Origin of the sequence: Arcticibacter pallidicorallinus (assembly GCF_003002875.1) — a bacterium.
Classification (GTDB): domain Bacteria; phylum Bacteroidota; class Bacteroidia; order Sphingobacteriales; family Sphingobacteriaceae; genus Arcticibacter; species Arcticibacter pallidicorallinus.
In genome coordinates, this window is the sequence record NZ_PVTH01000001.1 from 288357 (window position 1) to 346027 (window position 57671).

The following is a 57671-nucleotide window of genomic DNA, read 5'->3' on the forward strand; positions in this document are numbered from 1 at the left end:
GCACAAATGCCCACGCTGCAGCACCGTTGATACCGTGCGAATCAAAAGAGGTGCTATAGTAAAGTCACTTGTCCCTTTTCTGAACCTGAAAAGATACATGTGCATGAAGTGCTTCAACCGGTTCTACGAGAGAGGATAGGTTCAGTGGTTGTGACAGATGGCTTATATCAAGCCGGTAAAAGGCAGCTTCCATCCCCTGATAAGTCCGACTGTAGTTATTCCAGGTGGGACTTTTGACTGACTCTAATCTCCACATATAGTTCCTCATTTAAAGGAGTACAAAGCTGAGTCTCTGCTATGCATGACGGCTTTTGAGCTACGGAATTTTAAAAAATCCATAAAATTTTGTCGATTTTGGCTAAAAAATCGTCATCTGATTTCCGCCGGATTACCTTGTTCTAAAAATCAAACAACGTTATGGCAAAAGTAGATAAGAAAGGCATAGTACGCGGAACAGCAGGTTCCGTAGTATATCGCGGTTACCGCGAATTGAACATCATCCAGGGGAAACCCCGCAAATTCGAACAGACCAGTGCCAGCATCCGGGCCTCCACGGAGTTTGGGCTTTCCAGTACCACGGCGGCAGTAATCAGGCAGGCCTTCGAGCCGGCCTACGTGCACCGGGACGGCGAGGCGGTCAGCCGCAGCACGCAGCTGGTGTATCGGGGTCTTCGGGGCAGCCTCACAGGAAGCGTTGGTCAGCGTGACCTGCATGATGCGGATCTGGAGAGCCTCATCGGGATGGACTTCAACATCAAAAGCCGGCTGAGCGAAGTGCTGCAGGTTAGCCAGCGGGTAGAGCGGGATGAAGAGGGTCGACTCAGCGTTTTCATGGGGGCTTTGAACGCCAAAACCGACCTGAAGGTGCCCCTAAGCATCAGCAAACCGGTGAGCAAGTACAGGCTCCGTTTCAGTCTGATCGGTTTTAACTTCCGCAAGGAGTATTATGAATATCTGGAAGTAAAGGATCTGGAATTCCGCTGGCAGGCTCAGCTGGAGGCCCGGGAAATCCGTTTTGAAACCCTGCCGGAACCCGATCAGCTGCTGATGCTCAGCGTGTCACTGCTGGCTTATAGCGAAACCCGGATGGAAGAAGGTTATGTATTGCTCAACAGCAAGGAGTTCAGTCCCTGCGCTATCATTGCTGCTTTCCACGCGGAAGAACCGGGAGAATATCCCGCAAGACCTGTAAATATGGAACTCAACGAGGCGCAACAAACACGGGGAGCGTCTATTCACAACATGTGCTATGAGGGTAACAGGCTACTGCGGGATCAGGAACGGAGGAGCTTGAAAATGCTTGCGAAGACGACGACGATAACCACGAAGCGACTACCGAAAGAAGATGAAAATAAAGTGCATTTCCAGCCAGGGAAGCGGGTATCGTTTTCGTCCAGGTCATAGATTTGTGAAACCCTACTCCTCCACCTTCTTATACGCCGGCTTCTTGGCATTGCCGGTTTGGGTTTTGTAGATGATGCCTTCTTCGGCGAGGTTATTTAAGATGCGGGATACATCGTTGGTCTTGTAAGATGTGCCTTTAGCCTGGTTGCAGAGGTTCTTGATTTCTGCGGCCTCCAGCGGACCGAATGGTTCAGATTCTGCAATAAACTCTTCGACAATATAAGCAGGTCCCAGTTTTTTAAAACCGGGTGTGGGATTGTATCCGAGAACTTTGAAATATTTGCGGATGTTTTGCTGAAGATCTTCGCGACTGGGTACTGAACCATCAAAGCGTAACAGTTCAGATGCGGATACGCCGAACAAGTTGGCATAGCTTTCTACGTGTAAAAGCGTCGGGTTTCTCTTTCCGTTAATCGTATCGGTGACGTAATTGACGCTGATGGAGGTTGCGTAACTGATTTTTGCGATCGAAATATTGGCTTTTTTCTTAAATTTTCCGAGTCTCTCTCCAAAAAGGGCGTTTATACTCTTTTTTGCTTCAGGCATGAGGCAAAAGGAAGAACATATAAAGGCGATTAAAATCAATTATAGTGTGATTTGTTGCGTTTTGCAGGACATTTCATCAGATTTCATCTACAAAAGTTCGTCCTACGTTCTCTTACCCGACCGTTAAGTAACAAGAAAACTTAATTACAGGTTAACAAAGAACTTGCGAACACTTTCCAGGCGACTTTTATTTTTATAAGGAGGAAATTTCTTTAATTGCTGTCCATACTAACCATTATGGACGATCTCTCAAAAACCCTTCTTTATCAACCTCTTAATTCCGCCTTGTGCCTCAGAAAGCAGATAGTCGACAGAATTATCCTGCTGCGGGAATCTTTAGCTCCGGGCTCCGAAGTGCGCCTTCCTCCATCGCGATATCTCGCCAAAATTTACCGGACCTGCCATATTACCGTATATCACGCCTACAGGCGATTGAAAGAAAAAGGTATTATCATCGTAAAAGGCTCGCGAACCTATCTCGTGCCGCTGATTAAAGAGGAGATCTCCACAATTAACCAGTTTTCCAGCGCTCAGGAAGAGCCCGCCGGATACAGGCGGTTGGCGAGTTTCCTTCCCCCGAGCCTCGACGTTGCGATCCTTGAAATGCGGGCAGAACCGAATCTGGGAACGATTAGCGATAAGATGCATAAAGCGGTCTACTCCAGAGCGAGAGGTAAGTTAGCGGGCGTTTGTTCCGAGAAAGTTCTTTCCGAACAGATCGTTAAAAAGCTTTATGCGCTCGGCCTGTACACGGGGATGGAGAATATTTTCATTCCGGGCAGAGGAACCGCCTTGAAAGCGGTGGCTGCCGCCATACTGGAGAGAGACGATCTGGTGGTGATGGAGAGCGAGCAGGACGCCTGTCCGTACACCATTTTTCGAAGCCTGGGTTGTGAGGTAGCTGTCACGGGCAGCGAAGAAGAGCACGGCATGGATATGGATGCGCTTCAGGAGATCTGCCGGAGCAGGAAAGTCAGGGCTGTATTTATCCGTCCAGACTCCTCCTGGCCTTTCGGGATGATCACCAGCGAGAGGAACCGCGACCGGCTGATTGAATTATCAAAAGCGTACAACTTTAGGATCATTGCGTATGAATTTGAGTCGGAATACGCCATGACCAATCTGCCGCGCCGCTTATCGGTAAAGCAACATGCAGGCAGGGTGATCTTCGTGTCGGTGGTCAGCAGGGCGAGCCGCCTCTGGGAGCAGGCCGGATTTGTTGTTGCAGAGACAGGACTAGTGCGGGTATTAAAAGAGAACGACGCCTTGCTGGATGGACCCCGATGCCGGTCAATGGATCAGATAGCCATTATCATGCACAAGAACGGTTCATTATGCACGGAAGCCAATAAGCTTATCCGCGGTCATTCCTCCAGAATCGAAACCATATCCAATATATTGAAAGCAAGGCTTGCCAAAAGAGCCAGGGTCATTGAACCTTCGTGCGGCCGTTTCATCGTTATCCAACTCCAGCAAGCCATTCACGTGAAGCACCTTGTTTCACTATCCGTTCACCAAAACCTGAATTATCATGAAAGAAACCATCACCTGAAAGAAGACCAGACGGTAAGCTGCCTCCGCATCGAATACACGTTATTCAATAAGGCAGAATGGGTAAACCTTGCGAATGCATTAACTGAAATATTATTATGATGAACAACCAAGTATCATCCTACAAGATGAAGAATCATCTGCTGTCTTTAAGCAGAAACGTTTTTAAAGCCGTCAACCTGTTTGACAGCCTGCTGTCGCAAACCTTCGTGATCCTGAGCGAGCTGCGGGAGATCAGGCAACTATTGTTTGAGCAGAGGCCGGCCGGCGAAGAATTACGTGTTTTCTCGGTCGCCGAAGCCGCAGAAAAGCTGCATGTAAAGCCCAGGACCCTGCGGACCTGGGTAGCCCAAGGCAAGCTGACCTCCATACTGATCGGCCGAAAATTTTATTACAAAGTCTCAGAAATCCTCCCAAATCCCTGAATCATGAAAACAAGCATATTGAATATGAGCAGAAGTCTGTTCCAATCCGTCAGCATTATGGAAAGCCTGGTTGCGCGGGCATCGGACGTCCTTGCCGAGTTAAAAGAAATAAAAGCACTTCTTCAGCAGCAGAACGAGCAGGGGCTGGATACCCGGCTGCTGACCCAGGAGGAAACCGCAGAGAAGTTAAGAGTGACCCTGCAAACGCTGTATAACTGGAAGCAGGCGGGCGTACTGCTACCTATCCTAATCGGGTCCCGCAGTTACTACAGGCTCTCCGACATTATCAAAAGCGGTATAAAAGCAAACGAAGATGAAGGACAGACAGATCAGCATTAGCCGCCATTCCTTTCAGGTCGTTCGTTCAGGCGAGCGGCTGCTGGCTCTGGCATTTGCCATTATATCCGAGCTGAGGGAAATCAAAGAACTGCTGCGCATACAGAATGAGCGGGGAAACGATGCCAGGTTGTTTACGGTAGATGAGGCAGCAGAAAAAAAGAAAGTGCCCGTGCGCCTGATGGCAGAGTGGGAAAAGGCAGGGAAGCTGCCGTCGGTACACCTGCTGGGTAAGCGTTATTACCAGGAAAAGGATCTGGAGTAGATTCCGGCCAGCACAGGGTAGGTAATATCTTCGCTAATCCACAAATTTGCGGATTTAGCGAAGATATCTACCGCATTTGTATCAAAACTAGATCAAATAGAATTTAATGCATTAAAGCTTCTTGTGTCAGCTTTGTAATCGCTTCTTCCGCTAGCTCATCTGTCAAACTTAAAGACGAACTAGTCAGTACAAGATGATCCTTGATATTCTCGGGCAGGTCGTTTAAGCATTTATCATCATCAAGAATTACGAATGCTTCAGAATGATTACCTGAATAATACCAACTTAAGATCTCATCCTTCCGGCTTAATTCACTGGAGTTTGTAAGAAGTCTATCAATACGATTTGCTCGGATATCTTTTCCTGAAGATCTCATTCCATTGAGTAGAATCATACTTGGATTTATGCGATGTGGTTAGTAGAATATTAGCTCCAGTCTCACTTATTATCCGTTTTAAAGCTTTTACAGCTTTAAAACTAAATACAGGGAATCCATCTGATAAAAACTCAGGGCGCTTCCAGGAAGTTCCAGGAACCATTACTCCGTCTATGTCTAATAAGATTAACATTTGTACAAACCATCGATAATTATGCCGTCACACACCTTAATTTCATCAAACTTAATGCCAATGCGCATTTTGTTATAAATCCTTCTAATTACAGGTAAGCTTAGTTTCTTGTGACTTGAGAGCAACTCAGGTTGATTTGAACTTATATAGTCCTCAATGGCGTTTAACGAAATTTTATTCAAGATTGCATATTGTTTAGACGACCAAAGATAACCTTCCTTAAGCGTTAGTACAACCTGTCAAATGATGCCTCTTAATAACCAGTCGTGATAGGTTCTTTGTGTTGAGTAAGCATCCATAGACTGCATTTGGACTATGTTTTTTTAAAAAATCCATAAAATTTTGTCGATTTCAGCCAAAAAATCGTCATCCCTTCAGTGTCACAATACTTTTGATTCATCAGAACGACATACCGGTATATGAATGACTGATGTAAACAAATCAAGTATTAACAATTTTAAAAATTAAAAAAATGGCACAATTTAATCAAGGCGTCAATGGCGCATTTTCAGGAAAAGTAGGAAGTGTTATTGGTAGTAACTGGAGGGACATCGATTACATGAGAGGTTTAGCAAAGAGGACTCCAAAGAATCCTACAGCCAAGCAACTGGCAGTACGAGCACGCTTCACGCTGTTGTCTCAATTCCTATTGCTGGTGAAGAACGCAGTAGACAGGGGATTCTCCAGGCAGTACGATGGCCGGTCCACAGCCTTCAACCAGGCGTTCCGGGTCAATCAGGCAGCGCTGATCGGAACAGAGCTGGATCCGCAGCTCGACTACACCCAGATCATTCTGAGCAAGGGGCTGACCCTGACAAAACCTTTCGGCTGTAAGCTTGGCGCAGGCCTGGACGGATCGGTGAAAGTAAGCTGGCAGATGTTCAACGGAGGTTTAGAAGACCGCTCAAAGGACAAGATCACGATTGTTGTTTACTGTCCCGAGAAGATGGAAGCTCTTGTATCCATGGAGGAATACCTTCGTGAGGACCAGGTAGCAGAGATCGAAGTTCCGTCGAACTGGTCAAGCACCACGGTGTACGCATACCTGTTCGCCACAAGCGAGAAAGGTGAGAACTCCGCTACTGCGTATGCAGGAGGGCTGCCGATCCTGTAAGGTCGGATAAGTTCGGGTAAGATTGCCAGAAGGCGGAGGGTCGATCCTCCGCCTTTTTTACTAACAATTAAACTAATTAGAAAATGGAATTTTTAGATCTGCGGCCGGTAAGTACCGCCCGCTATAACGAACCGATCAGCATAGCCCTTTTGCTCGTATTATTTTTAGCCTTCCCCTGGCTGTGCCGCCATGTGGATGTAACCTCCGCAGCCCTGGATCCCGGTGCGCTCAGTGCGGTGATCATGGCCATCTTGTCCTTCCTGCTTTTCAAGGCCGTCACCTGGCGGGTGATGAAGGCGATTTGGCCGGTGTTCACGGTGTATTCAGAATGCGATTTCGAGTATGAATTCCGGGGACTGGCAGCCAGAGAGAAAGTGATGATCTACCTTGGATTCTATCTCCTGCTGCTGGCGGGTTTCGTGATGACACTCATGGCCCTGTTATGAAAGCGGGCCTGATGGTGTTGCTCAGCCTTTGGGGGATCTATACGGCTGAGATTGGTATCCGCGAACAAAGCGGGAAGAATGACGGGGAACGGGTGGAGATGTATCTCGCCTATGTCGGGCTGAAGAAGGGGAACCCCTGGTGCGCAGCCTTTGTGTGCTGGTCATTGGGACAGGCGAAGATCCGGAATCCGCGTTCAGGCTGGAGTCCGGATCTGTTTCCGGCAAAGAAGGTTTGCTGGCAGCGGTCAAGGATTCTTCAGATGAAGCCCGTTGATGGAGGAGCAGCGAGACGTCCCCGCAAAGGGGATGTCTTTGGGATCTACTTCCCCGATAAGAAGCGGATCGCGCATGTAGGCTTTGTCGATTCCTGGGACGATAAGTATGTGATTACGGTGGAGGGAAATACGAATGAAGCCGGGAGCAGGGAAGGGGATGGGGTGTACCGCAAGCGGAGGCTGGTTGGTTCCATTTACCAGGTAGCCAGATGGGAGGAGGCGCTATGAAAAAGGTTTTTTGTGTTTTTTCGGGATTTTTGATTTTGTTTTTTGGGGGAGGTTGTTCTTTGTTGAGGAAGGAGGTGGTGAGCAGGCAGGATAGTGTTCGAACGGATAGCCGGAAGGCTTCTCTGGATTGGAAGGTGGATTCGGTGGATTGGGCGAGTAGGGTGTTTACGTATAGCGACTCGAGCGGGGCGGAGTTTGAGGTGGAGATTGTGCCGTTGGGTCCTTTTAGTTTTTCGGCGAAAGGAGGGTTTGCAGGTTCGGCGAGTGTGCTGAGGTTACGGGGGAAAACGCAGAGCACTATTCGTTCGGCAGATTCCAGCAGCCGGCAGCAGCATGTTCAATCTACAGGATCGCAGAAAGAAGATACGAAAGCGCGGACAGAGAAGCTACAAAAGGAGACGGTAAAGAAGAACGATAAGAGCCTTTGGTGGGTGATCGCATTATTGTCGATCGGCTCATTAGTACTATTCTTCATCTACATGCGGAAGATCTGATATGATCATGAAATCAAATACTAACCATTTAAAAAGATCGAAATTATGGGCATTCTAAAGCACGGCCTGTTTGGGCCACTTTCCGGAAAGGTCGGAAACACTGTCGGTAGCAGCTGGAGAGGTATTCACTACGTGAGAAGCCTGTCTAAAAAAACGCAAAAAGAGCCTAGCGCAAAACAGCTGGCCGCAAGGGCACGTTTCGCAGCGGTAAATAAATTTTTACTGCCTTTAAAGGATGTAATTGAACGAGGATATTCCAATCAGGATCTGCGACGAGCTACTGCTTTAAACCTGGCGGTTAAAGAGAATTACGCAACCTTAACCGGAACCGATGAGCATCCAGGACCCGATTATTCAAAGCTCGTGCTCAGCAAGGATAAGATGGTTTGCAGACCTTTGGGTTGTAAGATTGCCGCGGGCACTCCGGGGCGTGTAAAAATAAGCTGGCAGGGGGGCGATTTTCTTGGAGACCGTGTTTATGACAGGGCAACTGTTGTGATCAGTTGCCCCGAGAAGGAAGAGGTGATCGTGAGTATGGACCAATTTTTCCGAGGGGATCAGTTAGCAGATCTGGAGATCCCATCCGGGTGGTTGAACGTTACGATTTACGGATATGCTTTTATGACAGATTATCTCGGCAGGAACTCCAGAACGGCATTTGCAGGTTCGTTGGAAGTATAAACGATATGAATTCCTTAAGTCTTTTAAAACTTAACGACTATAGTGTCTATCCATTTATCATTGACTCGAATTGTAAAACCCACTTTAAACATGTCTACGAAATAGGTGCATTTTCTTCCATTCAAAAGATCGATGTCTGATACCTTCGTTTCTTCAACACTTCCATCCCTGCGATAGACGGATATCAATGCATTAAACCTCTTAGGAACTTTTTTGTAGGATATCGACAAGACCGCTTTTGCCGTGTCGTGTATGTTAGTTTCCGGGATCATCTCGACATAAGTATCCTTCAGTAGTTCTGTTAGCCGCACCTTCGTGACCTCTTTGGGGATGCTACTATAGGATTCGACTTCCAACATCGTGACGACAGGTGCGTTTTCGTCTGGTTCTTCTTCATGTTTCTCCTTTTGACAAGAAATAAGTGATAAGACGAAGAGGAATGATAATAATTTTAGGTACTTCATTTTGATTGGTTTATGACCAAATGTAATAAGGTAAATACTTGAATTTGTGAAAATTTGGATATTTAATTTGCGAGGCACTTTATCGTCAACCTACCTGATTTTCATGAGTGCTAGCCACGGATGGAGCGGAAAGATATTCAGCTGGGCTTCGGCTAGAAATGATTTGAATATCTACTTAGGAAAGCGATAAATCAATGACACACTTAATTGAGCACTATGCCTCCTTTCTATTCAGACATTAACACGGTGAGCAGAATTGACCGTCTATAATGGCCAGTTTTTATAAACGAGAAAAAATGTGAATATTTGTACTCTTATTAGTATGCCAATTAGCCGTTCCCAATCAATGTTCCACTAATAAGCTCATTTAAGATCGACCGATTTATTGAAAAATTATCCAATGAAATGGGTATTATATATGAATAATTAAGAAAAAGTGATCAAAATCAAAAAAAATGGTAAATTGCGTAACTTTTACAAGCCCAAATTAGTACTATAAAAGAGAAAAAATTATCTATCAAAATATGTTAAAAAGCAGAGCCTACGACAAATTATGCCTCATTATTGCTCTTTTTGGGGTGTTAATTCTGTCCTCTTGTGTTGTAACAAAAAAGTCTGTTTACTTTACAGACATACCTGATACAGCGGCTTATCGAAAGATTATTCCCGCAGAGTTCAAAGAACCGGTTATTCAGCCGGACGACTTACTCAGTATTACAGTACAGACAATAGACCCAGCTACTTCGGCGTCGGTTAATCAGGTTTCCGCTATGCCAGCTATAGGTGCTAGTTCCGCGTCCACTGTCGGTTCCCAGACGATAAGTGGATTTCTTGTGGATAAGAATGGAACCGTGACTATGCCGATGTTGGGGAGTATGAAGCTCGCAGGCTTGACAACTTATCAAGCAAGGGATTTAATTCAGACAAAAGCGTCTGAATTCTTCAAAGAGCCAAATGTCCAAGTGAGGTTCGCAAACTATAAGATAACAATTATCGGCGAAGTTTCACGACCGGCGACATATACCTTGCCAAATGAAAAGGTTACTCTCCTTGATGCTATTGGATTGGCAGGCGACCTCACAATTTACGGGCGACGGGAAAATGTGTTATTAATCCGAGATAATAATGGGACTAAGGAGTTTACCCGTTTTAACTTAAATTCAACGGATATCTTTAAATCACCTTACTTTTTTTTGAGACAAAATGACGTGATTTATGTAGAGCCGGGCAAAGCAAAGGTAGCGGCGAACAATGCTGCGAGGACTCAGACGTTAGCGATCGTTGGGTCAATTTTATCCGTTTTGATTGTCGCTCTGAGTCGGTTATAGGAAGATCGTTCTATATGAACATTCATAAAGTAAATACGAGTAATAGTTTGATGAACAAAGAAGAGAATAGAGATATAATCCAGTTCTTAGGAAAGATAACTGCGAATTGGATATGGTTTTTGATAAGTGCTGGTATAGGTATACTAATAGCCTTTCTGTATGCTAGGTACCAGACCCCGGTCTACAAAATATCTGCAAAACTGCTCGTGAACGACGAGAAAAAAGGCGGGCTCGCTAGCCAGGGTGACCTTCTCGATTTGGGAGGCATTTTGGGAGCGAAGAGTTCTGTTGATAATGAAGCTGAGGTTTTGAAAACTCGGTATCTAATGGAACAAGTTACAAAGGAACTAAATGCTAACGTAACATACTATCATAAGGGGCGCATAAAAGATGTGGAGATCTATCAGGCGCCTTTCGAAGTGGTTCCACTTAGCATCGGAGATTCGGTTATTGCTACTTCCTTTGAATTGAAACAAATAGCTCCGTCCAAGATAGAGGTATCAAACGAGAGTTTTGTAAAGACGGTAAACTTCGGGGAACCTTTTGTTGTCGACGAGATGGGCAAGATTGCAATTGTTAGAAATCTTGACGTACCGTTTAAGAACAAGAAGTATCTCTTCAACATCACGTCAATAGATAATAAGGTCGCTGAACTGATGAGAAATTTTCAGGTTTCAGTTGTGAACAAACAAGTTAGCGCAATTGACCTTAGCTTTAACTATCCGTTGCCACGAAAGGGTGAGGATTTTTTGAGAACATTGATCGAAAAGTATGTCGAAGGAAATAAAGAAGACAAAAATATCATCGCGGACAGTACTATTGCGTTTATTGACAACCGTTTGATGCTTGTGGGCGACGAATTGGGCACTATCGAGAGTAAGATTCAGACATTCAGACAAAATAGCAGAATCGCTGATATCGATGCGCAATCAAAATTGCTAATAGAGAATTCAAGTGAATATGTAAATAGTCTTGCAGAAATTGAAACACAGCTTAATATCCTCGCATCTTTGGAAGGCTATCTTCGAGATGCGAATGCGACTAAGAGAGTTTTACCAAGTGCTGTTTTACCAGGCGATAACGTGTTTAATAGTCTGATCGAAAAGTATAACTCAATTCTCTTAGAACGCGATAGGCTTTCACTTTCATCAACAGAAACCAACCCATATGTCCAAAATCTCGACCAGCAGATTTCTAATTTACGTAAGGATATGTTGGCAAACATTTCTAATACCAAAGCTTCTCTAACTATTAGCGGTAATGAGTTAAGAAAGAGAACGGCTCAAGCGGAAGGAGAAATCAAAAGAGTTCCTGCAACACAGCGAACCTATTTGGATATGGCCAGACAACAGCAGATTAAGCAGGAGCTGTACGTCTTTCTGCTACAGAAACGTGAGGAGACCGCAATTTCGAAGACATCGAATATCTCGAATTCAAAAGTGATTGATCCACCCAAGGCGAATCCTAAACCCATCAGTCCAAAAAGGATAATAATTCTCGTATTTGGTTTAGCTTTTGGCCTTGTTTTACCTTTTGCTATATTATATTTAAGAGATCTTTTAAACACTAATATTGTGACGAAGGATGATGTTGTAAGTCGTACTAGCATCCCGATAATAGGAGAAATCAGCAAAAGTAAAGAGACCGAAACCATTGTGGCAAGACAGCACTCTCGATCTTCGATTTCAGAGCAATTTAGGGGTCTGCGCACGAATCTCTCGTTCTTTCTCAAGCCTGGTGAAAAGACTATTTTGCTGACCTCAAGCATGTCCGGAGAGGGAAAGTCGTTTGTTTCACTCAACCTAGCAAACGTTTTGGCGATTTCAGGCAAGAAAGTTGTAGTAATGGAGATGGATTTAAGAAAGCCGAACATCTCAAACAAACTAAGCATTTCAGGAGAATATGGTTTTACTAACTACATTATTTCGCCGAACGTTGAACCGGCTTCAGTAGTTTTACCTTCTGGCATTCATGAGAATCTTTTTATTGTTACTTCGGGTCCTATTCCGCCGAATCCTTCAGAAACGATTTTAGCATCCAGGACTGATGACCTAATGGAATTTTTGAACAAAACGTTCGATTATATAATAGTTGATGCTCCTCCCGTAGGTCTTGTTACTGATGCCCAGCTTCTATCGAAGTATGCAGACTTGACGTTATATGTCGTAAGGCAGAATTATACAAACAAGAAACAGCTCGCAATTGCCAACGAATTAGACATAAACAAGCGAATGACCAAAATGGCTATACTTGTTAATGATATAAAGTTGGAAGGTGGCTATGGTTATGGTTACGGCTACGGTTATGGGTATGGCTATGGAACTTATGGAGATCAGGATCAGCCCAAGGGTTTTGCTGCATATCTAAAGAACGCGATAAAATCAAAATAATATATAAATCATATTAGTCTTTATGCGTTCTGCAAGCAAAGTCATGCTGAATACCTGCGTCCTTTATGGCAGGATGCTACTTACGGTTGGCGTGTCTTTATATACCACCCGTTTGGTGCTTAATGCTCTCGGTCATACGGATTACGGAATTTTCAACTTGGTGGCTGGAGTCATTGCAATGTTGTCATTTTTGAACACCGCGATGGCTACCTCTACTCAACGATTTTTGTCGTTCAATCAGGGCAAGAACGACCGGGCAATGCAACGCAATATCTTTATCAATAGTTTGTTTTTGCATGTCATAATAGGTGGTGTTATAGTAGTGGTACTTGAAATGGCTGGATTAATTTTGTTCGCGGATTTTCTAAATATACCTCCTGACCGAATTGAAGCGGCTAAAACTATATTTCATTATATGTCGATTACCGTGTTTTTTTCGGTGATAAGTGTTCCGTTCGTAGGGATTTTGACATCTCATGAGAATATGATTTGGATAGCCGTCGTTAATATTACGGAAACGACTCTTCGATTAGGAATTGCATGGGCCTTATTGTACATAGATAGCGATAAACTAATAGTCTATGGGATTTTGAATGCCGGAATATCCGTTATAAGTCTAGTCCTATATGGAACCTACTGCTTTAATAAATATTCCGAATGTGCATTTAAGGGCCCAAAAATCATAAGTCGCGGGCTTTTGAGGAAATTGACGTCCTTTGCAGGTTGGAATCTTTTCGGAACTGTTTGCGGCCTTAGTCGAACTCAAGGTATAGCAATCTTGCTAAACCTGTTCTTAGGTGCAGTTGTTAATGCAGCTTATGGTATTGCGAATCAAGTGGCTTCTCAGCTTAATTTTTTCTCAGCAACATTATTGAGAGTTCTTAACCCGCAAATCATGAAAAGCGAAGGTGCGAACGATCGATCGCGAATGTTAAGATTGTCGATGATGGCGAGTAAGTTTGGTTTTTTTCTCTTAGCCTTCATCGCGGTTCCTTGCATTTTCGAAATGGAATCAATCTTAATTGTTTGGCTTGGTGATGTTCCCGATGGAGCAACCGTTTTTTGTATTCTGAATTTGGTTGGATTGTTAGTAAACCAGTTAACTATTGGCCTCCAATCAGCGATTCAGGCTACAGGAAGGATTAAGGTCTACCAAACGCTAATAGGGACCGTGTTGTTGTTGAACTTGCCTATAGCTTATCTATTATTACATTCTGGAAAAGCTGCGTATACAGTATTAGTAAGTTTTATTCTCATTGAAGCGGTAGCCTGTACCTTAAGGTTAGTAATATTAAAGAGTTTGGCTGGGCTATCAATCAACACGTTCGTGAACAGAGTTTTCATGCGTGAAATTATTCCCCTTTGTTGTGCGGTTCTTGTTTGCTTCCTCGTTACGTCTAACTTTGAAGGTGAGGGCAGATTTATTATTACTATCGTCTGCTCTTCTCTTGTGTTTATAGTTACCGTTTATTTCCTGGGTTTATGTCAGGACGAAAAAATATTAGTTGATCAGGTGTTTTGTCGCTTACAGAAGCGTGTATTCAGTTCATAGTTAATTTTATTATATAGTATATATATGAAAAAAGTGTTAAAGAAGATACTTCCGTCTAGTTTTAGAAAGGCGTATCGATCTAACAAGACGAGTTACAGAATATTTTCTGACTATTTTGAAGACTATCGAAACTACAGGAAGTACTCTGCATCACTTGATCTAAAAAGTAAGGAGATGATACAGGCGTACCTAATTAAGGAATATCATGCAGTAGAGAAAGGGCTTGCATTGCCTATTCCTAGGCCAGGTTTTGGTATCGAACGTATTACTGAGCTGATAAGTAAGCTGCAAATGTATATTCAGACTTATGGCAAGGACAGTATTTCTGACATTTCCGTTTCTACTCTGCAGGAGTATCTAGCGTTCGATAAAAAGCATAACAAAGAGACTTCGCCATTAGTGCCATTGATCGAAAACTTGATACAAGCTTATAATCAAAGTGATCTAGAGTCTGTCGGCGGTACCCTTCCAATGAATAGGCAAGATTTGTTGCCACTATTAGATTTCGATTTCGATTCATTTTTTAAATCTCGTCACAGCATTAGGGATTTTGCCGAAGAGCCAGTTGATACTAAGATTATTCTTGATACAATCGATACGGCAAAGTATGCCCCGTCGGTATGCAACCGTCAAGCATGGAAAGTGTACGTGATCGAACATGATAATTATGCATTGAAGAAGGCTCTGCTTAACGTTCAAAACGGGAATAAGGGCTTTGGTGATAAGATTAGTTCGTTAATCGTAGTCACAGGGAAGTTATCGTCTTTTTTTTCTTACGAAAGATATCAGGTTTACATTGATGGTGGGATGTTCGCAATGTCAATCGTACTAGGTCTACACTCTAAAGGATTGGCTACATGTTGTTTAAATACAAGTTATAATTCGTCAATGCGTGAGGCGTTTAATAATGCCTTAAAGACCGACGATGATTGCGTTCCAATTATGTTTATTGCCGTTGGACATTTAAAGGACAATTATAAAGTCGCTAACTCAAAGAGGAGGCCACTATCTGAATTAGTTGAAGTAAGGTAAACGTTAATCAAATTAAAACATGATGCACAAAGTTAGGGTAGGTATAATGACATTTTGGTGGACGCATTCGAATTACGGACAAGTGCTTCAAGCATATGCGTTGATGACGTTTTTAAAGAACCTGGGTTACGATGTTTTTTTCATTAGATATCAGGGTATTGGCGATATAAAAAAGAAATCCATATTAAAGCGCTTGCTCACATTCAATTTAAAGGCTTTCGTAAACCGTAGAATCATCTCTTACAAGCTGGCAAAAGAGAGCAAATTAACACCAAGACGCTTTGAAGATTTTAAGGCTAAATATTTAACTTATAGCGCAGAACAGTATGCGTCGCTTAAGGAGCTACAGAACAACCCGCCGATAGCAGACGTCTATATTGCAGGAAGTGATCAAGTATGGAATAACACCTTTTCACCATCATGTGAACCGTACTTATTAGGGTTTGGAGACGAAAATATCAAAAGAATAGCGTACGCTGCTAGCTTCGGACAAAAGCGGTTATCTGATACGACGAAAGATTTGTTTATTAGGAATATAGGCAGATTTGATGCAGTTAGCGTTAGGGAATTTTCAGGCTTGGAGATTTGTAAGGATGTTGGCTGCGATAACGCAATCTGGCTTCCTGACCCCACATTTTTATTAGATAAGGCGATCTGGTCATCATTATACCAGAGCTCTTCACCTGTGATGAATAACGTTTCGAGTATTTTTATATACACCTTAGGAAATAGCTTAATAAAGAACAGGAGTAAGTATATTGATCATGTTTCCAGTCTGCCGAATGTTACGATTTCCCATGTATCGTCAAACTATGATTTTTCAGGGAACAGCTTCCCAACTATTGAGGAGTGGCTCAAATTGATTGATGATTCGCAATTTGTAATTACCAACTCATTTCATGGTATGGTTTTTTCTATAATCTTGAACAGAAATTTTGTTATTCTGCCTAATACTGGGGCAGCAACAGGGATGAATGAGCGCATTACCAGTCTTTTAGAAAAGCTCCAACTTGAGGATAATATGATGAGCGATTACGATTCGGAGAAGCTAAACTTGTTGATGAAAAAGCAGATAGACTGGGAGTTTGTTAATAAATCAATCTCAATATGGCGAAGTGAGGCCGAGGCGTTTTTAATTGAAAGTCTTCCAGCGCCAAAAGCACCCCTTGTTTAGTTCAGTAGTGTACCAGCGTTATATGCTTGCGAATGGATAGAATATTTCTAATAATATTATGCGTAATTGGGCTTGCTAGGTGGTTATCGGCGGTAAAACAAGGAAAGCGAGCAAAGCATTTACTAATTAGCTGTTTTGTTCAGACGCTGCCTTTTGGATATGGATTTACTTTGTACTCTTTCATGACAGATGAACTACTTGGTCAATTTGGGAATGGAATAAGGTTAGAAGTGCCATTTTTGTTTTTTTTACTGTTCTCCGTAATCGGCTATTATCGGCTTCCCCTGAAAGCATTTAGTTTCAAATCCAATCCTTGGTTTTACTTATTTGTTGGACTTTGCTTCGTGTCTTTTTTTAATCCCATAAATCCGTTTCCTGTTTCCGCTTTGGTGCCTTTATCGTTCGTCACTCAAATGCTATTACTGTTAAAGGTAATCGAGCGAAATTTTACGCGAGATCAAATTTATAGAGGAATATTCGACGGTCTAACCATAACCATTACGATACAATTTTTCCTTGCAATATGTTATCCGGTATTAGGCATTGAAGCGTTAGCATCGTTTTTTAAAGGTGAGGCTGCAATGCACTGGGCAGAAAGGCGAGAGGGGTATAGATCAGCAGTCGGTATATTCACACATCCAGGCCACTTGGCGTTGTATTGCTTAATTTCAGTTGTCTTTTTTCTAGCAAACTATCTAAATCATTACGAGAAAAAGCTGTCCACTGCTGTTATTGGCATGAGTTTGTTTGTCCTATTTCTAACCTACTCTCGCACTACTTATATAGTGTTGATGGCGGTTGTGATATTACTGTGGGTGATTTTCAGGCAAGGGAAGGGGGTTTTTACTTTTAAAAACATACTAATTTTCGCGATTGGTTTCTCATTTTTACTGTTTGTGTTTTATCTGAGCCCACTGAGTGAGATGTACTTGAAAAGTGATTCTGAAGAACAATTTGATAATCGGTTCATTCATGGATTATTAGGGTACGAAATTTGGCGACAGTCGAAGCTAATAGGGATCGGGGTTAATTCTCATGTATATTATTTGGCCCATAAATTAGTTAGCGATCCTTTCGGAGGTAAGGTGACGATGGATTTCTTTACATCAAATCCCATTCATAACATTCACGTAATAATTGCTGCTGAAGTGGGAATTCTGGGATTGTTGACGTGGCTAAGTTATGTGATCTCCAAGGTTCATCGCCTTTCAAAACTCTGCTCGACAAGTAACTCGTATATCAATATAATTAACATGACATTCGTAGGAGTCTTGACATCTTTGTTTTTATATGGATTCTTTGGGTGGTCTCCATTTGATACATCAATATTTGGTACGGCGATTTTCATCGGCTATTTCGCGACTACCAATACAAATGACGAAAAGGGAATAGAAGTTTATTAGGAATTATCACTGTCCATGATGTCTGACTTTGAGAGGGACATATTGGTTAGTCTTCATATTATATTATGACTGAAAAGACAAAGGTTGTTTATTACACCCATGTATATTATTTAGATGCAGCGTTGGAATACATCAAACAAATAAGTTTGACGCATAGTGTATACGTTTTTATTGAGCTCGGTAAAGAAGGGCTTAAGGCAAACATTTTTGATTTGGATATTGACCTTTCAGCGTATCCTCCACTTGTATCCTTTTATGACGTAAAAAGTAAATGGAATATTTCGGAGCTAGAGTCATATTTTGTAAATACCAAAGAGACTTATTTTTTGACGTATGCTAATCCCCAAAGCCTTTCTCTTCTAGCTTTTAAACGAGCGATAAATTTCGTCTCTCAATTGCGACGTATTCAGCCAGACTACGTACATTTCGAAGATTTGTCTTTAAGACAAGTTTGGATGCTGCCATACCTTAGCCTTAATCCTCAAAAGCTGGTTATAAATGCTCATGATCCGCTTCCGCATTCCGGCGAAAGTATGATTAAACGTAAGCTTCTGAAGAGCGCTTTTTTTTTCTTCACAAAAAAATATGTTTGTTTCTCAGAATTCAGCAAAAATCAACTGAGAGGTATAGTTTCGAAAAAGAGCGATGTGTACTTGATAAAGCTTCTACCGTATACTGTTTATTCAAACTATCAACCGTCCTTAGAGGTAATGGATCGCAATATTACCTTTGTAGGCCGGCTTTCGCCTTATAAAGGAATCGATTTATTTCTTAATGCCATAAAATTGCTCGGAAGGGAAGATAGGGTCGGATCATACGTTGTAGCAGGTAAACGCATTGGCTCTTATGATCCTGGTTTTGCAAAATTTACATCAAAATCGTTGCAGGTCATTGATAAACATCTTTCTAACGACGAACTAGTAAAAATCATTTTAAATTCTAAGCTAATAGTTTGCCCCTATCTTGATGCAACACAAAGCGGCGTTATTATGACTGCTTACGCGCTGAACAGACCCGTTCTGGTAACTCCTGTGGGAGGGCTTCCTGAATATGTACAAAATGGTGTGACGGGCTTGATTATGCATGATGTAGACACCCAGGCGCTAATCAAGAGTTTGGAGTTTTTTGAGCGCCATGAAACTGACTTTTCTGATATGTCCTTATCAATCAAAGAATGGAGAAAACGCGCAGTTCGACAGAATAATGAGATTATAGAAAGTATTTATAAAAAACGTAAAGAACAATGAAGGAAATTTTGCTTTTGACATACAATTTAAAGTTCGGGGGTGCCCAACAGCATCTTGTATTGTTCGCTAATTACTTGAAAGTCATTGGGGTTCCCGTTGTTATCGTCAATGTGAGTGACAATAACGATATGTCTGATCGATTGTTGGACGGAATTGAAATTATTAATATCCCGAGGAGATATAATTTTGATTTGAAACCGAGCGTCAAAATTAAAAAATTGATAAAAGACAGGGAGATTGGCCATGTCTTTTGTAACAGTTTGTACTGCTATCTGTTTGTATTCCGATTGAACGAAGTTAAGCGGTCTGTTATTTTCCATACAACTGTGTATACCGACAATTACTCTTACTTGAAAGATTTTTTTACGAGGTTTCTATTGCAAAAAGATGTTCGCTTAGTAACTGTTTCCAATAACCAACTGTTGCATCTTTCGAAGACATTACTTATACGCAAGGAGAGATTTAGTTTGGTTTATAATGGGATTGATCCCCAAGCCTTTAATTATCAAATTGCGCAAATGTATGATAGAGATAGTATCAGGCGCGAACTAGGAATACCGACGGAAGCTTTTGTTATTATACAGGTTGCACGCTATGATGTTGAAAAGAACCACGAGCTATCAATCGCCGTGTTGAATATCCTACGATCGAAACATAATATAGATGCGTATATGATTTTTGTCGGAGGTAACGGGATTCAAAAGAACAGAAAAGAAGCCATAACATCATTGATTGAGGAGCAGGGTTTATCTAACTATATTAAGGTCTTAGGCATTCAGAAAGATGTCAAGTCATTCTTGGCGGCTTCTGACTTATTTATATTAACCTCTAAGGCGGTTGAAACATTTTCGATCGCTGCGTTGGAAGCGATGGCTATGGGCCTACCATGCGTGTTGACAGATGTAGGTGGCGCAAATGAGATGATTTTTACCGGCAAAAACGGATATCTCAGCTCTTTTAGTGATGCCGCTGATTTTGCAGATAAAGCTAAGGATGTTTTCTTGGGCCGTCTTGAGTGGACAAAATCTCGGATAAGTGAGGAGGTGATAAAGGAATTCAATTCAGAGAAGTCGAACAGTTCGCTATTAAAGGTGATTACTGCTGAGTACTAATATGAGCACTATAAGCGGACGCATATGAGTTTTAGTAAGTTAATAGACGGCATTCAGCAAGATTTCAAAGGGTATTCTGAATATTCGAAGAGTTCAGTAAAAGTCTTTTTTAAGCTGCATTTTTATTGCAACGTGCTTTTTAGGCTAAGTTCTTTTTTTTATAGACTTAAGTTGCTGCCCGTTGCTAGGATCTTTTGGTTACTCAACCGGGTAGTTTTCTCCATCGATATTGACCCTGGGGCGCAATTGCGCGGTGGAATGGTCATAATTCATGGGATCGGAGTTGTAATTGGTAGACATGTAGTCTCGATTGGATCGTTTAGGATTTATCAGGGTGCAACGTTGGGTGGAAATAACGGGAAGACGGCTAATACAATCTTTGGTGACATATCGCAACCAATTATCGGAAATAACGTAGTAATAGGGATCAACTCGGTTGTTATTGGCCCTGTAATAATCGGAGACAGGGCCGTTATTGGCGCTAATGCGGTTGTTACTAGAGACGTACAGGAGAATGAAAAAATTGTGGGAAGCAATAGAGTTTTGAAGTAATGGTCAACAAACAAATATATTCAATCACGACCAACCTGTCGAGATACGGAGGCGCTCAAAAGGTTCTATTGGATTTACACAATGGAATAAAGGGTGTTTTCGATTGTAAGATTATCGGTTTTCAATCGTTCGACGAGCTGCATCCTAAGTATAAAATTGAAAGATCAGATTATCTTCAACTTAAAAATCCTTTCGTTCTTAACGGAAAGATAATTATAGTCCATGCACGAAACGTGATGTCATTTTTAGCAGTGCTAAAAAAGGTTTTTTTCTTGGATACTCAGATTGTTTATGTCTCTCATAACGTGTATGATAATCATCGACGAATTACATTTTTGCCTGACATAGTTGTATCAATATCGAAGAAAGTGACTGATAATCTCGTCCGTTTCTTTAATGTAAATCCTCGGAACATTACTCTTATATACAACGGGATCAAAGATTTCTACGAAAACGAAAAGTGGGCAGCACCAACTTATAAAAAGGAGAAAATTGTGATTCTCTATCCAGCGCGTGTTAACGCGGTTAAAAGACAACTAAGTATAATCGATAATTTGGCAGGAAAGCTATCGCCGAATATTGAAATTAATTTTGCTGGAGTAGGTGATGACTATGAACTTTTGGTTGAGCGATGTCGGCAGTCTTCTAATTTTAAAGCTTTAGGTTTCATGGATAATATGGACGACGTAATTAAACGAGCAGATTACTTGATGCTCTATTCTCTTCAGGAGGGATTACCTATAGCTCTTATTGAGGGCATTATGCACGGAAAGCCGCTTTTAGTTAACAATGTAGGGGGAAACTTGGAGCTAGGTATACCTGGCTACAATGCAATTGAGCTGGACGAGGATTGGGACAAGCTCGCGGCGACATTGAATCGGCTTGAAAGTATTACAAATCAAGAGTATGGACACATGAGCCTCAACAGTAGAAAGAATTTTTGTGAGAATTTCACTTACGGAAAAATGATTTCAAATTACATACATTTTTTAAAAAAAGTTCAATCAAGATGAAAATATTAGCCATAGCATCGGCGGGAGGTCACTGGATTCAATTGTTGCGGTTGCAACCATCCTTTGAGGGACACGAAGTCGTTTTTATGTCCACTAAGACAAGTTTTGCTTCTACTGTTTCGGGTTATAAATTTTTAGTAGTCCCGGATGCTAATAGGAAGAACCCTTTTAAAATGTTGTCCACTGTTTTGTCGGTGTTCAAGCACATCAAGGCAGTAAAGCCCCATATAATAATTACTACAGGCGCTGCACCGGGGCTGATAGGCATAGTAATAGGGAAGTTATTCGGAATAAAAACAGCATGGGTGGACAGCATTGCTAACGTTCAAACAATATCAATGAGCGGGAAAATAGCAAGATATTTCGCAACGAAAATATATACACAGTGGCCAGATTTAGCAACTAAGGGGACAATTTATAGAGGGAACGTTTTATCATGATATTTATCACCATTGGTACTCAAGAACCATTTGACCGGCTTATTAAGGCCATGGACGAAGTTGCGCCGAAACTTGGAAATCCTGAGATAATAGCACAGATATCCGGTTCTTCGTATCTCGTAAAAAATATGAAAACCATGGATTTTATTGCTCCCAGCGAGTTTAACGATTTGGTTAAAAGGGCGAAGATAATTGTAAGCCACGCGGGAATGGGAACTATAATATCTGCCTTACAGTTACGTAAACCAATCCTTGTTATGCCACGATTATTGAAGTTTGGCGAGCATCGAAACGAACATCAATTAGCGACAGCGCGTAAGTTTGACCGCTTAAATTATATTAATGTGGCTTATGATGAACAAGAATTACAAGAGAAGATTCTCGAAATGTACTTTGGTGAATCGAAAAGTTTACATGAATTGGGTGATTTCGCATCTCCAGAGTTAATAGAATCGCTTCAAGAGTTTATAAACGAATGATCCGCCTTTTGGCGATTGTTAATTGATTTTATAAAATTGGATCTTATTGCTTTGTTCGATGCTCGAGATATGGTTGGGCAAAATTTTGGCTAATCTTTTAAGCTGTCTAAAATGCAGGCAACTCTTTTAACTATTGTGTAATTCTTTAACTAAATACGATTATGTTTTTACTTGACGAATCAATTCGTGCTGATTTGTTTCGATATGCCGGAGCGGTGAGCTATAAGTTATTTTTCAAGTTCCTTTTTGTCCCAGGATTCAGATTTACTTTTTTTCTACGCAAATGTAACAAGCATGGTAAGAAATCATTTAAAGGTGTTCTCTACCGGTTACTGTACCGTCGATACCTATTTAAGTACGGAATTCAAATCTATCCTAGTACTCAAATAGGTCATGGCTTTTATATGGCCCATTTCGGAAACATTGTCGTGAACCCACAAGCTAAAATTGGGTCAAATTGTAATGTCGCACAAGGCGTAACTATCGGTCAGTCGAACCGAGGTGCCAAAAAAGGGAGTCCTACCATAGGAAATTGTGTATGGATAGGGCCGAATTCGGTTGTTGTTGGGAACATTGTGATAGGAGATAATGTTCTAATAGGCGGCGGCGCCATGGTTAACATCGACATACCGAGCAATTCCATTGTAATAGGGAATCCTTGCACGGTAATCCCCAAAATGGGTGCAATAGACGGTTATATAACAAACAAGTATTTTGCAAAAGATTGAGTTTGTTCGCTGTTGTCAGAGGTAGCGACATTCTCATAGATGCAGTCTTATAGCAAATATAAATCTTCCAAGAATTTTTGAGCTTAGAAGAACTTAAAAATCCTTCCTGATCTTGAGTATTAGCCCTGTAGAATTATATAACAATTTTCCTTTGTCAGCAGCGGCAATGTATCCGACTGAAAATCCATTTCTTAATTTTCTATTAGCTTCCAAATATGCCGAGAACTGGCTTACGGCCCCAAATAGGCCATAACGTGGAGGAACCACCAACGAGCCAGTAGTTCGGCCTTCTGGACTTGTTGCAAAAGTTCCATGGTTTCTTGAGAAGCTTGTTTTTAAGAGATAATCCCATCTCTCTATCGAGGCATCAAGACCGAGATGAAATGCAACGACTCTATTATTGATAAAAAAGTCTATTGGATCAGATGCACTACCTTTGCGTGCTACGTTATTAGCAGTAAAGAAAGGTGTGCCAAGTCCTAGACCCTTATATGACCAGCCGCCACGATAGAAAAAATTATTGTAGTAGTTTTCGTCCCCAGATTTCGTGCGTCTTGACGAGTTGAGTCCGGCTTGATCTTTTGAATATAAAAACTCAAACGTCGCTTTTTTCCATCTTATTCCGTGGCTTTGATCTGTAAATTTCTTATTCGTTAGGGAGATTCCATTAAGTCCATCTTTAATGTTTGCAAGTTTCGCAATCGCCCCAACGTCATAGAAGTTTTGGCGATATACAAGTAAATTGAAGGTTGGAAAATCATACTCTACAGCTAGGTCTATGGACCCAAGATGGTTTCCAATTTTGGATCGAGGAATCCCATTTTCCTGAATACGTCCATAAGCTTTACCTGTGGCAACGAAGAAGAACGTCTCTATGGGAGATAGGCCGAATGTCTCGCCATATATATATCTTTCATTTCCCCAAATAACTTGGTGGTTGATTCCACCGTGTAGTTTGAGTTTCCAATTACTGGTCCCGAGCCTTGCATACAGCGCTTTTTGATGTAAGTAAGAGTCAACTCGATCGACCGGTGTTCGAATCGTTCCTCCTGGCCCCGTGCTCGAAATTACATCTGCGATATGAAGTTTTCCGGTCCAACCATGCGATAGCGAACCCTTTATGGCGATAAGATCGTTGAAAATGCTGGGCGACCAATATTCTGGGATTGAAACTGAAATTTTTGGTATACCTAAGGCGTTTCCAGAGACTGAAAAGTTGCCGCTACTTAATCTTTGATCACTATTGAAACCCATCACGTCTTTCGTTCTTCCTGCACTGAGTTCGAAAATACCTGCTCTGACTTTGATATAGCCCTCCGTAAGGATAAACTTAGAGGTACTGCCAAGGTTTGCTCGGGCTTCTGTTCCGAATCCCCAATCTATAGTCTTCGTGCTATCATATCCTTTGTAAGCTTTAGCTATGAAGCTAGTGGAGGCTCCGGATAGTGGAATACTTCCAAATTGATTAGATCTCATCCAAAATGGAACAGTGCCATTAGTGGTTCCATTTCCCTGCATCTCTAGATTTATATGTACCTTCGATATTTGGCTTTTCGACGCTGTACTACAGAATACTAGTACAGTAATGATAAGAAAGATTCGTATTTTAATATTCATATGTAGCATTTAGCTTGGTGTGGGGGCTGTAACGAAGAGTCTACTGGTGTGAGGCTTGCATTGCTCCAGGAACCAGGAAATTAAATTCCATTTAATTTGAACAAAATAGATGTCGTACGAAAAATATTTCCTAAATCTGTGTTTTCTAAATATTGAAAAAGGAGTATTTTTTTGGTAGAAAAATGAATGCATGAGTGTGTCAACCTAAACATCTGTCCCTATTTACTGTTTGGCAAATGCTATAAATGTCGTAACAATTTTCACATTTATTAAATAAAACTACCGTTGACAGTTATTTTGTTTTTTTAAGTTGGTATACTAGTGCCTAATCCTCTGATCTTTGTTCGCCTGCTTGGGAGATGTTAGTCACATCAATTATAAGGGCAATAAAAAAAGTACTGGTAATCATTCGCGGTTTTTTTGACACTCTTTATTCGGCGAAATATACAGTTTTACTATTGGTACCATATTTCGGCAACACGCTCTCTTAGATGTCTTATTCTTATCGTCGTTTTAGGTATTTTTGGCGGTGTTATTACCATTTATAATGTAATTTCGACCTGTACAGTCGATCTGCTAACGTAATGTTAGATTTTTGAACCGGTATGTGTCGACCAGTGACGACGGAACGAGGTGATCATAGGCGTAACAATGTCGATGAAAAATAGAGCACTAAACGACCTTAGCACACTCCGTCGGATGAATTGACAAATGGATTTTAGATGCATCAAGATCTGCCTATTTTTCAATTTCGCGTGCGGAATTATATTATATTCGTAAAAAAAAGGTTCCTCAGTAATACATTTAGAGATAGGTTGTGTTAATTTGTCACTCTCGAATTATTGCTAATATGCTGATTGTTTTAAATTTAAGATAGTTTATGACCAATATCAAAAAGATTTGCTGTATCGGTGCTGGCTACGTTGGTGGTCCTACTATGTCTGTTATAGCTAAGAAATGTCCGGATATTCAAGTGACAGTTGTTGACCTGAATGAAGCACGTATCGCTGCCTGGAATGATGAGGATGTGAATAACATTCCGATTTATGAGCCGGGATTGAGTGATGTGGTTGCGGAAGCAAGAGGACGGAATCTGTTCTTCTCTACGGATGTGGAAAAAGCGATCGATGAAGCGGATATGGTCTTTATTTCGGTTAATACACCTACAAAGACTTACGGAGCGGGCAAGGGCCAGGCAGCGGATCTGAAATGGATTGAATTATGTGCACGTCAGATTGCGCAGGTGGCCAAGAGTGATAAGATCATTGTGGAGAAATCGACACTGCCCGTCAGAACGGCTGAGGCCTTGAAAGATATCTTGCATAATACGGGTAATGGGGTGAAGTTCCAGATCTTGTCTAACCCGGAGTTTTTGGCTGAGGGTACGGCTATGGAAGATCTGGATGCTCCGGATCGTGTGTTAATCGGTGGTGATAGTACTCTGGAGGGGCAGGAAGCGGTGCAGGCCTTAGTGGATGTATATGCGAACTGGGTTCCGAGAGAACGGATCTTAACGACGAATGTATGGTCTTCGGAATTGTCGAAGCTGACGGCAAATGCATTCCTTGCGCAGCGTGTGTCTTCTATCAACTCCTTGTCGGAATTGTGTGAGCGTACGGAAGCGGATATTACGGAGGTGGCGAGAGCGATCGGTACGGATAGCCGTATAGGTCCTAAGTTCCTGAAGGCTTCTGTGGGTTTTGGTGGTTCTTGCTTTCAGAAGGATATTCTGAACCTGGTCTACATCGCCCGCAGCTATGGCTTGCAGGAGGTTGCGGATTATTGGGAGCAGGTGATCATCATGAATGATCATCAGAAAAGACGTTTCGCGAATAAGATCATCCAGACTTCGTATAATACGGTTAACGGTAAGAAGATTGCTTTTCTTGGCTGGGCCTTCAAAAAGGATACGAACGATACCAGGGAGTCGGCAGCGATCTATGTGGCTGATCATCTCCTGAATGAGCAGGCTCAGGTGGCGGTGTATGATCCGAAGGTGGAAGCGAACCAGGTATATGGTGATCTGAATTACCTGCGTACCCGGGATGCGGAGGAGAATAAGGCCGGGGTGTCGGTTTTTGACGATCCTTATGAGGCTTGTAAGGGCGCGCATGCTATCGCGGTGCTGACGGAATGGGATGAGTTTAAGGATTACGACTGGCAGCGGATCTATGATAGTATGCTGAAGCCTGCGAATGTGTTTGATGGCAGGAATCTGCTGGACTCGAAAAAGCTTCGTGCGATTGGATTTAATGTGAAGACAATCGGGTCTTCTTTATAATATTTTAATGTTGGTTTAATATCAAAACCCCCTGTTTTGGTATTAAACTGACATTTTTTGAATAATTTTGTTGCGTTATTCATAATTTGGTTGTATATTCGATCAAAATTTACCAGTATGAGCGCAATATCAGGTCTTAACACAAGTCAAAAAACAGGAATCAGGCACTCTAGTGCTCCTCTTCACACTTGCCCTAAATGCTCGTCTTATACGGATGTTAGGGTGGAGAATCCTAAAGTTATCGACCGGTACTTTTTCTGGTTATCCTTAAAAAGGTACCACTGCACAGATTGTCAGCATCAGTTTTATATCTCCGCTAAATAACCTTAGCGGTTTTTTTTGCTTATCTTGCTCTAAAGAATAAGCTGAACTGACTATGTTGTATTATTTGATCTATTGCAGCGTTGCTTCGGAACTGATGGCTGAAGAGGACCTGAGGGTCTTGCTGAAGCAAGCCCGTGCTCGTAACCGCGAGCTGGTCATTACAGGGATGCTGGTGTACGTGGAGGGAGGATATGGAATGCGGAGACAGGGACGTTTTATGCAGGTGCTGGAAGGTTCCAGGTTTCTGGTGGAGACGCTGTTTGAGAAGATCAGAAACGACAATCGTCATCATGAGGTTGTGGTGCTGGAGGAAGGGGCTATTCATAAACGCAGTTTTAAAACATGGGAGATGGGCTTCGAAAGAACGGAGCAGTTTCCGCCTGCTGATGCCTCTTTTTCTTTCCTGAAAAGCTTCTATGATGAGCGTCAGGATAGAGACGTTTCCGCCTGAAAATAATATTTCTCATTGTTGAATAGGTTGAGTACCTTTCCGCGATAATTGGGATTCACTCTATGTCATTTAATACACACAAATTGCTAGAATCAAAGAAGAAGGCCATCCTGGAACAATGGATGAAAAATCAATTGGCCGACGATAGTCTGCGTGAGGATCTTATCTCCAATGAGGAGCTGCGCAGCCAGTCAGAAGAGCTGATTTCTGCCTTGGTGGGTAACCTGTCGATGGCTGACTTAACTGATCTGGACTCAGACGAATGGAGTCCCGTCATTGAGATTTTAGGCGGCATTTCTATCACCCGCGCACGTCAGGGTTTTACCCCTCGTGAAACGGGTAATTTCGTTTTTACTTTAAAAGAGGCTTTGCTGACTGTTCTGCAGGCGGAGATTTCTGACAACCCGCAGCTGTTGTTTGAAGAGAGCATGAAGATTAACCGCCTGATGGATAGTCTGAGCGTGGTGACGTTTGAGACTTTCATTAAAGGCCGTGAAGAGGTGATCCTCCGCCAGACGGATGAGATCGCTGATATTTCTACTCCGGTTATCCGGGTTTGGGACGGGATACTGGCTTTGCCGATCATCGGTACGCTGGACAGCGCCCGCACGCAGATCGTGATGGAAAACCTGCTGCAGGAAATTGTGGAAACGGGATCCAGTATCGCTATCCTGGATATTTCGGGTGTGCCGGCGGTGGATTCGCTGGTTGCTCAGCATCTGATCAAGACGGTGAGTGCTACACGCCTGATGGGTGCGGAATGTATCATCAGCGGTATCCGTCCGGAGATCGCGCAAACGGTGGTTCATTTGGGTATCGACCTTTCGAACATCATTACCAAGGCTTCTCTGGCTAGTGCGCTGGCCTATGCTTTCAAGAGCATGCGTTTAGAGGTGAGGAAAGCGAATTCTGTGCAGAAGTCTAATACTTTTTAAAACACGGCTATGGATAAAATTCCTATTCTGCGGATGGGAGCCTTTCTACTGGTTACGATCCAGGTGGACCTGTATGATCGTCTGGCATTGAATCTGGAATCGGATCTGATCCAGATGGTGGATAAGACGAGGGCGAAAGGTGTACTGATTGATATTTCTGCGGTTTCTATAGTGGATTCATTTATGGGCCGCATCATCGGCAATATTGCCAGCATGTCCAGAATCATGGATGCGCAGACGGTTGTGGTGGGGATGCAGCCTGCTGTGGCGATCACGCTCATTGAGCTGGGTTTGCCGCTGAAGGGTGTGCATACTGCACTGAATGTGGAAAAGGGTATGGACCTGCTTAAATCAATGATCGATTTGGAAGAAGAAGACGAAGATCAAGACTTAACTGAGGATGATCTTATCGCTGAGTAAAGATACGATTGAGGTTGTTAAGGAGCAGGATGTGGTTTTTACGAAAAACCGCGTGAAGGAGGTCGCTGTAAGGATCAAAATGGGCCTCGTAAACCAGACACGATTAATCACGGCAGCGAGTGAATTGCTACGTAACATGATGCGCTATGCGAATGGCGGTAAATGTACGATAGAAGTGGTGTCGAGCGGCCGTACGAATGGGATCCGCCTGACATTTACCGATAAGGGGCCGGGTATACCGGATATTGCTAAGGCGATGGAGGACGGCTTTTCTACGGGTAAAAGCTTAGGGCTCGGACTGCCGGGCACGAAGCGCCTGGTGAATGAGTTCGACATCAGGAGTAATGTGGGAGAGGGCACTACAGTGACCATAATCAAATGGGCTAATGGTTGATGCAACGCATATTAGTTTTATAGCGAATGACAGGAGCTACTTTTCTCTGATCAAAAAGGAGATACACCGGGCAGCCGGGGAGGCAGGGTTTAGCGAGTTACGGATTAACATGCTCGACCTGATCGTAGCGGAAATGACTTCCAATCTTTTTAAATACAGCGACGACGGGGAGATCCTGATGGGGATTTTCCATAACGGTGGTTCGCCTTATATCGAGCTGATCAGTATTGATAACGGCCCGGGGATGGTTAATCCTACGCGGATGATGCAGGATGGTATATCAACCGGCAATACGCTGGGTCATGGGCTGGGCAGCATCAAACGTCTTTCGGATACCTTTGAGCTGTACTCGCAGATCGGATGGGGTACTATCGTGCTGAGCAGGGTCTACAACGATCCGAAGCAGGCTAAACTTCCTGTGAAAATGCTGATGCGCCCGATAGTGGTCTCCAAGCCGGGGGAAACGGTGAGCGGCGACGGCTTCGTGTTTAAGAAAACGGAAAGATATGTGAAGATGATGCTGGCGGATGGCCTGGGACATGGTCCGGAAGCGAACAAGGCGGTGAACGAGGCGGCGGCGGCCTTTAGGGTCTTCCCTGATTACAGTCCGTCGGCAACCATCCGCTTCATCCATCAGGCGATAAAGAAGACCAGGGGAGCGGTGATGAATATCACGGCCTTCGACTTCAGGACGAGAACCTGGAGCTGCACGGGAGTGGGTAATATCGCCGCCCGGATGATCGGTCCGGCCAGCTTCAAGAACCACATGTCTTATAATGGTATCGTGGGGCATAATATTCCGACGACGATGAGTGACCAGGAGTATCCTGCGGAACTATATAATCAGATCATGATGTGTTCTGACGGCTTCAAAACCCGTATTGATCTGGCACGTTATCCGCAAATGTATAAATATGATCAGACGGTGCTGGCGGCGGCCCTGTATAAGGACCATGCCCGTAAGACGGATGATATGTCGGTGGTAATGGCGAAAATAAAATAGGATGATAACACTTGTCACGATTTCTCTTGAAAATGAAATGGACCTGGTGCTGGCACACAAGAAATCCATTGCGGTTGCAGGAAAGCTGGGTCTGACGATTGCGACGCAGACGACCTTTGGTACGGCTGTTTCGGAGATTTCGCGTACGGTGATAGAGCATACGGATACCGGGATCCTGCGCATTAGTCTGGAGGTCAATGGCGGGCGCTATTCGCTCAAGGCGACCATTACCTGTGATAGCGGCGTGGGCTTCAATAGTTACGACACGGGCTTTTATTATGCTCAGAAGCTGGTTCCGGAGTTTAGCCTGACGGAACAGCCGAACAATAAACTGATCCTAATCAGAATGGGCTTGCCGCGTTCGCTGAAGTTGGATCCGCTGAAAACCGCGATGCTGGTGAAGTATTTTCAGGAGTCGGAACCTTTGAATGCCTACGAGGAGATCAAGGTGAGGAATACCACGCTGAACCGGATTACGGAGGAGCAGGAGGAGGAACTGCGTCGCTCGAAGATCATCGACGAGAAGAAGACGGAGTTCATCAGTATCGCCAGCCATGAGATCAAGACGCCTATAACCATTATTAAAGCGTACACGCAGATAGCGAAGTCTATGAGCAGCAAGGAAAACACGGAGCTGCAGACGATACTCGCGAAGGTTGATTTTCAGACATCCAAGCTGCTTAGCCTGGTGCAGCAGCTGCTCGACGTGTCGAAGCTGGAGAACGGAAGCCTGCAGTACACTCCGGAGATTGTGGAAATAAACGCTTTTATCAGCGATGCGGTGCAGGTTATTCAGCATATTCTCCCGGATAACAAGGTGTCTGTGGAGACTTGTGAAGACAGTTGGGTGAGTGTGGACAGGCTGCGGTTGGACCAGGTTATTTCGAATATACTGACCAATGCGGCCAAGTATTCGCCTGGAGGATCGCTGATCGAAATAAAATGTGTACGGAGGGTGGATGATTTCCTGCAGGTTTCGGTAAGGGATCGGGGCATCGGGATGTCGGAGGAGACCATTAAGTCTGTTTTTGATAAATTTTACCGGGACAAGGATGTGCTGCACTCGCACTCGGGTCTGGGTATGGGGCTTTATGTCGCCTCAAAAATTGTTGCCAGCCACGGTGGCAGGATCTGGGTGGAGAGTGTTGAGGGAACGGGCTCGGTCTTTCACTTTACCTTGCCTTGTGTGTCCGGGGATCCGGAATAGTTTACCCAAACATTGGCGTAGCTTTCTGAAAATGCGTAACTTCGTGGGCGCAAACACATATGCTCGATCTCAATTCCATCAGACCATTCCTGGAAGCTTCTCCTAATGCCTATTTGATCATGTGGGCTGACAAGCCCCATTATACAATGGTGGAGGCGAGTACTGCCTTTTATGAGATAGCAGGAAGCAGTGCTTCCCAAATAATTGGAAACAGTGTATTCGACGGGTTTAGTGCCCAGGGGGGTGAACACAACGAGAAAGGAGTCAGGGTGCTGAAGGACTGCCTGGATCGCGCCTTGCTGTTGAAAAAGAAGCAGCGGTGTAGTTTGCAACGGTATGACCTTCCGACGGATCAAGGTTATGAAGTGCGTTTCTGGACCTATGAAATATCACCGCTTATTAACGATGAAGGTGAGGTATGTTATCTGCTGCAGCATGTTGTTGACGTAACGGGAAGTGTGCTTTCGGAGGCTGAAGAGAAATCTTTTGACCCGCTGATCGATGCTTATCCGGACGCTGTGGGGTCGCTGGATCTAAAGGGCAACTTTTTAAGTGCTAACCTGGCTATGTTGAATTTGACGGAATGTTCGAGGGAGGACCTGCTCAGACGGTCGTTTGTTCCGTTTATCGCACCTGAAGATTTCGGTCGCGCTTTTTCAGGCTTTCAGAAAGCGCTTCTGGGTGAGATGGCGAAATTTGAAACGAACTTCATCAGTACTCAGGGTAGCCGATATGTAGCGAGTTGCACCTGTATGCCGATCAAGATCAATCAGGATATCATTGGTGTGCACCTCATTGCCCGAAATATCACTAACCTAAGAAACGCGGAAAGGCAGCTTGAACACTACCATCAGCGGATGGCCAGTATTATCGAAAGTATACGGGATGGTTTTTTTGCAATGGACCGTAACGCTGTTGTGGAATACTGGAACCGGGAAGCGGAACACCTTTTGAAGATGAGCAGTGAGGAGGTGATCGGTCAAAGCCTGTGGCATGTTCTCCCGAAGGGTCTTTCCACTAAATTTTACGCCAGCCAGCAGCGTGCCGTTAACGAGCGGATCTCCATTCGTTATGAGGAGTTTTCTGCGGTGTCGCAGGTATGGCTGGAGGTTTCGATCTTTCCGTCGCCGAATGGATTGTCTGTTTATTTCAAGGATATTACGGAGCGTATGGCGGCTGAACGGGCTCTGGAAGAGAGTGAAAAGCGGTTTAAAGCCCTCGTGCAGAACGGATCGGATGTTATATCGATAATCGACCGGAAGGGAACCTATTTATACATGAGTCCTTCTTCCATGGCTACGCTGGGGGTGGGGCCTGAATTCTGGGTGGGACGCAACGTGATGGAGTTTGTTCATCCGGACGACGCAGAAAGGATCAGGGGGATGCTGCATGCTTCTTATACCAACAAACAGCTGCATATTCAACCCTTCCGTTTTAAACGGAACGGAGAGGAGTATCGCTGGATTGAAACCGTTATTACGGATATGAGCGATGACCCTGCGGTTGGAGGTCTGGTAAGCAATACGCAGGATGTGACTGAAAGGGTAGAGTATATTCAGGCCATCGAAGACCAGAATAAGCGGCTTAGAGAGATCGCTTTTATACAATCTCATATTGTAAGGGCTCCTTTGATGAGAATAAAGGGTCTGGCGGACCTGATCTGCAATTACGAAGAAGATGCCGGACAGGTGAAAATGATGCTGGGACTCATGAATGAAGCGGTAGAGGAGCTGGATAACGTTATACAGGACATTGTTGGTAAAACGGATAATCTTTAGTGTGGGCAAGCTTCACATAATGTGTGAAGTACTGCGCAAATAATGTGTATTTTATTTCGGCTGGGGTATTTGTATCTTGGTGTCCCTACTTCTAATAGTAAATGGGTTATGGGCAATGATTTTGACCTCGAACATTATTTTGAGCTATCGCCGGATGGTATATGCATTGTAGGACACGATGGCATTTGCATCAGGGTAAATAAGACTTTCGCCCAGGATCTGGGGTATTCGGTTGATGAACTGATCGGCAAAGCTACCCGGGATTTATTGTATCCGGATGACCGGCCGCGAACGCAGCTTGCTTTCGAGAAAATGAAGCATAACCTGACGCTGACGAATTTTGAGAACCGGTATCTGACGAAAACGGGTCAGATCCGCTGGTTCTCCTGGACGGCTATCCCCATCGAGAGCGCGCAGGTGTATTTAGGGATTGCCAAAGACATTTCCCACCAGCGGAAGCTGGATGATGACCGGAATCAGCTGCTGACCAAAATGACGAAGAGTGTAGATAACCTTAAGCAGCTGACCTATGCCACTTCTCATGACCTGCGTGCACCCGTTAATAATCTCCTTGCCGTTTTTAGCTTATTGGACGTTTCGAAAATTCCCGACCCGGAGACCCGTAAGTTTATTGATATGCTCAAACTCGCTACTGATAACCTGAGGAGTACCCTGGATACGTACGTGGAGCTGCTGGGTAAGAAGGATGTAATGAATATTTCTCAGGAGGAGCTGGATTTGCGTGAGTGCTTTGAGGTTGTGACGGGCTCGGTAGCTTCTCTTATAGAACATACGCATGCCGAGATTCGCACGGATTTCAGCGCTTTTAGCCGCGTTCCTTTCAACAGGTTGTATATGGAAAGTATTTTCCTGAATCTCCTGACCAATTCTATCAAATATGCCAAGAACGGCTCAGTCCCCAGGATATTCGTGCAGACCCGGTTGGGAGAGGGGGTAAAGCAGCTGGTCTTCTCGGATGCGGGCCAGGGTTTCGACCTGAACCAGGTTAAGGACAGGGTCTTTGGTCTTCATCAGAAGTTTCATAATCATCACGATAGTAAAGGGATAGGACTGTATCTGGTTCATCATCATGTGACTTCTATGGGCGGGCGCATCCAGCTGGAGAGTAAGCCGGGGGAAGGGGCGACTTTTATTATTTCGTTTGAGTGAGGGACTTAAAAGTGCGGAGCAGATCGGCGGTCAAAGGAATTGTCTGGTCAGCAAAAATGCTATCCTTCCCGGAAATAAAAACGGTGCTCATACTGAGTTCTTTTGCCGGGATGAGGTCTGTTTCGGAATCTCCTATCATCCATGATTTCTGGAAATTAATGACGTAATGCTCTGCAGCAGCAAGGAACAAGCCTTTCTTTGGCTTGCGGCAGCAGCAATTGTCTTCATCGAGATGGGGACAGACGAAGAATTTACTGATGTAGTTACCCGTTTTGTTATCGATGGCCTGGTTGATAACCTGGATATCAGCCAAGCTTATCATTCCACGGCCTATACAGCGTTGATTGGTGACGACGATAATTCGCCGGAATGTCTGATGGGCCCATTTCAGAAATAACGGAATACCGGGTAATATTTCAATATCCTCTGGTGTCAGTACATATCCTCCGTCTATTTTCCGGTTCAGCACACCGTCACGGTCGAGAAACAGGGTGTCGTACATCATGAAGGGATTTGGCTGTGAAGGAGTTCTTGTGCTTTAAGAAAATCCTGAGGTATCCCGATATCAATAAATATTCCCGGGTAGCTTTTGCCGAAGGCATTCAGATCCTGAGTTTTACCTTGAAACAGATCCTGCTCTATGGAAAATTTTTTGGGCATGGGATATCGTGCTAAAAGCGATTTTCGCATAAGGTATATGCCGCCGTTGATGGTGATGCTGGTATCGCTGCTTTGGCCTTTCTCCGTAAATGACTGTATTTTGCTGTTGGACGAACATTGCACGCTGCCATAGCGCTGCGAGTCTGTGGTTTCTTTAAGAGCAAAAGCCAGATCAGCATGATGGGTTTCGGCGAAGTGGTCCAGATCGTCTAACGATATGTCGAACCAAGTGTCGCCGTTTACGATAAATGCTTTGTCGTCTTTAGTCTGGTTGAATGCCTGGTATATGGCTCCACCGGTTCCAAGCAGTTCCTCTTCTACGCTATAAACAACTTCGAGTCCATAGCGATTCTGCTCGAGGGCGAGATGTTGCTGGATGATTTCGCGTTTATGGCCTACAGCGAGTACGACTCTGTTGATGTTGTTTTTCGCCAGAAAGTACATAATATAATCAAGAAAGGGACGTCCTGCGACTTCGGCCATGGGTTTGGGCACGTCTTTAACGATGGATTGCAGGCGTGTCCCCAGTCCGCCGGCAAGGATGATGGCTTCTTCAGTCATTTTGTTTATGCGTTTGTTTTCCAGGTGAGTACGCCTTTATCATAGAAACTGACGCGTTCTACGAGTCCGCCGTATTCTTTCAAAACGTTGGTGATATGGTAAACGTAACAGTTCTTTACGTAAAACATCATGTAGCCGCCACCACCGGCACCGGACATCTTCCCGCCGAGGGCACCGTTGTGGATAGCGCTTTCGTAGATCTCATCGATCATGGGGTTACTGATCTCATCGGCTGTTTCCTTTTTGGACTGCCAGCCATCGTTCAGCAGGTTGCCAATTTGATTCAGCTTTCCGCGCAGCAGGGCCTCTTTCATATTGTAGGCAAGGCTCTTGAGGGAGTGCATGCCATCTATGGATTTTGTTGAATGGTCTGACACGTTCTTAACCTGGGCGTCGATGATGCGGGAGGAGAGGCGTGAGGTGCCGGTATAGTACTGTATGAGGGAAAACTCCAGCTCATGGATGTATTCCTGCTTGATGCGCAGGGGGTTGACGACCACGCGGTCTGCATAAAACTCCATGAAGTTAAAGCCGCCAAATGTTGCCGCATACTGGTCCTGCTTGCCGCCGGAGAGTCCCAGATCTTCGCGTTCGATGCTGTAGGCTAGCTGGGCGAGATCGTACTCACCCAGGGGGAGCCCGAGCCACTCAGCGAAAGCCGCCACTATGGCGACTACCAGCGTAGAGGATGAACCGAGTCCTGACCCGGGAGGGGCATCAACATAGGTCTCCAATTGATAGAACATGGGTTTGCTGATATTAAACTCCCTGCGGATGCGGTTATGGATGCCCTGGATCAGGCGAAGCTTGGAATCCTTCAGGTCAAATTCGTCGACATTATTAAAAACGTGATGCTCATTGATATCATGGCATTTGATGACGATCTGGGGTATGTCCAGAGGCATCAGGGTGGCATAAGCAAACTTGTTGATAGTGGCATTCAGAATGGCGCCACCGAACTTGTCGCTGTAAGGGCTTACGTCGGTGCCTCCTCCGGCGAGGCCTAGTCTTAGCGGTGCTCTGGAACGTATAATCATGATGTGGTGTTTTTAAACATGTTTACATAGGCTTTGACGAGCCTGCTGATGGCGAAATTTTCTTCGGTATGGCCGGCTAGCTTTTGTTTAAGTTCCCGGTATTCGTCTTCGGGGCGGTCTATTGCCTCTTCGAGTACGCGTACCATGTCGCCTTCTTTAGCGAGGTCGAACATGTAGCCCGTAGTTCCGCTTTGGAAAAATTCGTGGAAACCTTCTGCATTGCTGGCCAGGACGGGGATATTATAGTTGTAGGCGATCATCAGGGGGCCGCTCTGGGTGGTGTCGCGGTAAGGCAGCACCAGATAGTCGGCCAGAGCGAAGTAGTAGGGGATGTCGTCGTTTTCGATAAAGCCGATAGTGGCCGATACGAGATGCGGGTGCTGAATGAGCGGTGCGTACTTCTCTTCCCAGTCGGCGCTTCTGCCGGCGATTATGAGCTGGAAGTCCTGACGCTTTTCGGCCAGTTTGTTGATCGCATGCAGCAGCAGGTCGAGGCCCTTGTAATGGAGAATAAAGCCGAAGAAAAGGAAGGTTTTCTTAGCTGCCGGTTTCTCAATCAGGGGCATATCGCCGAAGCCGATGAGGGGCAGGGGAATGGAATAGACCTTCTTTTTTCCGTATTTCTCCCGTAAAATGGCTGCTTGGGGCTTTGAGTAGGTGAGGAAGGTATCGAACTTTCCGATCAGCAATTTCTTGCCGAGTGTTGTGAGCTTATCAAAGGCCGTATTGCTGTGGTTGACCACGTCGTGCATGGCAATGATTGTCTTCTTCTTATCTAGTGCCAGCAGGATGGCGTTGAGATAGATCTGGTCGAAGTTGGCCACGAAGATGACGTCGGGGTCTACCCGCCGGATGTTTTCCAGGATGCCGTAATAGGTGATGAGCAGCCGGGGGTCTCTGAACCGGTATCTCAGCCGGGTAGGGATAAAGTCGATATTCTTCTCGAGGCAGTAGGCGCTGAGCTCTTCTTCTGAGTAGTTGGAATTCTTCACGGGAATGATCACGTTGTAGGTGACCGAGATCTCCTTGGGAAAATGGTGCAGCAGGTTGATCTGATTGTCTGCGAAGGCTGAGCTGGATAGATAGTATACCTTCATCATATTGTGCTTCGGTCAATGAGTTGGTTGACGTATTTGCGGATCTTTTCTTTGTTGTGAGCCGTATGCCTGCTGACGATTTCGGGCAACTCTTCTGCTTTTGTATGGAACTGGAAGCTATTCAGCAGTTCTTCGGGCATGGGTATCGATTTGATCAGGCTGCTAGTGTCTGCGCTGACATTCCTTTTGACACACTCTTCGACGACTAGTTCTGCCATGGCGCGGTGTGAAATCGGGTTTCCACTTCCGAGGTTATAAATACCGTTCTCCAGGGAGCTATCAGTCAGGATCTCCAGGATGACATCGCATACGTCTTCCACCCATACGTAGTCGCGTTCGATCTGCTTATCAAACAGATCGATAAAGCCTTTCTCGCGTATAAAGGAATAGAAGCGATGGGGGAGGCTGGCATTTTTGTCTTTATGAAACTCGCCCATGCCAAAGATGTTGAAGAACCTCAGTCCGATTACCCGGCTTTCAAATGCATGCATGTTGGCCAGCACGTACTTGTCGAACATCCATTTGGACCAGGAGTAGACGTTATGGGGATGCTCAAAAGCATTGTCGATGATGCAGTTGCTGGAATTGCCGTAAACGGCCGAGCTGGAGGCATATATAAGGGGGATTTCTCTTCCGGTACAGTAATCCAGATAGAATCTGCTGTGCTCGTAGTTGGCGTTAAACATGATTTCGGCATCTTTTACGAGCACATCGGCATTGGCGCCGATATGCAGGATGGCGTCGATGTCGTGTTTGCTTAGCGCTTCTTCGATATGCGAGATTCCTTTCTTGTAGGTGATATAGTCGATGAACTGACAATCTTTGATGTTCAGGAGCTTGCGTTCGTCGTAGTTGTCGATAATGATGATATTAGACTGGCCCCGGCTGTTCAGCTTCCTGATCAGGTTGGAACCGACGAAACCTGCTCCGCCTGTGATAACTATGGTCTTTTGCGTCATATTTGTTTTATAAAATTGCTGGAAACGGTTGCTTCGTTTTCGATCATGGACTCATAGGTGGCATACACCGTTGATACGATCGTTTCGATATCATGTCTGTTCACGCCGATCTCGCGCGCTTCGGAACCGAGTTTTTCCAGCAGGTCCGGTTGTTTGTGGAGGTATAAGATCTTGCCGGCGAGGTCGTATGGGTCGTTGGAGTTATATAGGATGCCGTTGGCCCCGTCGCTGATCAGAGAAGGGATCCCTCCAACGTAGCCGGCGATGACCGGCATGCCCAGGAGCATAGCTTCGCAGATGCTGTTGGGGCTGTTGTCAATATGGGAGGGGTGCACAAAGAGATTGGCAGTGGAGACTTCCTGCAGCAAGGCTTCTCCTGCCTTAGATCCCTTAAAGGAGACGTGGTTATCGGCGAATCTGTCGCCGGTGATTCCTTCTATCAACTGCACGATCTCATTATCGGGTTCAAGGCCGATGACAGACCACTCGAATGGGAGCCTGGTTTTTCTCTTTAATATCGCTGCGGTTTCGAGAATGATCTCTATTCCTTTATAGATCTGTGGATTGATGATGGTGACCATTTTGAAGACCTCGTTTTTTGGTGGGGTCCAGACGCTGCGGTAAAAAACAGGCCGCAGTACTTCTTCGCAATGGGTGTATATGCAGTCGGGGTGGAACAGCTTGATGAAGTTTCTATCCCATTCTGTTCTTCCAAAATAATATTTGGCATGCCTGATGATCTCTTCTTCGCGAACGGCGCGCTTTTGAAAGAGTTTGTATTCGAAATAGGTTCCTCTTCGCAGCAATTTGGCACGAAGGGAGGAATTCTTCCAGATATCACGCTGGGAAACCCCCTTGGGCAGCCAGGAGTAGAGATAGGGATTTACAAGTCCCTGGAGGTGTACCACCACGGGTATGTTAGTGAATTTTACGACTTCGCCGATTCCGGATTCGGTGCCGAAGAGATGAATGACATCGGGGTGGAAGTCATCGATCACTTTTTTAAGGGCGTCGACATTGGAGTCGTAGAGACTGGTGAACAGGCGCTGCACGATCTTACCCCCCAGAGAGTTGTATCTAAAAGGAACGGGGTAATAGGTAACAGCATCCAGCTCGAACTTAAATTCGGGCTGGTTGTTGAAAAAAGCAATGGCCAGGTCGACGTCTCCGATCTTCTTGACATGGGCTTCCAGGGAGCCGATCCAGCCACGGCCGGGGTCGTCTATATTTAAAGCTTTACTGGCGCCGGAAGCGGTATGCGTTAACCAAAGAACTTTCATAAACTGTGCTATATATGTAACTGAGATATGTTATACGTCATTACCTAGGGAGGTAAAATTAAGACACTTGTGTTTTTTCGGGGCCGATCCGGAGAGCTTGTATAACTGTGTGTAAAGAATTAGGAAGCGATGCTCACAACATTATACAACAGGAAGCGATTGTGAATGCCTGAAGTCATTTTTGTCTACTTTCGAGAATAATAATCGCTCTATTCTATGCACGCTATTTTATGGCTATGTAGGACTATTATGGACTCTCACACGTTAAAAAATAGTCGTACAGGCAAGCTTTTGGTCAACTCTGTTTCGTCACTGGCTCTGAAAGGATTCTCTATAATGACGAATTTTGTAATGGTGCCCCTGTGTTTGCAGGCGGTAAGTGCGCGGGAGTATGGCCTCGTGCTAACCATTACGTCTATCGTCAACTGGATCGCTTTTCTGGACATCGGAATAGGGAACGGATTACGTAGTAAGCTGAGTCAGGCTATTGCGGAAGGGGATGATGTGCTGGGCAGGAAATACGTCAGCACGGCCTATTACTATATCACGATCATCTTTTCGGGACTTCTGCTGGGTTATAGTCTGCTGCACCCTTACCTGGACTGGTACGCGCTGCTGGGGATCAGGACGGGGGATGTGGGGAACCTTTCTTCTTGCGTCTACATCGTCATTGCGGTGTTTACCGTTCGCTTTGTTTTGCAGCTGATTGGCGTGGTGTTGCTGGCCGATCAAAAGGTTTATCTCCATGATGCGATCATGCCGCTGTCGAATGTTCTGAGTCTGGGGCTGATCTTTGCTTTTTATAACGCCGATATGGCGAACTTTGAAAATGTGATGCTGGCCATCAGCTGTACGCCCTTGCTGGTGCTGATATGCTTTAATCTGTATTTTTTCAGGGGTCAATACCGGAAGCTGCGCCCTTCGCTCAGCCAGGTGGAGCCTTCCATGCGGAATGAACTGCTTTCGCTGGGATACCGGTTTTTTCTACTGCAGATCTGCGGACTGATTATCTTCTCTACCTCTGAGATCCTGGTGGCGCGATTGATGGACCTGCAATCTGTTACGGTATTTAACATCACTTCGCGTTATTTCGGGATATCCTTCTTATTGGCCAACATGGTCATGGCTTCTTTATGGAGCGCGTTCTCCAGTGCCTGGTTTCAGCGAGACTTTGCATGGATCAGCGGGATGATCAGAAGAATGCATTTTGTCAATATAGGTTTCATTTGCATAAATGTTATTCTATTCTTTGCCTTCAGGCCACTGACACAGCTTTGGCTGGGGCGGGAACTCGTTGTCACGGATCATCTGGCGCTGGCAATGATCGTTTACAATGCGCAGCTGATCTTCAATAATGTGTTTTCCATGTTCCTGAACAGCACAGGAATCTTGAATTTACAGCTTGTATCGGGGCTTATCGGGGCTGCTGTTAATATTCCGCTGACGATACTGCTGGTAAAACATACGAATCTGGGACTTACCTCTGTTTGCCTGGCAAACATCATTAGTCTTCTGCCAGGGTCGTTAATTACTTCTATACAAACCTACCATGTTCTTAAACTGAAAGGAATTGAGGCTAATGGATAAGAATGGAAAAAATTATAAAGTCGCAGTCATCGTACCCGTCTATAGGGAATTCAGCGAGCTAACGGCAAATGAAGTGAATGCGCTGGGGCAGATCGCAAGAGTGCTCTATGCACGGGAGATCTTTTTTATTTACCCTCCAACCATCGATCCGGCAGAGTACATCAGGTACATGGAGCCATTGACAGCACGGGCGGTAAAGATCCCTGCCCGGTTTTTCGGAAGTCTGCAGAGGAGTAACAGGATGCTGGTGAGTCATTCCTTTTACAGACACTTCGCAGCTTTTGATTATATGCTGTTGCACCATACGGATGCTTATGTTTTTTCAGACCAGCTTGATTACTGGTGCAGTCAGGGTCTGGACTATATCGGTGCCCCCTGGTTTGAAGGGAAGAAGGATCCTGTTATGCCGCTCAAATTTGTAGGGGTGGGAAACGGAGGCTTCTCTCTGCGGCGGATCAGTTCCTTTTTGAAGGTCACTGCTAACAGAGGTTTTATTCTGAAGTATTTTTTATCTACCAGAGCGTATACTTTTCTGCATGGGCATCATTACAAGTGGGTGCGCAAGTATTTCGGGATTGATCATCTGGTGGCTTATCTCCGGACTAATATTGGTTATGAGGATGAATTTTGGGGACTTGTTGTGCCGAGGTTTTTCAGGTGGTTCAAGGTAGCAAAGCCGGAGGAGGCATTGAAGTTTAGTTTTGAGGTGATGCCGGAGGTGCTGCTGAAGCTGAACAACAATGAGCTGCCGTTTGGCTGTCACGCCTGGGAGAAATATGATCCGGTTTTCTGGGAGCCCTTCATCACGCATCATGTGGTTCATGAACAACAAGTAAGTCCAAAGATTTGAATGTAAAATTACTCTTCGCCCTCTTTCTTTTTACGCTGCTCCAGGTGCGTCAGCCGGGGGCGGGAACGTCGGCGTTTGTGAATGTTAAGGACCATGAGGTGCGAGGCGACGGGATGCATGACGACAGCCAGGCGATTCAGCGCCTGATCAGGAGTAATACGAACCTGTTTTTCCCCAAAGGGGTGTACCGGGTTAACAGCCAGATCCGGATTACTGACCTGCGTAATCTCCTGCTTAAAGGGGAGCCGGGTACGGTGTTCAAGACCCCGCAGAACGTCGCCCTGAAGGTGAGCGGGAAGATCAGTAACCTGGAGATCAGGGGCATTTCGTTTGTTTCAGACCGGGTGAGTGATGAAGATGATGCTGAAGGGCTGATCTTCATTGCCAATTATGGGCGGGATGACGTAATGGATTGCATCCGGATTACGCAGTGTGCTTTCTCCAATCCGAAGACACATGCGAATGGTATCAAGCTGGTGAGTGAAGGCCTGTATGCAGAAGCGAGGAATATTGTCGTATCACACAATACATTTAAGGGGATTGGCCGGATGGGTGTGGAGTTTCAGAATCATGAGAATAGTTTGCAGCGTGCACGATTCAGGGATTTCGAGATCTCACATAACAGCTTCTTTGATGTGGGTACTATACAGCTTTTTCCTGCTCCTTCCTGTATATCGGTAAGTGGCAATTCCAGGAACGGGAAGATCAATTATAATCTTATTCAGGAGATGCGGATGGATACTTCGCCTTATATCTATTATGGGATTGAGAACGCCGGAACGATAGGCCTGGAAACGATAGGAAACCGCATGCGGGCTTCGAAGTACGGATTTACGGGAATCCTTGGATCAGGCCCGACCGGGGAGCTGACGCGCAGAACGGGACAGCCGGAGAAGAGCGGATGGATCATCCGGGATAATAGCATTGAGCTGAGCGGGAGAGCGGGACACCGCGATAAGATCAGGGGGATGGAGCTGACGCATGTGAACGGATATACGCTGGCGGGTAATGTGATCAGGACGGATGGATATGCTGCCATGTTTATCGATTGCCGCAATGGCAAGATCATCTCAAACAGGGCCCGAGTGAAGGCCGGCAACGCGTTTTATTTCAAGGGGAGGTCTACGGGAAATGTTATGAGGATGAACAGGCTGGATTGCAGTGAAGGGCCTGATCATGGCGTCGTGATGTTTTATGGTGCTTCTGTGAAAAGGAATATAGCTTTTGATAATGAGCTGATCAGGACGGGAGGACGCCGGGGGAAGTATGTGAACCTGGAAGGCGCTGATAATGAGGTGGACTAGCCGTTGATAGAAGACCATAACGAAAAAAGGGTGATCATGATTTATGATACACCCTTTTTTTGTTGTGTTTAGCGTAAGATTTTTAGGCCAGCTCTTCTGCCTTGGGTACTTCTTGTTCTTTTGTATTCGCTACTTGTTCAGAGATCCATTGGTATGTCGTTGTGATACCTTCAATAAGAGGCCTGGAAGGTGCCCATCCTAATTTTTCTCTGATCAATTCGTTGTCGGAATTCCGGCCCCTTACGCCGAGTGGTCCCGGAATATGTTTAATATTTATGGTTTTGCCTGCTACCTGAGCGACCATTTCTACCAGCTCATTGATGGGCAGCATTTCTTCAGATCCGATGTTCACGGGACCGATAAACTCTCCCTCCATCAGTCTTCTGACCGCTTCTACGCATTCGTCTACGAAGAGGAAAGAACGGGTTTGTTTTCCATCACCCCAGATCTCAATCTCTCCGCCATCTTCGGCAGTTGCGACTTTACGGCAAACGGCTGCAGGAACCTTTTCTTTTCCTCCATCCCAGGTACCTTCCGGTCCGAAGATATTGTGGAAGCGGCCAATGCGGACTTCCATCTGGTAATTTTTGTGGTAGGTTAGGAATAGTCTTTCGCTGAAGAGTTTCTCCCATCCGTATTCGCTGTCGGGAGATGCCGGGTAAACTGTATCTTCTGAACATTTAGGATTATCGGGATCCATCTGGTTGTGCTCAGGATATACGCATGCGGATGAAGAATAAAATATTTTCTTTACGTCATTCAGCCGACTAATCTCCAGCATGTTCAGGTTAATAAGTGCAGAGTTGTGCATAACCGCGGCGTCGTTGTCGCCGGTAAAGAGGTATCCGGCACCGCCCATGTCTGCGGCAAGCTGGTATACTTCATCAATCGGTCTGTCGAAAAGTGCTTTGCAGACTTCAAAGTCACGCAGGTCTCCCACTACGAAGTCATCCGCATTTTCATTTCCATATTCGTGTGCTTTGATGTCTACGCCCCTGACCCAGTAACCTTCACGCTTGAGCCGGGTGACGAGGTGACCCCCGATAAATCCGCCTGCCCCACATACGATAGCTGTCTTTTTGTTGCTCATACTGTTTGTTTAAGAAATTATGATTTTATTAGTTATTGTTTTTGGATTGGAAAACTCCCTGTGTTTTTTTACTGTCTGAAGAGGTGTTGCTTTCTTTTTCAAATGCAGCGTAGCAATATGGAAGAGAGTGACCGTTTTGAACATCAGGTAGATAAAATAGATTTCGCTGAATGATACCAGCAAGGTGGTAAGCAGCGCCGCCAGTGCCAGCTGGTTGCTGTTCTTGCCGGCAGAAGCCAGGCGCTTGTAGGATAAAAAAAGAGCAATGACGCTGAAAAGAAAAAATATCAGCCCGAACCTGGAAAGCAGGTCGGTTATTCCGTTTGTGCGGAGCACTTCTTTGTCGGCCCCCTGAATCCTGGTGTCGGGATGCGACCCGCGCCCAAAGAAAAGGGTTAGGGCATTTTCCTGGATTTCTTTCAGATCCAGATAAGCACTGGCCATGCGGGTATCACCACCTTTTTTTAATGCCTGGTATCTGGTTTCTTTCAGCTCTTTGCTGATTTTTTCGCCCAGGAAGTCGATCTTCTGGAAGCTGATGAAGGCGACCAGGAGAAAGATGAACAGGGAGCCCCATTTGATGATGGGGTTTTTGATGCCGATAAAAAAGTACGCGATGCTAAAGAAAAACAGCGCGAGGTATGTCGTGGTGGAGAAGGTTGTGAGGATCGCCGCCAGATAGATCAGGTTTTCTTTCCTGAAGAGGGTATGGTGGAGCAGCGTATTGAACATCAGTGCCAGCATCAGGTAACCGCCGAAGGCTCCTGGTTCCCAGAATGGCCCGCTGTTACGGATCAGTCCTGTAAAGAAATCGGGAGGAAAGTGCATCAGCAGGATATTGTGCGACTGCGTCTTCCATCCGTAGACCTCTGTAGTAGTGACGGTATGGAAAGGCGACAGGGCGATTAGTTTGTCCACAAACGCCGGATTGATCAGGATCGGGATGAACAGCAACACAGCAATAGCGGCGATGATGAGCAGGATTCTGTTATAGGTGTAGATCAGATTAATGCCAAGAACGGAGACGCTGGCTGCTGCCGCAAAGAAGAGCAGCGTTTGATAAATTGCCGTTTTGAAATAAAAGACCCCGTACCAGGCTGCCTGGACAAACATGATCAGCGAAAAAAAGAAGGTATAGATCAGGACAGTGCGGAGGTTTGGCCGGTAATAGGCCAGCCCTGCTGCCACTATTGCCAGGATCACCATTTCAAATCGTGAGTTGTTGACAAAGAGTGGGAACCCTGATGATATAATGATCAGGGAAGTCAGCAGGATCTGGTAAGCCTTATCGAACCATGCCGGTTTGCGGTACCTGAGACCGTCTTGCATGATTATTGAATTCATGGATTTTAAAATCTTTTCAGGAAGTCCTTGAAGGGACTGCCACCTGGTGATACGTATCCCTGTTTATTATCTTGTTTGGCATAGTAGTTATAGCCATGATGGTACTCGTAACCGGACCTGGTGATATCCACTCCGTTGAATACGATATTGAGATTTTTCATCTTCTTTTCGGCGTGGAGCTGATTGATATACTTGAGATGTGATTTATAAGTGTAGTGGTGTCGGATGATATATAGGTTCACGTCGCTCCAGCGTGACAGGATCATCGCATCGGTGACAAGCTGGATAGGTGGCGTATCGATCAATACTTCGTCGAAGTTCATGGACAGCCAGTGGATCAGTTCTTTCATGCGTGGTTTCTCCAGGAGTTCGGAGGGGAAGGTCGGCATGGTACCGGCACCGGCGACGTAGAGGTTTTCCTGTATCGAAGATGCTTGTATGATGGCATCTTTACCGACCTCGCCGCTCAGGTAGTTGCTGATACCGGGGCCGGGACTGATGTTGAAATATTTGAAGATCATCGGATTACGCATGTCGAGCTCCAGGATGATGGTTCTTTTTCCGGAGGCGGCCAAGGCAGAAGCCAGATTGCTGGTTACGAAACTTTTGCCTTCGCCCGACATGCCGGATGTGAGCAGCGTGACACGGCCCCGGTCGATATGCTCCGTCAGATAATACAGGTTCGTTCGCAAGGATCGGAACTGCTCGGCCACCATGCTTCTGGCATTTTCTTGCATGATAAGCGGTGACTTCGACTGCTGATAAGCAAGCTCTCCGAGGACGGGAACCTGGCTGTTCGACTGAATTTCGCCGGCGCTTTCTACCCTATTGTTGACGAGGTCGCGACCAAATATGATTCCCATCGGAAGGAGCAGACCCATTAAGCCGGCAACTCCCAGGACAATCACCCTTACGGGGCTGTCGGGTCTCCCGAAATAGGCTTCATCTACCATGCGGCTTTCAGCGATGGTAGTGGCATAGCTGACTGCGGCTTCCTCGCGTTTTTGCAGAAGGTAAATATATAGTTCTTCCTTTACGCCCTGCTGACGCTTCATAGTCACCACCTGTCGTTCCTGCCCAGGCAGCTGTCTGATCGAAGATTCAAACTTGGAGTTAAAGTTCTGCAGCTGGTTTCTTGCGGAGATAAGAGACGACTTGATTCCCCGGATATTGGAGCGCAGGGATTGTCTGGTTGCATCGATCTGTCTGTCGATACTTTCGAAGACGGGACTGCCTTCGGGAGTAGATTCCATCAACTGCGTTCTTTGCAATTTTAGCGTGATCAGTTGGTTAACCAGGGCTATTAAGCCTGGATCGGTAATTCCTGCAGTGGCGGGCGCATTGTCTGCGTTCGATGAATTAATGAAGCGCTCTATCCCGTTGACAACTTCCAGTTGTACATTTACTTCGTTCAGCTTCATGTCGTTGTTTTTGACGTTCTCCAGATAGAAGTTTGATTCAGAGGAGATATCCATAATTCCCTTGCTGCTTTTGAAGCCTTCAACGTCTTTTTCTGCGGAGGTCAGTTCGCCGGTGAGGGATGCAAGCCGTGTGTCGATGAAGTCGAGTGTGCTCTTGCGAATTTTGTTCTTATCATCCAGCGCTGCATTGCTGTATTCTTTGATCAGGTTATTGAGCAGGTCCTGTCCGCGTTCAGGAACGGTTTCCTTCACTGCAAGCTCTACGACAGTAGCATCTTTGTTGACAAGCTCAGCTGTGACGTTTTCCAGATAGTTGTCTGTAACATCATTTGGGTTATTGATAATGACCGTGACCGTTTTTCCAATATAGTCTGCAAGTGTTGCCGTAGTGCCGACCTCCCATGGTCCGAAGTTATTCCTCAGCCTTGTGTTAAAAGGCAGGGTCTGCTCGATATCACCATCTTTCAGGGTGAAGCTCTTTTCGTCCAGGATGGTCACTTCAAACTTACGCGGTTCGGAGATAATCCTCGGCGGAGTGAGTAGTTTGACCTTTAAGGGGCTGGTGACGTATGCTGATTGCTTCCTGACAGGTCCGTGCTCCTGATAATCTACATACAGGCCGAGTTTGCGCACCACATTATACATGATGGATCGCGACTTTAGCAGTTCCAGCTCATTTTCGACCAGGGTGCTTGACTTGAACATATTTAGTTCCTGCAGTACGGGCTCGGTTCCCGTTCCTTTTTCCTCATCTTTGATGAGAAGGCGCGCCTTGACTGTATAGCCTGGAGCTTTCAGCTTAAGGTACGCAAATGCAAGGCAGGCGCAGACAAGCAGTGATACAACAAAAAGCGGCCAGTGAAAAAACAGCTTGTCTACCATGTTGCGTACATTGGCAGGTTTGCTGTCTCTTACGTAGTCGACGAAGGGCGCGTAGGGGATATTTTCAGTGTTCATGGGAGCGAAACTTTTCAAAAGGTGATCGTAAGGCAGATAGGCAGGATTATGAGCTGACAAAGATGTCCTGACCTTTAGGACTCTCCGGATGCTTCCTGGTGAGTAGCGGGTATTTGGCCAGGCCGCTCTGCTGCAACATGAAATTGAATGAGAATACCGCATACATGACAGTGTAGCGTTTCCAGAGCCGTTTAAAATCTTTTCCCAGCAAACGGTACATCCACTCAAATCCGGATTTACGGATCCAGTCGGGAGCCATTTTTATGCGGCCGCCAAAAAAGTCGAACGTGGCGCCGGAAGCGATCAGAACGGAACCTTTGATCTTAAAAAGGTGTTCGTCGATCCAGTAATCCTGTTTCGGAGTTCCGAGTCCGACGCATACAATGTCGGGTGCGAGGCGGTTGATCTCATCCACGATTGCCTGATCCTCTTCAGCTGTGAGTTCTCTGAAGGGTGGGGAATAGTACCCAACGATGTTGATATGCGGAAACTTATCTTCCAGATATTCTTTCATTTTTACGCAGACCTTAGGATCGCCTCCGTACAGGTAAAAAGTGTAGTTGGTGGTTTTTGCATGTTCTGCCAGCTGCAGAATGGTGTCGGGAGCTGCAATGCGGTCACATGCCTGCCCGTTAATCCGGCGTATCCATCTCACAAAAGGCATTCCATCTGCACCCACGATATCGGCTGAATTGTAAATTCGTTTCAGACGTTCGTTGCTGAGCGAAAGGGCGATGTTATAGGCATTTACGCAGGCAATGTGATAAGACCGACCTTGCTTATTCGCTATCCAGCCATCAATTTTTTTAAATAGTTCCTGGTAAGTGACCGGGTTCATCCCGATGCCGAGAAAATTCACTTCGTTCATCATGCGCTTAAATGGTTTTGTACAACCTGTTGAGGGAACCGATATAGTGGTCCAGGTTATATGATGTGTAAATGGTGTTTTTTGCGTTTTTACTTAGCGTATATAGCTTGTTGCGGTTGCTTAAAAGCTGATCTATTTTGTCGTTGAGCTGTTCAAGGTTCCCTTTTTTAACGATAAAGCCGTTCTGGGAATCGCGAACAACGGTGCTGATTGACGCATCGTCTGAAACCAGGGGAACGCAACCATGATTCATGCTCTCAAGCATAGCAATGGGTAGTCCCTCACCATACAGAGAGGGTAGCAGGAAGACATGGGACTCGGCAAATGCCTGGATCTTTTGCTCTCCCTTTGCGATACCGCAATAGGTGTAGTTTAAGCCCTCAATAGCCGATAGGCGAGTCAGGAATTCCTCCAGATCAGGTCCACTTCCATATACCTTGAATTCGAAGTCCTGAAGCTGTTTGCCCATGCGCGACAGGCATTCGGTGATGAGAAAGATACCTTTAGCCTTGACGATTCTCCCCATAAACAGAAAAGAGAGCTTGCCGGAGAAGTCTTTATCAACAAGTATATTGTTGATTTCCACGGCGTTTGGCATGATATGGCAAGACGTTTTGTACGCCGCTTCTACCTGCCCACGTTCTAGTTCGCTGAGAACAACCCTTTGTGTGGCGCTCCTTAGCAAGGCCCGGATCATCCAATAGAATATCGAGCTGCGCGAAGGTGGCTGCATCAGGAAGTGCCCACCATGGAGGTGGAGCAGTATTTTCTTTTTAAGAAGATACCGTCCGGTAATCGCCAGAGGAGTATCGCGCAGGATTGACATCGCCGTCAGATCCGTATTAAGATGAATGATGTCAATCTTATGTCGTATGACAAACGAAATATACCGGGGTAGGATGGTGAGCTGTGTCAACAGCCATTTCCATCCTTTTTTCTCGGAATCTTTCTTGCCCAAACGGAAATGAAAGTAGGTGTGCGCTGCCGAATTGCGGGATATAATGGTCTTCGTCAGACTGGAAATTCCGCTGATATTCAAGCTCTCATCTAATGAGGGAGCAGTAATTAGGATGTTGTACATGTTTTGATTACCTGTGCTGTAGCCGGGACTTATAGGAAGAGCTGAGTAAGTAATTTTTGCAGACCCTCCAGCCAACGTTTCTAATATGGTAGTATAGGTTTCCGGCGAAAAACGGCAGGAAATGAATGGCATTCCTGGTTGCGATCAGCGAGTAAAAATAAATATGCTTCAATGAGTAGGAAGACCTGAAGTCTGTAAGAAGGATATAAGCTTCTTTCAGCGTCAGGCGCTGCTTGCCGTCCAGGTTATAGGCGAACTGAGGAAGCTCATACACGATTGCACCATAGCTCACCAGCAGCTTGTAGCCCTTTTTCTTTGCCCTCAAGGGGATGTCCATGTCTCCGCGGTGTTTAAATCGTTCCTGATCGAACAAGCCGACTTCGTCAAATACAGTCTTTGGAATATAGAGTCCGCGCCCATAGAGGTCAAAGGACGGCGTTGTATAGTCGTCACTGAGGCTTTCTCTATGCTGCAGGTGATTAATCTTCTTTTCTCTGGCGAACCAAGTATGCATCTGCCTGCCACCATAGAGTATGCGGTCTTTGCTTTCCAGGGTTGAGGTGGCGCAGCCAATCAGTGCATCTGGGTGGCTTTCGATATCTCTGATGTATTTTATTAGCCAGTCGGGGTCCAGTGCAACATCGTCATTTTGCAGAATAACTCCCTTCAGGTTCTGGAATCGGTTCAGTGCGTAGCTGATGCCGAAATTTACCGAGCCTGTCCACCAAAGGTCGCCGGTACCGACGATGATACGGATCTGAGGGTAATGAAGTCCTATCCATTCCTTGCTGCCGTCTGTCGAGCCATCATCTACCACGATAACCTCGATGGCAGCGGGTCTGGAGGATGAGCGGGTATAATTTGCCACTGCAGCCATGATATATTTCAGCCCTTCTTTCGTTACCTGCAGTCTGTTGTAAATAGGTATAACTATTGCATAGACGTTTGATCTGCTCATGTGCTTAGCGGTATATATTGGATAAGACTATTGCTATGATCGATAATCCGGAAAGTACGAGAGAGGCGGTGCGGTATCCCCGGTCTACGGTCGCGAACTTGGTGCGGTCCGGCTGTACATAGATCTCATCGTTATTCTTCAGATAGAAATAAGGCGAATTGAAGATGTTTTTGCTGGTTAGATCCAACCTCACCATTTTTCGCTCACCATTTTCGGTTCGGACCAGGAGAACGTTCTTGCGCATGGCCGTGATGTTGAGGTCGCCTGCAAGACTCAGGGCCTGCGTTACCGTGGTTCGCTCGTTTTCAAGGGTATACAAGTCGGGTTTAAGTACGTCTCCATAAATGGCAACCTTAAAGTTGATGATCCGGATATTTACGACTGGATCCTTGTAGAAGGCCGTTAAGGATTTCGTCATATTATCTCTCAATTGGGTGGTAGTTAATCCCTTGACCTTTATCTTACCAATAAGAGGGAGGTGGATATTTCCCTCTTCATCCACCCGGTAGCCTATGACGGGGTTATCAGGCGTAACAGCATAAGAGCCGTTGACCGTGTTCAAGTTGTAATTGAAAATTGTTGCTGTTTCGGGATTTTTGCTGGTAACGTTGATGGCTAGCAGGTCAGATGGATTTATTGTTAGAGGAGACTCATTCGAAACAGGCTGTCTGGCTTCACCAGACTGGCTAAGGTCTTGATAATATGGGATCTGCTGGTAGCTGCTGCATGAAGATAGAAAAATGGCAATCAGCATTGCTCCATAAGTACGGATATTTTGCATATGAGAAATGGGTTAAATGAGTCGATATTACAGAGCTTCGCCACTTCACTTACAGCGAGCCAGCATTTTGTCGGTTTAGATGGGATGGTTTTGCGTGAAAGTTTCCCCTTGTTGACGATATAAAAGTAGCGCTTATGACCATGATTTTTCCAAATCTGGCGATCATGTATAACCATGTGTGTATTAAGCAGGGTATGTTGAGAAACGGGTGCGATCTCGGTTATGAAAAACTGGGTAGTAGTTGATTGTGGTAATACGAGAGATACCGGGCCGATTAAATTATAGAAAAAAATTCCTACGGTTAATTTCTTTAACTGGAATGTAGTATTTCGGCAGCATCCCTTATTTCAACGAAATTTCTTTTTGTCTGACATTATACGGGTCGGATTATTTGTATTGCGTTCATTTCTAGTGGGATAAAATGCGCGTTTGTGCGCTGTATTTGTGTAACTATTTGTGGTAATGTGAGTATAAGTGAGAAAAACAAGGGGCATAATGACCCTTTTTTTAACCATCTTATATTTATATTATGAAGCATGCCTTTGCATTTTTAATCGCCGTTTCTTTGCTAAGTTGTAAAAAGGACCTGCAAGAAGACGCAGTCGTTCCAGTTGAGGGAATAGAAGTTACTCCGGAGAACCCCGATGAGTTAGCAAATTTGAACGTAAGGAAGAAGTTCAATATAAGCCCTAGTACAACTTTGAATCAGACGAACGCAATCAGCGCGCTGATTCAAAATGACAAGAAGTTGTTTTTCCCTAAGGGAACGTATATCATTGATGATGTTCTGCAGATTGCTAACGTGAAAAACGTGCTGCTGGTGGGTGAAAAAGGAACCATCTTCAAGACAACACGCAATAACAAGGTCATTCAGATTTCCGGGAATGTAAAAAATTTGGAGATTAGAGGCATATCGTTTATATCAAGCCTTGAAAGTAATCGTCATGATACTGAGGGGATGATTTTTGTAGCCAACTACGGTGCGCAAGATGTGATTGATGGCCTTTTGATCAGGGGATGTACATTCAGTAATCCTAAGACGCATGCAAATGCGATTAAGCTGATCAGTGAAGGCGAGAACTCAATGGTCAAAAATATACGTATTATCGAGAATAAGTTTGAAAGTGTAGGCAGAATGGGCGTTGAGTTTCAGAACCATCTGAAGTCGCCGGTTAAAGCACGTTTCAGAGATTATAGCATATCCAACAATACTTTTCATGACGTGGGTACGATCCAGGCATGGCCGGCACCATCTTCTATTTCAGTTAGCGGATATGCTTTGAATGGTAAGATCAACCATAACAAGATTACCGAAATGCGTATGCATACTTCAGATTACATCTATTACGGTATTGAAAATGCCGGTACGATTGGTCTTGAGACAATCGGAAATTACATGAAATCATCAACATACGGGTTTACTGGAATACTCGGATCTAGTCCATCAGAGGCAGAGTCACGGGCAACAGGACAACCGATGAAAAGCAACTGGATTATTAAGGATAATATCATTGAACTTAGCGGCCGTAGTCATTTGGACAAGATCAGGGGTATGGAACTTAGCCATGTGGATGGTTATACGGTATCAAATAACAAGATTTATGTAGACGGAATGGCCATCATGTTTGTTGGCAGCAAGAATGGAAACATCAGTAAGAATAATATCCGTTCAGGTGGGAACAATGTTCTATACTTTAGAGATAATTCTTCAGCAAACACGATTACGCAGAATGTTATCGACGGAAGTATCGGTGAAGACCATGGATTGATTATGTTCTACGGATCTGGCGTGAAGAACAACCGTGTTGTTGACAATAAAATGATCTCCACAGGTGGAAGAACCGGCGTGTTTGTTAACCTGGGCGGAGCATCAGGAAATGGAAATTAGGCGATTATTGTTTTCATCAGCGAAGCGTCTCCGGATCGGTTTTCAGGATATCACCTGAACCTGATCCGGAGACGTTTTTTTTCTGAGGTTTAGGCTGCCCAAATTCCTTTTGCCCGGTTGTTGAGTAGTTTGCTTACCTGGATTCGCTGGATAACCAGTCCGATGAGGCTGGAGAGCGTAATGCCGGTGATGACGCCTGCACTGCTGTTGAGATATCTGGAAATGAATATAGCCCCTAACAGGTAAACAATTATGCCTGGCATAGCTAAAAAAGAGGTGAACCTTACCTTACCCATACCATTGATAAAGGCAGAGTAGGGTGCTTGGAACATATAAATGATAGCGTAAAGGGCCATAGCCAGGGAAATAGTGAAGGGGATTTCAACTTTGCCTTTGAGCCAGATATGATAAAGAGGGTTGCTGATAGCTAATAAGAGCAGTACTCCCAGGCTGAAAAGGACAGACAGGTAGTTGAGGCGTCTGAGCATTTTTTTCAGATAGTCGAAGTCTCTCAATGCGTAAGCCTCCGTCACGGACGACCAGATAGGCGACAAGCACAGGGTCATGACCATGATGGTTGCGTTAAAAATGGTGAAGGCTATGTTATACAGGATAACCTCGCTCGGATTGAAGAGGTTGGCAACCAATACATTCGCGCTGGCGTAGATGATTAGGGCGGTCACCTGTACGATGAAAAACTGCGAGCTAAGAAGGAACAGAGGCTTGCTGTAGGAAAGGCGAACTTGCGAAATGGAGGGTTGAAGCTCTTTGAAACGTGTTGTGAAGGAAATGACCGTAAATGTAAGATAGACCAGAACCGGCGTAAGGGTGATGATGGCCGAAAGGAGGATGAGATTTCCGGGCGGCATGAGCAGGGAAACCAAAGCTACCCCGATCAGGCTACAAAAGCTACTGACAGTATTGATCAGATCATTCATAGAAGACTGCTGATGAGCCAGAAAGATTACCCCGATTAGTTGAAAAAAGAACCTGAGGATGGTGCCTGAAAAGGCAATGGAAGTGACCACCAGGAGCTCTTGCGGAGCTATCAGTTTTGAATTTAAAAAGCTGTTCCAGGGAATAAACTGGTTGACTGCGTTGAAGGCAAGCAGTAAGGCGAGAGTGATTATACCCAGGAGAGCATAGGTGGTGCTGATGTAGGTTCTCCCCAGCTTCAGATCTCTATCGGCCAAAGCTTCGGTAAGCTTGTTTCGCAGACCATTTCCGAGGCCGATATCGAAAAGTGTCACCCAGTTTGTCACTGTTACCAAAGTTAACCAGATGCCATATTTCTCACTATCCAGATAATTCAGGAGCAGGGGAACATAAACGAAGGAGATGATAACGCTGACGCCCTTCAATAAAAAGGAGTATAACGCTTGTCGGATCACCACCGATGTACGGTTCTGCTCTTTGAAGACGGCGTTGTAGAGTGATGCTACCTTGTTCATGCGGAGAGTCTCGACTTTATATAACTAATCACCGTGCTTTGGATCTGTAAGCAACTGGAAACAAGTCTGCCTCCCCGGGTCAGATGTAAGCTTCCGTGAATCCATAAGTCGTTATACACATTCGGTTTCTTCCTCATAAGCAAGCTGATACAGTTCTTAAATGTTAAAGGTTTGGCTAGGGGATAGGAGCGGGCGTGGTTCTGATCTTCGCTGATCGACACACTCCCGAATATGCGTGCATCTAGGGGGCTTGGCTTACTGCAGAAATCTGTCAGTAGTATCTCCGTGATGGTTGTCCAATTGTCTGGATTGATAAGCTCCTGCTTATCGAGATGAGGCATACTGGAGCAGAGAAGATCTGTGAATTCTAGGATTGACGCTTGCTGAACTTCGAGCCCCCAGTCAAGCGCTTCACGATTCTTTTCTTCTTTAAAAACGGGGTCGATACGATCGCTTTCTTTTTTATAGCCTATGACACTGCCGTGGGTTGCTTCGACGAATTTCTCGAGTATGACTACATTATTGAATCTCTTCAGGTCGTTCTCTTCGTCATAATACCAGGCGAAAAGTTTGTCTTCTTCTGAAGCCTTCAGCCGTTGACGCAATCCAAAATAAAAGCCCATTAGTCCGCCCAGCGGCTTAATCCCTGCAATGTCCATAACCTGGCTCAGAGACCTTTGCAGCCTTCCGTTCCAGCCAATGTCGACAAATGCTATCCTGGCCTCTGCATGGATACCTTCCTGATTCAAATACGATACCAACGTTTGTCTGGCGACTGCGGCGCGCTCCAGCACGAGAGTTTGAAATTCAGGCGAATTGTGCAGGATGTGCCGAAGCTTCACTCTTTCATCTGCATTGAGGTTATTATTCCAGGCAGATGGTTCAAATCCGTTTTCTAAAAGATACTGCTTTATCTGATCGGGCTTAAGGCCGACCCGGTTAAATATCAATTTTACGGAGAAAAAGGATGTGTCGTCATATAGCCAGTCCAGATGATCCCAATTATCTTTTGTGGCGGCAGGCAGGTGAAATGCTTGCCGTGAGCCGTAAAAGTATTTGCATTCTATCTGAAGCTGGAGTGTTGTGTTTATCCGGTCGGCTATCTGCTTCAGAATCTGGCCGTCCCGGGAAATGAAGTGAAGGGTTTTTAGTCCTTTTTTCTTAGCCTCCAATAAGGTCCACAGTGTGAAACCAAACAGGATAGGCGCGATCACTGTCGAGCTAATATGGTGAATATGGGCAGCGCGTTGATCCTTATGAGTGCTATTCAAACGACTCAGCCGAATGACACTTGCCAATTGCGATCGAAAGCCTGGGGGTAGATCCTCACTGCAGTTGATCAATTGGTCTCTTCCCACCGCTTCAAAATGGGAATAGTGGACAGCGTTGACTCCCAGTGACTTGGGTGTTCGGTAGTCTGAAATGATGTTATCTCCTGTATGGCAGAGTTCTGCCGGATAAATGCCGAAGTGTTTTAATACCCTTAGAAAGAGTTTGCCGGTGTACTTCGTCTCCCCATAATCGGAAGATACAAAGAGTTCATCTTCATGACATTCAATATCATTCGCGATCAGGGCCTTTTTAATAACCGTGGAAGGGAGATACATGTCGGAGATGAAGATTACCTTATGCCCATCTTTTCTGAGTGACTTGAGCTTGTTCACATGTG

At 44.9% G+C, this 57671-nt stretch carries 57 protein-coding genes (1 of these 57 only partly in view); 36 read left to right on the forward strand and 21 right to left on the reverse strand.

Going from position 1 to position 57671, the window contains the following annotated elements:
• Window positions 1-64: 64 nt before the first annotated feature.
• Window positions 65-256: a hypothetical protein gene (locus B0I27_RS01180; protein WP_106290555.1), complete on the reverse strand. Its 192-nt coding sequence runs from the start codon at window positions 254-256 to the stop codon at window positions 65-67.
• Between the two features lie 161 nt (window positions 257-417).
• Here B0I27_RS01180 and B0I27_RS01185 point away from each other — a divergent pair, with 161 nt between their 5' ends.
• Window positions 418-1404, forward strand: coding sequence for a hypothetical protein (locus tag B0I27_RS01185; RefSeq protein WP_181276643.1), 987 nt, complete (start codon window positions 418-420; stop codon window positions 1402-1404).
• Window positions 1405-1416: 12 nt separating this feature from the next.
• On the opposite strand, the gene B0I27_RS01190 is transcribed toward B0I27_RS01185, so the two are convergent.
• Complete coding sequence (locus B0I27_RS01190; protein WP_106290557.1) at window positions 1417-1950, reverse strand: helix-turn-helix domain-containing protein; 534 nt, start codon at window positions 1948-1950, stop codon at window positions 1417-1419.
• A gap of 237 nt (window positions 1951-2187) precedes the next feature.
• Between B0I27_RS01190 and B0I27_RS01195 the strand changes: the two genes are divergently transcribed.
• From B0I27_RS01195 to B0I27_RS01210, 4 genes are read left to right on the forward strand one after another with little or no spacing between them, the layout of a single operon-like run.
• Entirely contained in the window at window positions 2188-3603 is a 1416-nt protein-coding gene (locus B0I27_RS01195; RefSeq protein WP_106290559.1) for an aminotransferase-like domain-containing protein, read from the forward strand.
• Complete coding sequence (locus tag B0I27_RS01200; RefSeq protein ID WP_106290561.1) at window positions 3600-3926, forward strand: helix-turn-helix domain-containing protein; 327 nt, start codon at window positions 3600-3602, stop codon at window positions 3924-3926. The genes B0I27_RS01195 and B0I27_RS01200 overlap by 4 nt, the downstream gene beginning before the upstream one ends.
• A gap of 3 nt (window positions 3927-3929) precedes the next feature.
• The gene (locus tag B0I27_RS01205) at window positions 3930-4265 is read left to right on the forward strand and encodes a helix-turn-helix transcriptional regulator (RefSeq protein WP_106290563.1); all 336 of its coding nucleotides are present in this window, start codon (window positions 3930-3932) and stop codon (window positions 4263-4265) included.
• Complete coding sequence (locus B0I27_RS01210; protein ID WP_106290565.1) at window positions 4240-4527, forward strand: MerR family transcriptional regulator; 288 nt, start codon at window positions 4240-4242, stop codon at window positions 4525-4527. Before B0I27_RS01205 ends, B0I27_RS01210 begins: the two co-directional genes overlap by 26 nt.
• Before the next feature lie 103 nt (window positions 4528-4630).
• On the opposite strand, the gene B0I27_RS17700 is transcribed toward B0I27_RS01210, so the two are convergent.
• Together B0I27_RS17700 and B0I27_RS17865 are read right to left on the reverse strand one after the other, a co-directional pair.
• Complete coding sequence (locus B0I27_RS17700) at window positions 4631-4921, reverse strand: HAD domain-containing protein (protein ID WP_281260329.1); 291 nt, start codon at window positions 4919-4921, stop codon at window positions 4631-4633.
• Window positions 4863-5096 carry an HAD domain-containing protein gene (locus tag B0I27_RS17865; RefSeq protein ID WP_219904958.1) on the reverse strand — a complete coding sequence of 78 codons (234 nt, stop codon included), beginning with the start codon at window positions 5094-5096 and terminating at the stop codon, window positions 4863-4865. The genes B0I27_RS17700 and B0I27_RS17865 overlap by 59 nt, the downstream gene beginning before the upstream one ends.
• Window positions 5097-5568: 472 nt before the next feature.
• Between B0I27_RS17865 and B0I27_RS01220 the strand changes: the two genes are divergently transcribed.
• The 5 genes from B0I27_RS01220 to B0I27_RS01240 all read left to right on the forward strand — a co-directional run bounded on the left by B0I27_RS01220 (window position 5569) and on the right by B0I27_RS01240 (window position 8334).
• Window positions 5569-6210, forward strand: a complete 642-nt coding sequence (locus tag B0I27_RS01220; protein WP_106290567.1) for a DUF6266 family protein — start codon at window positions 5569-5571, stop codon at window positions 6208-6210.
• Between the two features lie 83 nt (window positions 6211-6293).
• The gene (locus B0I27_RS01225; protein WP_106290569.1) at window positions 6294-6656 is read left to right on the forward strand and encodes a hypothetical protein; all 363 of its coding nucleotides are present in this window, start codon (window positions 6294-6296) and stop codon (window positions 6654-6656) included.
• Window positions 6653-7159: a CHAP domain-containing protein gene (locus B0I27_RS01230; RefSeq protein ID WP_245925395.1), complete on the forward strand. Its 507-nt coding sequence runs from the start codon at window positions 6653-6655 to the stop codon at window positions 7157-7159. Before B0I27_RS01225 ends, B0I27_RS01230 begins: the two co-directional genes overlap by 4 nt.
• Entirely contained in the window at window positions 7156-7653 is a 498-nt protein-coding gene (locus B0I27_RS01235) for a hypothetical protein (RefSeq protein WP_106290571.1), read from the forward strand. Before B0I27_RS01230 ends, B0I27_RS01235 begins: the two co-directional genes overlap by 4 nt.
• 45 nt (window positions 7654-7698) lie before the next feature.
• The gene (locus tag B0I27_RS01240; RefSeq protein WP_106290573.1) at window positions 7699-8334 is read left to right on the forward strand and encodes a DUF6266 family protein; all 636 of its coding nucleotides are present in this window, start codon (window positions 7699-7701) and stop codon (window positions 8332-8334) included.
• Window positions 8335-8357: 23 nt separating this feature from the next.
• Here the strand turns inward: B0I27_RS01240 and B0I27_RS01245 are convergent, their stop codons facing one another.
• Complete coding sequence (locus B0I27_RS01245; protein WP_106290575.1) at window positions 8358-8798, reverse strand: hypothetical protein; 441 nt, start codon at window positions 8796-8798, stop codon at window positions 8358-8360.
• A gap of 524 nt (window positions 8799-9322) precedes the next feature.
• Between B0I27_RS01245 and B0I27_RS01250 the strand changes: the two genes are divergently transcribed.
• The 13 genes from B0I27_RS01250 to B0I27_RS17870 all read left to right on the forward strand — a co-directional run bounded on the left by B0I27_RS01250 (window position 9323) and on the right by B0I27_RS17870 (window position 23248).
• Window positions 9323-10126 (forward strand): polysaccharide biosynthesis/export family protein, encoded by an 804-nt coding sequence (locus B0I27_RS01250; protein WP_106290577.1) that lies wholly within the window; start codon window positions 9323-9325, stop codon window positions 10124-10126.
• 50 nt (window positions 10127-10176) lie between these two features.
• The gene (locus B0I27_RS01255; RefSeq protein WP_245925396.1) at window positions 10177-12516 is read left to right on the forward strand and encodes a GumC family protein; all 2340 of its coding nucleotides are present in this window, start codon (window positions 10177-10179) and stop codon (window positions 12514-12516) included.
• 22 nt (window positions 12517-12538) lie between these two features.
• A complete protein-coding gene (locus tag B0I27_RS01260; RefSeq protein WP_106290581.1) occupies window positions 12539-14068 on the forward strand; it encodes an oligosaccharide flippase family protein in 1530 nt (509 codons plus the stop codon).
• Between the two features lie 24 nt (window positions 14069-14092).
• Window positions 14093-15100 (forward strand): nitroreductase family protein, encoded by a 1008-nt coding sequence (locus B0I27_RS01265; RefSeq protein WP_106290583.1) that lies wholly within the window; start codon window positions 14093-14095, stop codon window positions 15098-15100.
• A 19-nt stretch (window positions 15101-15119) separates the two neighbouring features.
• The gene (locus B0I27_RS01270; protein WP_106290585.1) at window positions 15120-16274 is read left to right on the forward strand and encodes a polysaccharide pyruvyl transferase family protein; all 1155 of its coding nucleotides are present in this window, start codon (window positions 15120-15122) and stop codon (window positions 16272-16274) included.
• 32 nt (window positions 16275-16306) lie between these two features.
• Window positions 16307-17677: an O-antigen ligase family protein gene (locus B0I27_RS01275; RefSeq protein WP_106290587.1), complete on the forward strand. Its 1371-nt coding sequence runs from the start codon at window positions 16307-16309 to the stop codon at window positions 17675-17677.
• Between the two features lie 65 nt (window positions 17678-17742).
• Complete coding sequence (locus B0I27_RS01280) at window positions 17743-18924, forward strand: glycosyltransferase family 4 protein (protein ID WP_106290589.1); 1182 nt, start codon at window positions 17743-17745, stop codon at window positions 18922-18924.
• Complete coding sequence (locus tag B0I27_RS01285) at window positions 18921-20036, forward strand: glycosyltransferase family 4 protein (protein WP_106290591.1); 1116 nt, start codon at window positions 18921-18923, stop codon at window positions 20034-20036. Before B0I27_RS01280 ends, B0I27_RS01285 begins: the two co-directional genes overlap by 4 nt.
• Window positions 20037-20060: 24 nt before the next feature.
• Entirely contained in the window at window positions 20061-20588 is a 528-nt protein-coding gene (locus B0I27_RS01290) for a serine O-acetyltransferase (RefSeq protein WP_106290593.1), read from the forward strand.
• Window positions 20588-21601, forward strand: a complete 1014-nt coding sequence (locus B0I27_RS01295; protein WP_106290595.1) for a glycosyltransferase family 4 protein — start codon at window positions 20588-20590, stop codon at window positions 21599-21601. Before B0I27_RS01290 ends, B0I27_RS01295 begins: the two co-directional genes overlap by 1 nt.
• The gene (locus B0I27_RS01300) at window positions 21598-22041 is read left to right on the forward strand and encodes a glycosyltransferase family protein (RefSeq protein WP_106290597.1); all 444 of its coding nucleotides are present in this window, start codon (window positions 21598-21600) and stop codon (window positions 22039-22041) included. Before B0I27_RS01295 ends, B0I27_RS01300 begins: the two co-directional genes overlap by 4 nt.
• Entirely contained in the window at window positions 22038-22520 is a 483-nt protein-coding gene (locus B0I27_RS01305; RefSeq protein WP_106290599.1) for a glycosyltransferase, read from the forward strand. The genes B0I27_RS01300 and B0I27_RS01305 overlap by 4 nt, the downstream gene beginning before the upstream one ends.
• A gap of 404 nt (window positions 22521-22924) precedes the next feature.
• The gene (locus tag B0I27_RS17870; protein WP_425428103.1) at window positions 22925-23248 is read left to right on the forward strand and encodes a serine O-acetyltransferase; all 324 of its coding nucleotides are present in this window, start codon (window positions 22925-22927) and stop codon (window positions 23246-23248) included.
• Window positions 23249-23341: 93 nt separating this feature from the next.
• Here B0I27_RS17870 and B0I27_RS01315 read toward each other — a convergent pair whose 3' ends face one another.
• Window positions 23342-24766, reverse strand: coding sequence for a capsule assembly Wzi family protein (locus tag B0I27_RS01315; RefSeq protein WP_245925397.1), 1425 nt, complete (start codon window positions 24764-24766; stop codon window positions 23342-23344).
• 979 nt (window positions 24767-25745) lie between these two features.
• Here B0I27_RS01315 and B0I27_RS01320 point away from each other — a divergent pair.
• The 9 genes from B0I27_RS01320 to B0I27_RS01360 all read left to right on the forward strand — a co-directional run bounded on the left by B0I27_RS01320 (window position 25746) and on the right by B0I27_RS01360 (window position 34828).
• A complete protein-coding gene (locus tag B0I27_RS01320; RefSeq protein ID WP_106290605.1) occupies window positions 25746-27146 on the forward strand; it encodes a UDP-glucose 6-dehydrogenase in 1401 nt (466 codons plus the stop codon).
• Between the two features lie 376 nt (window positions 27147-27522).
• The gene (locus B0I27_RS01325) at window positions 27523-27921 is read left to right on the forward strand and encodes a BLUF domain-containing protein (protein WP_106290607.1); all 399 of its coding nucleotides are present in this window, start codon (window positions 27523-27525) and stop codon (window positions 27919-27921) included.
• Window positions 27922-28004: 83 nt separating this feature from the next.
• Window positions 28005-28856 carry an STAS domain-containing protein gene (locus B0I27_RS01330; RefSeq protein ID WP_245925398.1) on the forward strand — a complete coding sequence of 284 codons (852 nt, stop codon included), beginning with the start codon at window positions 28005-28007 and terminating at the stop codon, window positions 28854-28856.
• 9 nt (window positions 28857-28865) lie between these two features.
• Entirely contained in the window at window positions 28866-29276 is a 411-nt protein-coding gene (locus tag B0I27_RS01335) for an STAS domain-containing protein (protein ID WP_106290611.1), read from the forward strand.
• Window positions 29257-29670, forward strand: coding sequence for an anti-sigma regulatory factor (locus tag B0I27_RS01340; protein ID WP_181276644.1), 414 nt, complete (start codon window positions 29257-29259; stop codon window positions 29668-29670). Before B0I27_RS01335 ends, B0I27_RS01340 begins: the two co-directional genes overlap by 20 nt.
• Entirely contained in the window at window positions 29663-30673 is a 1011-nt protein-coding gene (locus B0I27_RS01345; RefSeq protein WP_106290613.1) for a PP2C family protein-serine/threonine phosphatase, read from the forward strand. The genes B0I27_RS01340 and B0I27_RS01345 overlap by 8 nt, the downstream gene beginning before the upstream one ends.
• A gap of 1 nt (window position 30674) precedes the next feature.
• The gene (locus B0I27_RS01350) at window positions 30675-31880 is read left to right on the forward strand and encodes a sensor histidine kinase (RefSeq protein WP_106290615.1); all 1206 of its coding nucleotides are present in this window, start codon (window positions 30675-30677) and stop codon (window positions 31878-31880) included.
• Between the two features lie 59 nt (window positions 31881-31939).
• On the forward strand, window positions 31940-33658 hold the full coding sequence (locus tag B0I27_RS01355; RefSeq protein ID WP_106290617.1) for a PAS domain-containing protein: 1719 nt from the start codon (window positions 31940-31942) through the stop codon (window positions 33656-33658).
• 108 nt (window positions 33659-33766) lie between these two features.
• Window positions 33767-34828 (forward strand): PAS domain-containing sensor histidine kinase, encoded by a 1062-nt coding sequence (locus B0I27_RS01360; RefSeq protein ID WP_181276645.1) that lies wholly within the window; start codon window positions 33767-33769, stop codon window positions 34826-34828.
• Here the strand turns inward: B0I27_RS01360 and B0I27_RS01365 are convergent.
• The 6 genes from B0I27_RS01365 to B0I27_RS01390 are packed head-to-tail and all read right to left on the reverse strand — an operon-like array spanning window position 34812 to window position 40422.
• A complete protein-coding gene (locus tag B0I27_RS01365) occupies window positions 34812-35333 on the reverse strand; it encodes a D-glycero-alpha-D-manno-heptose-1,7-bisphosphate 7-phosphatase (protein WP_106290621.1) in 522 nt (173 codons plus the stop codon). The two genes, B0I27_RS01360 and B0I27_RS01365, sit on opposite strands and share 17 nt — an antisense overlap.
• Window positions 35330-36049: a nucleotidyltransferase family protein gene (locus tag B0I27_RS01370; RefSeq protein ID WP_106290623.1), complete on the reverse strand. Its 720-nt coding sequence runs from the start codon at window positions 36047-36049 to the stop codon at window positions 35330-35332. The genes B0I27_RS01365 and B0I27_RS01370 overlap by 4 nt, the downstream gene beginning before the upstream one ends.
• Window positions 36050-36054: 5 nt before the next feature.
• Window positions 36055-37086: a GHMP family kinase ATP-binding protein gene (locus B0I27_RS01375; protein ID WP_106290625.1), complete on the reverse strand. Its 1032-nt coding sequence runs from the start codon at window positions 37084-37086 to the stop codon at window positions 36055-36057.
• A complete protein-coding gene (locus tag B0I27_RS01380; RefSeq protein ID WP_106290627.1) occupies window positions 37083-38186 on the reverse strand; it encodes a glycosyltransferase family 4 protein in 1104 nt (367 codons plus the stop codon). Before B0I27_RS01380 ends, B0I27_RS01375 begins: the two co-directional genes overlap by 4 nt.
• A complete protein-coding gene (locus tag B0I27_RS01385; protein WP_106290629.1) occupies window positions 38183-39142 on the reverse strand; it encodes an NAD-dependent epimerase/dehydratase family protein in 960 nt (319 codons plus the stop codon). Before B0I27_RS01385 ends, B0I27_RS01380 begins: the two co-directional genes overlap by 4 nt.
• Window positions 39139-40422 (reverse strand): glycosyltransferase family 4 protein, encoded by a 1284-nt coding sequence (locus B0I27_RS01390; protein ID WP_106290631.1) that lies wholly within the window; start codon window positions 40420-40422, stop codon window positions 39139-39141. The genes B0I27_RS01385 and B0I27_RS01390 overlap by 4 nt, the downstream gene beginning before the upstream one ends.
• Window positions 40423-40758: 336 nt before the next feature.
• On the opposite strand from B0I27_RS01390, the gene B0I27_RS01395 reads away from it, so the two are divergent.
• Genes B0I27_RS01395 through B0I27_RS01405 form a run of 3 tightly spaced genes read left to right on the forward strand, consistent with a single transcriptional unit; the run spans window position 40759 to window position 44163 of the window.
• Window positions 40759-42009, forward strand: coding sequence for a lipopolysaccharide biosynthesis protein (locus tag B0I27_RS01395; RefSeq protein WP_146133072.1), 1251 nt, complete (start codon window positions 40759-40761; stop codon window positions 42007-42009).
• A complete protein-coding gene (locus B0I27_RS01400; RefSeq protein WP_106290635.1) occupies window positions 42002-42859 on the forward strand; it encodes a DUF5672 family protein in 858 nt (285 codons plus the stop codon). The genes B0I27_RS01395 and B0I27_RS01400 overlap by 8 nt, the downstream gene beginning before the upstream one ends.
• Window positions 42856-44163 carry a glycoside hydrolase family 55 protein gene (locus tag B0I27_RS01405; protein WP_245925399.1) on the forward strand — a complete coding sequence of 436 codons (1308 nt, stop codon included), beginning with the start codon at window positions 42856-42858 and terminating at the stop codon, window positions 44161-44163. The genes B0I27_RS01400 and B0I27_RS01405 overlap by 4 nt, the downstream gene beginning before the upstream one ends.
• An 82-nt stretch (window positions 44164-44245) precedes the next feature.
• Here B0I27_RS01405 and B0I27_RS01410 read toward each other — a convergent pair whose 3' ends face one another.
• Genes B0I27_RS01410 through B0I27_RS01440 form a run of 7 tightly spaced genes read right to left on the reverse strand, consistent with a single transcriptional unit; the run spans window position 44246 to window position 52663 of the window.
• The gene (locus B0I27_RS01410; RefSeq protein ID WP_106290637.1) at window positions 44246-45253 is read right to left on the reverse strand and encodes an NAD-dependent epimerase/dehydratase family protein; all 1008 of its coding nucleotides are present in this window, start codon (window positions 45251-45253) and stop codon (window positions 44246-44248) included.
• 9 nt (window positions 45254-45262) lie between these two features.
• Window positions 45263-46597, reverse strand: coding sequence for a hypothetical protein (locus B0I27_RS01415; protein ID WP_146133073.1), 1335 nt, complete (start codon window positions 46595-46597; stop codon window positions 45263-45265).
• A gap of 5 nt (window positions 46598-46602) precedes the next feature.
• Window positions 46603-48975 (reverse strand): GumC family protein, encoded by a 2373-nt coding sequence (locus tag B0I27_RS01420; protein WP_181276646.1) that lies wholly within the window; start codon window positions 48973-48975, stop codon window positions 46603-46605.
• A 46-nt stretch (window positions 48976-49021) separates the two neighbouring features.
• Window positions 49022-49846 carry a WecB/TagA/CpsF family glycosyltransferase gene (locus tag B0I27_RS01425; RefSeq protein WP_106290644.1) on the reverse strand — a complete coding sequence of 275 codons (825 nt, stop codon included), beginning with the start codon at window positions 49844-49846 and terminating at the stop codon, window positions 49022-49024.
• Between the two features lie 4 nt (window positions 49847-49850).
• Window positions 49851-50924, reverse strand: coding sequence for a glycosyltransferase family 4 protein (locus B0I27_RS01430; protein WP_181276647.1), 1074 nt, complete (start codon window positions 50922-50924; stop codon window positions 49851-49853).
• 7 nt (window positions 50925-50931) lie between these two features.
• Window positions 50932-51882, reverse strand: a complete 951-nt coding sequence (locus B0I27_RS01435) for a glycosyltransferase family 2 protein (protein ID WP_106290648.1) — start codon at window positions 51880-51882, stop codon at window positions 50932-50934.
• 4 nt (window positions 51883-51886) lie between these two features.
• The gene (locus tag B0I27_RS01440; RefSeq protein WP_106290650.1) at window positions 51887-52663 is read right to left on the reverse strand and encodes a polysaccharide biosynthesis/export family protein; all 777 of its coding nucleotides are present in this window, start codon (window positions 52661-52663) and stop codon (window positions 51887-51889) included.
• A 529-nt stretch (window positions 52664-53192) separates the two neighbouring features.
• Between B0I27_RS01440 and B0I27_RS01445 the strand changes: the two genes are divergently transcribed.
• Window positions 53193-54551, forward strand: a complete 1359-nt coding sequence (locus tag B0I27_RS01445; protein ID WP_106290652.1) for a right-handed parallel beta-helix repeat-containing protein — start codon at window positions 53193-53195, stop codon at window positions 54549-54551.
• An 89-nt stretch (window positions 54552-54640) separates the two neighbouring features.
• Here the strand turns inward: B0I27_RS01445 and B0I27_RS01450 are convergent, their stop codons facing one another.
• Together B0I27_RS01450 and B0I27_RS01455 are read right to left on the reverse strand one after the other, a co-directional pair.
• Window positions 54641-56002, reverse strand: coding sequence for a lipopolysaccharide biosynthesis protein (locus B0I27_RS01450; protein WP_106290654.1), 1362 nt, complete (start codon window positions 56000-56002; stop codon window positions 54641-54643).
• A protein-coding gene (locus B0I27_RS01455; protein ID WP_106290656.1) for an HAD family hydrolase crosses the window boundary here: on the reverse strand, window positions 55999-57671 show its 3' portion. 313 nt of this gene lie beyond the right edge of the window; the window shows 1673 of its 1986 coding nt (coding positions 314-1986); its start codon lies beyond the right edge, outside the window; the stop codon is at window positions 55999-56001. The genes B0I27_RS01450 and B0I27_RS01455 overlap by 4 nt, the downstream gene beginning before the upstream one ends.

Coding starts and splice junctions, on each gene's coding strand:
- B0I27_RS01180 (WP_106290555.1), bottom strand. CDS start 256: ATGTGGAGATTAGAGTCAGTCAAAAGTCCCACCTGGAATAACTACAGT.
- B0I27_RS01185 (WP_181276643.1), top strand. CDS start 418: ATGGCAAAAGTAGATAAGAAAGGCATAGTACGCGGAACAGCAGGTTCC.
- B0I27_RS01190 (WP_106290557.1), bottom strand. CDS start 1,950: ATGCCTGAAGCAAAAAAGAGTATAAACGCCCTTTTTGGAGAGAGACTC.
- B0I27_RS01195 (WP_106290559.1), top strand. CDS start 2,188: ATGGACGATCTCTCAAAAACCCTTCTTTATCAACCTCTTAATTCCGCC.
- B0I27_RS01200 (WP_106290561.1), top strand. CDS start 3,600: ATGATGAACAACCAAGTATCATCCTACAAGATGAAGAATCATCTGCTG.
- B0I27_RS01205 (WP_106290563.1), top strand. CDS start 3,930: ATGAAAACAAGCATATTGAATATGAGCAGAAGTCTGTTCCAATCCGTC.
- B0I27_RS01210 (WP_106290565.1), top strand. CDS start 4,240: ATGAAGGACAGACAGATCAGCATTAGCCGCCATTCCTTTCAGGTCGTT.
- B0I27_RS17700 (WP_281260329.1), bottom strand. CDS start 4,921: ATGATTCTACTCAATGGAATGAGATCTTCAGGAAAAGATATCCGAGCA.
- B0I27_RS17865 (WP_219904958.1), bottom strand. CDS start 5,096: ATGTTAATCTTATTAGACATAGACGGAGTAATGGTTCCTGGAACTTCC.
- B0I27_RS01220 (WP_106290567.1), top strand. CDS start 5,569: ATGGCACAATTTAATCAAGGCGTCAATGGCGCATTTTCAGGAAAAGTA.
- B0I27_RS01225 (WP_106290569.1), top strand. CDS start 6,294: ATGGAATTTTTAGATCTGCGGCCGGTAAGTACCGCCCGCTATAACGAA.
- B0I27_RS01230 (WP_245925395.1), top strand. CDS start 6,653: ATGAAAGCGGGCCTGATGGTGTTGCTCAGCCTTTGGGGGATCTATACG.
- B0I27_RS01235 (WP_106290571.1), top strand. CDS start 7,156: ATGAAAAAGGTTTTTTGTGTTTTTTCGGGATTTTTGATTTTGTTTTTT.
- B0I27_RS01240 (WP_106290573.1), top strand. CDS start 7,699: ATGGGCATTCTAAAGCACGGCCTGTTTGGGCCACTTTCCGGAAAGGTC.
- B0I27_RS01245 (WP_106290575.1), bottom strand. CDS start 8,798: ATGAAGTACCTAAAATTATTATCATTCCTCTTCGTCTTATCACTTATT.
- B0I27_RS01250 (WP_106290577.1), top strand. CDS start 9,323: ATGTTAAAAAGCAGAGCCTACGACAAATTATGCCTCATTATTGCTCTT.
- B0I27_RS01255 (WP_245925396.1), top strand. CDS start 10,177: ATGAACAAAGAAGAGAATAGAGATATAATCCAGTTCTTAGGAAAGATA.
- B0I27_RS01260 (WP_106290581.1), top strand. CDS start 12,539: ATGCGTTCTGCAAGCAAAGTCATGCTGAATACCTGCGTCCTTTATGGC.
- B0I27_RS01265 (WP_106290583.1), top strand. CDS start 14,093: ATGAAAAAAGTGTTAAAGAAGATACTTCCGTCTAGTTTTAGAAAGGCG.
- B0I27_RS01270 (WP_106290585.1), top strand. CDS start 15,120: ATGATGCACAAAGTTAGGGTAGGTATAATGACATTTTGGTGGACGCAT.
- B0I27_RS01275 (WP_106290587.1), top strand. CDS start 16,307: ATGGATAGAATATTTCTAATAATATTATGCGTAATTGGGCTTGCTAGG.
- B0I27_RS01280 (WP_106290589.1), top strand. CDS start 17,743: ATGACTGAAAAGACAAAGGTTGTTTATTACACCCATGTATATTATTTA.
- B0I27_RS01285 (WP_106290591.1), top strand. CDS start 18,921: ATGAAGGAAATTTTGCTTTTGACATACAATTTAAAGTTCGGGGGTGCC.
- B0I27_RS01290 (WP_106290593.1), top strand. CDS start 20,061: ATGAGTTTTAGTAAGTTAATAGACGGCATTCAGCAAGATTTCAAAGGG.
- B0I27_RS01295 (WP_106290595.1), top strand. CDS start 20,588: ATGGTCAACAAACAAATATATTCAATCACGACCAACCTGTCGAGATAC.
- B0I27_RS01300 (WP_106290597.1), top strand. CDS start 21,598: ATGAAAATATTAGCCATAGCATCGGCGGGAGGTCACTGGATTCAATTG.
- B0I27_RS01305 (WP_106290599.1), top strand. CDS start 22,038: ATGATATTTATCACCATTGGTACTCAAGAACCATTTGACCGGCTTATT.
- B0I27_RS17870 (WP_425428103.1), top strand. CDS start 22,925: ATGGCCCATTTCGGAAACATTGTCGTGAACCCACAAGCTAAAATTGGG.
- B0I27_RS01315 (WP_245925397.1), bottom strand. CDS start 24,766: ATGCAGGGAAATGGAACCACTAATGGCACTGTTCCATTTTGGATGAGA.
- B0I27_RS01320 (WP_106290605.1), top strand. CDS start 25,746: ATGACCAATATCAAAAAGATTTGCTGTATCGGTGCTGGCTACGTTGGT.
- B0I27_RS01325 (WP_106290607.1), top strand. CDS start 27,523: ATGTTGTATTATTTGATCTATTGCAGCGTTGCTTCGGAACTGATGGCT.
- B0I27_RS01335 (WP_106290611.1), top strand. CDS start 28,866: ATGGATAAAATTCCTATTCTGCGGATGGGAGCCTTTCTACTGGTTACG.
- B0I27_RS01340 (WP_181276644.1), top strand. CDS start 29,257: ATGATCTTATCGCTGAGTAAAGATACGATTGAGGTTGTTAAGGAGCAG.
- B0I27_RS01345 (WP_106290613.1), top strand. CDS start 29,663: ATGGTTGATGCAACGCATATTAGTTTTATAGCGAATGACAGGAGCTAC.
- B0I27_RS01350 (WP_106290615.1), top strand. CDS start 30,675: ATGATAACACTTGTCACGATTTCTCTTGAAAATGAAATGGACCTGGTG.
- B0I27_RS01355 (WP_106290617.1), top strand. CDS start 31,940: ATGCTCGATCTCAATTCCATCAGACCATTCCTGGAAGCTTCTCCTAAT.
- B0I27_RS01360 (WP_181276645.1), top strand. CDS start 33,767: ATGGGCAATGATTTTGACCTCGAACATTATTTTGAGCTATCGCCGGAT.
- B0I27_RS01365 (WP_106290621.1), bottom strand. CDS start 35,333: ATGATGTACGACACCCTGTTTCTCGACCGTGACGGTGTGCTGAACCGG.
- B0I27_RS01370 (WP_106290623.1), bottom strand. CDS start 36,049: ATGACTGAAGAAGCCATCATCCTTGCCGGCGGACTGGGGACACGCCTG.
- B0I27_RS01375 (WP_106290625.1), bottom strand. CDS start 37,086: ATGATTATACGTTCCAGAGCACCGCTAAGACTAGGCCTCGCCGGAGGA.
- B0I27_RS01380 (WP_106290627.1), bottom strand. CDS start 38,186: ATGATGAAGGTATACTATCTATCCAGCTCAGCCTTCGCAGACAATCAG.
- B0I27_RS01385 (WP_106290629.1), bottom strand. CDS start 39,142: ATGACGCAAAAGACCATAGTTATCACAGGCGGAGCAGGTTTCGTCGGT.
- B0I27_RS01390 (WP_106290631.1), bottom strand. CDS start 40,422: ATGAAAGTTCTTTGGTTAACGCATACCGCTTCCGGCGCCAGTAAAGCT.
- B0I27_RS01395 (WP_146133072.1), top strand. CDS start 40,759: ATGACGAATTTTGTAATGGTGCCCCTGTGTTTGCAGGCGGTAAGTGCG.
- B0I27_RS01400 (WP_106290635.1), top strand. CDS start 42,002: ATGGATAAGAATGGAAAAAATTATAAAGTCGCAGTCATCGTACCCGTC.
- B0I27_RS01410 (WP_106290637.1), bottom strand. CDS start 45,253: ATGAGCAACAAAAAGACAGCTATCGTATGTGGGGCAGGCGGATTTATC.
- B0I27_RS01415 (WP_146133073.1), bottom strand. CDS start 46,597: ATGAATTCAATAATCATGCAAGACGGTCTCAGGTACCGCAAACCGGCA.
- B0I27_RS01420 (WP_181276646.1), bottom strand. CDS start 48,975: ATGAACACTGAAAATATCCCCTACGCGCCCTTCGTCGACTACGTAAGA.
- B0I27_RS01425 (WP_106290644.1), bottom strand. CDS start 49,846: ATGATGAACGAAGTGAATTTTCTCGGCATCGGGATGAACCCGGTCACT.
- B0I27_RS01430 (WP_181276647.1), bottom strand. CDS start 50,924: ATGTACAACATCCTAATTACTGCTCCCTCATTAGATGAGAGCTTGAAT.
- B0I27_RS01435 (WP_106290648.1), bottom strand. CDS start 51,882: ATGAGCAGATCAAACGTCTATGCAATAGTTATACCTATTTACAACAGA.
- B0I27_RS01440 (WP_106290650.1), bottom strand. CDS start 52,663: ATGCAAAATATCCGTACTTATGGAGCAATGCTGATTGCCATTTTTCTA.
- B0I27_RS01445 (WP_106290652.1), top strand. CDS start 53,193: ATGAAGCATGCCTTTGCATTTTTAATCGCCGTTTCTTTGCTAAGTTGT.
- B0I27_RS01450 (WP_106290654.1), bottom strand. CDS start 56,002: ATGAACAAGGTAGCATCACTCTACAACGCCGTCTTCAAAGAGCAGAAC.